General features: G+C 67.0%; 37 protein-coding genes (1 of these 37 running past the window's edge). 21 read left to right on the plus strand and 16 right to left on the minus strand.

Going from position 1 to position 40,696, the window contains the following annotated elements:
- The 5 genes in view from ADBZ6K_RS20240 to ADBZ6K_RS20260 are tightly spaced (at most 31 nt apart) and all read left to right on the plus strand, a layout consistent with a single transcriptional unit that may run on beyond the window.
- Positions 1-18, plus strand: partial view of an NAD(P)/FAD-dependent oxidoreductase gene (locus ADBZ6K_RS20240; RefSeq protein ID WP_526349974.1) — the 3' end only. Its footprint begins 1,671 nt before the window's first position; only the last 18 of its 1,689 coding nucleotides appear in the window; its start codon lies off the left edge, out of view; it ends in the stop codon at positions 16-18.
- Positions 19-29: 11 nt separating this feature from the next.
- A complete protein-coding gene (locus tag ADBZ6K_RS20245) occupies positions 30-1,520 on the plus strand; it encodes an ATP-binding protein (RefSeq protein WP_526349976.1) in 1,491 nt (496 codons plus the stop codon).
- A 20-nt stretch (positions 1,521-1,540) separates the two neighbouring features.
- Positions 1,541-3,061, plus strand: a complete 1,521-nt coding sequence (locus tag ADBZ6K_RS20250; protein ID WP_526349978.1) for an ATP-binding protein — start codon at positions 1,541-1,543, stop codon at positions 3,059-3,061.
- A gap of 29 nt (positions 3,062-3,090) precedes the next feature.
- Entirely contained in the window at positions 3,091-3,975 is an 885-nt protein-coding gene (locus ADBZ6K_RS20255; protein ID WP_526349980.1) for an LLM class F420-dependent oxidoreductase, read from the plus strand.
- 31 nt (positions 3,976-4,006) lie between these two features.
- Complete coding sequence (locus tag ADBZ6K_RS20260; protein ID WP_526349982.1) at positions 4,007-4,861, plus strand: LLM class F420-dependent oxidoreductase; 855 nt, start codon at positions 4,007-4,009, stop codon at positions 4,859-4,861.
- Between the two features lie 97 nt (positions 4,862-4,958).
- On the opposite strand, the gene rfbD is transcribed toward ADBZ6K_RS20260, so the two are convergent.
- Positions 4,959-5,867, minus strand: a complete 909-nt coding sequence (gene rfbD / locus ADBZ6K_RS20265) for a dTDP-4-dehydrorhamnose reductase (RefSeq protein WP_526349984.1) — start codon at positions 5,865-5,867, stop codon at positions 4,959-4,961.
- A gap of 184 nt (positions 5,868-6,051) precedes the next feature.
- Between rfbD and rfbB the strand changes: the two genes are divergently transcribed.
- A complete protein-coding gene (gene rfbB, locus ADBZ6K_RS20270; protein ID WP_526349986.1) occupies positions 6,052-7,041 on the plus strand; it encodes a dTDP-glucose 4,6-dehydratase in 990 nt (329 codons plus the stop codon).
- Positions 7,038-7,643 carry a dTDP-4-dehydrorhamnose 3,5-epimerase gene (gene rfbC / locus ADBZ6K_RS20275; RefSeq protein ID WP_526349988.1) on the plus strand — a complete coding sequence of 202 codons (606 nt, stop codon included), beginning with the start codon at positions 7,038-7,040 and terminating at the stop codon, positions 7,641-7,643. The genes rfbB and rfbC overlap by 4 nt, the downstream gene beginning before the upstream one ends.
- 1 nt (position 7,644) lies before the next feature.
- Here rfbC and ADBZ6K_RS20280 read toward each other — a convergent pair whose 3' ends face one another.
- Complete coding sequence (locus ADBZ6K_RS20280; RefSeq protein WP_526349990.1) at positions 7,645-10,065, minus strand: arylsulfatase; 2,421 nt, start codon at positions 10,063-10,065, stop codon at positions 7,645-7,647.
- Positions 10,066-10,223: 158 nt separating this feature from the next.
- On the opposite strand from ADBZ6K_RS20280, the gene ADBZ6K_RS20285 reads away from it, so the two are divergent.
- Genes ADBZ6K_RS20285 through mmsB form a run of 3 tightly spaced genes read left to right on the plus strand, consistent with a single transcriptional unit; the run spans position 10,224 to position 13,922 of the window.
- Complete coding sequence (locus ADBZ6K_RS20285; RefSeq protein ID WP_526349992.1) at positions 10,224-11,744, plus strand: CoA-acylating methylmalonate-semialdehyde dehydrogenase; 1,521 nt, start codon at positions 10,224-10,226, stop codon at positions 11,742-11,744.
- A gap of 11 nt (positions 11,745-11,755) precedes the next feature.
- Positions 11,756-13,000 carry an acyl-CoA dehydrogenase family protein gene (locus ADBZ6K_RS20290; RefSeq protein WP_526350054.1) on the plus strand — a complete coding sequence of 415 codons (1,245 nt, stop codon included), beginning with the start codon at positions 11,756-11,758 and terminating at the stop codon, positions 12,998-13,000.
- Positions 13,001-13,049: 49 nt separating this feature from the next.
- Positions 13,050-13,922: a 3-hydroxyisobutyrate dehydrogenase gene (gene mmsB, locus ADBZ6K_RS20295; protein WP_526349994.1), complete on the plus strand. Its 873-nt coding sequence runs from the start codon at positions 13,050-13,052 to the stop codon at positions 13,920-13,922.
- Here mmsB and ADBZ6K_RS20300 read toward each other — a convergent pair.
- A complete protein-coding gene (locus tag ADBZ6K_RS20300; protein ID WP_526349996.1) occupies positions 13,911-14,702 on the minus strand; it encodes an HAD hydrolase-like protein in 792 nt (263 codons plus the stop codon). The genes mmsB and ADBZ6K_RS20300 overlap by 12 nt on opposite strands.
- A 151-nt stretch (positions 14,703-14,853) precedes the next feature.
- On the opposite strand from ADBZ6K_RS20300, the gene ADBZ6K_RS20305 reads away from it, so the two are divergent.
- Positions 14,854-15,552 (plus strand): response regulator transcription factor, encoded by a 699-nt coding sequence (locus ADBZ6K_RS20305; protein WP_526349998.1) that lies wholly within the window; start codon positions 14,854-14,856, stop codon positions 15,550-15,552.
- Entirely contained in the window at positions 15,549-16,802 is a 1,254-nt protein-coding gene (locus ADBZ6K_RS20310) for a GAF domain-containing sensor histidine kinase (protein WP_526350000.1), read from the plus strand. Before ADBZ6K_RS20305 ends, ADBZ6K_RS20310 begins: the two co-directional genes overlap by 4 nt.
- Positions 16,803-16,874: 72 nt before the next feature.
- On the opposite strand, the gene ADBZ6K_RS20315 is transcribed toward ADBZ6K_RS20310, so the two are convergent.
- From ADBZ6K_RS20315 to secY, 10 genes are all read right to left on the minus strand, one after another.
- Positions 16,875-17,378, minus strand: a complete 504-nt coding sequence (locus ADBZ6K_RS20315; protein ID WP_526350002.1) for a MarR family winged helix-turn-helix transcriptional regulator — start codon at positions 17,376-17,378, stop codon at positions 16,875-16,877.
- 78 nt (positions 17,379-17,456) lie between these two features.
- Positions 17,457-18,491: a pyridoxal phosphate-dependent aminotransferase gene (locus ADBZ6K_RS20320; RefSeq protein WP_526350004.1), complete on the minus strand. Its 1,035-nt coding sequence runs from the start codon at positions 18,489-18,491 to the stop codon at positions 17,457-17,459.
- A complete protein-coding gene (locus ADBZ6K_RS20325; RefSeq protein ID WP_526350006.1) occupies positions 18,491-19,501 on the minus strand; it encodes a 3-oxoacyl-ACP synthase III family protein in 1,011 nt (336 codons plus the stop codon). The genes ADBZ6K_RS20320 and ADBZ6K_RS20325 overlap by 1 nt, the downstream gene beginning before the upstream one ends.
- Before the next feature lie 8 nt (positions 19,502-19,509).
- Positions 19,510-20,175: a DUF8713 domain-containing protein gene (locus ADBZ6K_RS20330; RefSeq protein ID WP_526350056.1), complete on the minus strand. Its 666-nt coding sequence runs from the start codon at positions 20,173-20,175 to the stop codon at positions 19,510-19,512.
- Positions 20,156-22,030 carry a thiamine pyrophosphate-binding protein gene (locus tag ADBZ6K_RS20335; RefSeq protein WP_526350008.1) on the minus strand — a complete coding sequence of 625 codons (1,875 nt, stop codon included), beginning with the start codon at positions 22,028-22,030 and terminating at the stop codon, positions 20,156-20,158. Before ADBZ6K_RS20335 ends, ADBZ6K_RS20330 begins: the two co-directional genes overlap by 20 nt.
- Positions 22,031-22,133: 103 nt before the next feature.
- On the minus strand, positions 22,134-22,889 hold the full coding sequence (locus ADBZ6K_RS20340; protein ID WP_526350010.1) for an anti-sigma factor family protein: 756 nt from the start codon (positions 22,887-22,889) through the stop codon (positions 22,134-22,136).
- A complete protein-coding gene (locus ADBZ6K_RS20345; protein WP_526350012.1) occupies positions 22,886-23,401 on the minus strand; it encodes an RNA polymerase sigma factor in 516 nt (171 codons plus the stop codon). Before ADBZ6K_RS20345 ends, ADBZ6K_RS20340 begins: the two co-directional genes overlap by 4 nt.
- A 114-nt stretch (positions 23,402-23,515) precedes the next feature.
- On the minus strand, positions 23,516-24,313 hold the full coding sequence (gene map, locus ADBZ6K_RS20350; protein ID WP_526350014.1) for a type I methionyl aminopeptidase: 798 nt from the start codon (positions 24,311-24,313) through the stop codon (positions 23,516-23,518).
- 16 nt (positions 24,314-24,329) lie between these two features.
- Positions 24,330-24,875, minus strand: a complete 546-nt coding sequence (locus tag ADBZ6K_RS20355) for an adenylate kinase (RefSeq protein WP_526350016.1) — start codon at positions 24,873-24,875, stop codon at positions 24,330-24,332.
- Positions 24,872-26,197: a preprotein translocase subunit SecY gene (gene secY, locus ADBZ6K_RS20360; protein WP_526350018.1), complete on the minus strand. Its 1,326-nt coding sequence runs from the start codon at positions 26,195-26,197 to the stop codon at positions 24,872-24,874. Before secY ends, ADBZ6K_RS20355 begins: the two co-directional genes overlap by 4 nt.
- 286 nt (positions 26,198-26,483) lie before the next feature.
- Here secY and ADBZ6K_RS20365 point away from each other — a divergent pair, with 286 nt between their 5' ends.
- The 3 genes from ADBZ6K_RS20365 (at position 26,484) to ADBZ6K_RS20375 (ending at position 29,332) form a co-directional block, all read left to right on the plus strand.
- Entirely contained in the window at positions 26,484-27,404 is a 921-nt protein-coding gene (locus ADBZ6K_RS20365; RefSeq protein ID WP_526350020.1) for a class I SAM-dependent methyltransferase, read from the plus strand.
- A 10-nt stretch (positions 27,405-27,414) separates the two neighbouring features.
- Positions 27,415-28,320, plus strand: coding sequence for a class I SAM-dependent methyltransferase (locus ADBZ6K_RS20370; RefSeq protein ID WP_526350022.1), 906 nt, complete (start codon positions 27,415-27,417; stop codon positions 28,318-28,320).
- A gap of 88 nt (positions 28,321-28,408) precedes the next feature.
- Positions 28,409-29,332 carry a class I SAM-dependent methyltransferase gene (locus ADBZ6K_RS20375; RefSeq protein ID WP_526350024.1) on the plus strand — a complete coding sequence of 308 codons (924 nt, stop codon included), beginning with the start codon at positions 28,409-28,411 and terminating at the stop codon, positions 29,330-29,332.
- A gap of 24 nt (positions 29,333-29,356) precedes the next feature.
- Here ADBZ6K_RS20375 and ADBZ6K_RS20380 read toward each other — a convergent pair whose 3' ends face one another.
- Positions 29,357-30,019, minus strand: a complete 663-nt coding sequence (locus tag ADBZ6K_RS20380; protein WP_526350026.1) for a GntR family transcriptional regulator — start codon at positions 30,017-30,019, stop codon at positions 29,357-29,359.
- A gap of 183 nt (positions 30,020-30,202) precedes the next feature.
- On the opposite strand from ADBZ6K_RS20380, the gene ADBZ6K_RS20385 reads away from it, so the two are divergent.
- On the plus strand, positions 30,203-31,207 hold the full coding sequence (locus tag ADBZ6K_RS20385) for a 1-aminocyclopropane-1-carboxylate deaminase (RefSeq protein WP_526350028.1): 1,005 nt from the start codon (positions 30,203-30,205) through the stop codon (positions 31,205-31,207).
- A 4-nt stretch (positions 31,208-31,211) separates the two neighbouring features.
- Here ADBZ6K_RS20385 and sppA read toward each other — a convergent pair whose 3' ends face one another.
- Positions 31,212-33,008, minus strand: a complete 1,797-nt coding sequence (sppA, locus tag ADBZ6K_RS20390) for a signal peptide peptidase SppA (RefSeq protein WP_526350030.1) — start codon at positions 33,006-33,008, stop codon at positions 31,212-31,214.
- A gap of 54 nt (positions 33,009-33,062) precedes the next feature.
- Between sppA and ADBZ6K_RS20395 the strand changes: the two genes are divergently transcribed.
- Complete coding sequence (locus ADBZ6K_RS20395; protein ID WP_526350032.1) at positions 33,063-33,989, plus strand: LLM class flavin-dependent oxidoreductase; 927 nt, start codon at positions 33,063-33,065, stop codon at positions 33,987-33,989.
- A 117-nt stretch (positions 33,990-34,106) separates the two neighbouring features.
- Here the strand turns inward: ADBZ6K_RS20395 and ADBZ6K_RS20400 are convergent, their stop codons facing one another.
- On the minus strand, positions 34,107-35,291 hold the full coding sequence (locus ADBZ6K_RS20400) for a PucR family transcriptional regulator (protein ID WP_526350034.1): 1,185 nt from the start codon (positions 35,289-35,291) through the stop codon (positions 34,107-34,109).
- Between the two features lie 160 nt (positions 35,292-35,451).
- On the opposite strand from ADBZ6K_RS20400, the gene ADBZ6K_RS20405 reads away from it, so the two are divergent.
- Genes ADBZ6K_RS20405 through ADBZ6K_RS20420 form a run of 4 tightly spaced genes read left to right on the plus strand, consistent with a single transcriptional unit; the run spans position 35,452 to position 40,668 of the window.
- On the plus strand, positions 35,452-36,984 hold the full coding sequence (locus ADBZ6K_RS20405; RefSeq protein WP_526350036.1) for a long-chain-fatty-acid--CoA ligase: 1,533 nt from the start codon (positions 35,452-35,454) through the stop codon (positions 36,982-36,984).
- A gap of 2 nt (positions 36,985-36,986) precedes the next feature.
- A complete protein-coding gene (locus ADBZ6K_RS20410; RefSeq protein ID WP_526350058.1) occupies positions 36,987-38,675 on the plus strand; it encodes a PHA/PHB synthase family protein in 1,689 nt (562 codons plus the stop codon).
- A 5-nt stretch (positions 38,676-38,680) separates the two neighbouring features.
- Entirely contained in the window at positions 38,681-39,481 is an 801-nt protein-coding gene (phaZ, locus tag ADBZ6K_RS20415) for a poly(3-hydroxyalkanoate) depolymerase (protein ID WP_526350038.1), read from the plus strand.
- Positions 39,478-40,668 (plus strand): acyl-CoA dehydrogenase family protein, encoded by a 1,191-nt coding sequence (locus ADBZ6K_RS20420; protein WP_526350040.1) that lies wholly within the window; start codon positions 39,478-39,480, stop codon positions 40,666-40,668. The genes phaZ and ADBZ6K_RS20420 overlap by 4 nt, the downstream gene beginning before the upstream one ends.
- Positions 40,669-40,696 lie beyond the last annotated feature (28 nt).

Raw genomic sequence — 40,696 nt, forward strand, 5'->3', positions numbered from 1 at the left:
TACCTCGCCGAGGCGTAGGAGACCGGCCGATGACGGCGACCGATGATGCTGCGTGCACCCGTGACGAGCTGCGCACGCTGTTTCTGTTCGAGGCGCTGACCGACGCCCAGCTCGACCGCCTGCACTCCGACGGCCACGTCGAGCACCTCGAGCCGGGCCCGTTGTTCACCGAAGGAGCACCCGCCACCTTTCTCTATGTCCTGCTGGACGGCGAGGTCGTCCTGTCCAAGAGATCGGGTGCGGTGGACATCGAGACGGTGCGCACGGCGCAGCGGGGGTCGTACTTCGGGGCGTGGTCGGCGTTCCTCGAGGGTGAGCAGGCCTACGAGACCTCGGCGCGCGTCGTCATACCGTCGCGCGTGTTCGTCCTCGAGGCGAGCACCATGGGCGAGTTCATGCGCTCGGAGTTCCCGATGGCCTGCCATTTCCTGGTCGGGCAGATGTTCGGCCGGTTCCACCAAAGCCGCATCGTGGGACCCCATGACCGCTTGCTCCAGCTCGGGCAGCTGACCGCGGGGTTGACCCATGAGCTGAACAACCCGGCCGCCGCCGCGCTGCGCGCAACATCGGCGTTGCGCACCCGCGTCGCCAGCGTGCGGCACCGGATGGGATCGCTGGCCGGCGGCACCATCAGCCATGCCACCATGCGTGCCCTGGTCGGAATCGCCGACGAGGTCGCCGAGGCGGCGGCCAAGGCCGAGGACCTGGCGCCGCTGGAGAAGAGCGACCGCGAGGAACAGATCGGGGACTGGCTGGAGGAGCACGGCATCGACGGCGCGTGGGAGGTGGCGCCGACCTTCGCCGAGGCGGGGCTGGACACCGACTGGTTGGAACGGATCGCGGCGACGCTGGAGGAAGCCGACGGCACCGCGTCGCTCGATGGGGTCGTGCACTGGCTGAGCTGCACCATCGACACCGAGCTGCTGGTCAACGAGATCACCCACTGCACATCGAGGGTGGCCAACCTGGTGGGTCGGGCCGCGCATTACTCGCATCTGGATCGCGCACCGTTCAATGTCGCCGATGTCGGCGAGCTCATCAGGAACACCCTGATGATGCAGTCCCACACGATCGGCTCGGACATCGTCGTGGTCGAGGAATTCGACGAATCGGTGCCGGCGTTCCAGTGTTATCCCGCCGAGCTGGGGCAAGTGTGGACCAATCTCATCGCCAACGCCGTCGCAGCGATGCGCTCGGTGCGTGCCGTCGGCAACTGCAGCGGCACGCTGACCCTGCGCACCCGCAACATGGGCGACGCGGTCCGCGTCGAGGTATGCGATACCGGGCCGGGGGTACCCGAGGAGTTGCGGGAACGCATCTTCGACCCGTTCTTCACCACCAAGCCCGTCGGCGAGGGCACCGGGCTGGGCTTGGACTTCGCCTCCCGCATCGTGCACAAGCACGGCGGAACCATGTGGGTGGAATCGACTCCCGGGGACACCCGTTTCATCTCCATACTCCCGCTCCGTATCGCCGTCCCCGACGGCGCGGCCGAAGCGACGACCGACCAGACGTTGTGACCCCAGAGGAAGGAACGACCATGGGCGAGAAATGTCTGCCCACCGAACTGCGGACGCTGTTCCTGTTCGAAGCGCTCACCGACGCACAGTTGGCGACCTTGTGCACCAACGGGCACATCGCTTCGTTCGAGCCGGGACCGATCTGCCAGGAAGGCGATCCCGCGACCTGCTTCTACGTCCTGCTCGACGGTGAGCTGGTGATGTCCAAGCGGTCCGGCGGCGTGGACATCGAGACCAACCGGACCTCCCAGCGCGGTGTGTACTGCGGGGCGTGGTCGGCCTACGTGCCCGGTGAGGAGCACGTCTACCAGGCATCCGTGCGAGTGACGAAACCGTCGCGGTTCTTCGTGCTCGATGCAACCGCGTTCGCCAGGTTCATGCAGCAGGAGTTCCCGATGGCGGTCCATCTGCTCGAGGGACACATGGTCGGCGGGCTGCGTCAACGTCAGATACTGGGCCAGCGCGAGAAGCTGCTGGCCCTGGGGACGATCACGGCCGGGCTCACCCATCAGCTGAATAACCCCGCCGCCGCGATCTCCCGCGATGTCTCCGACCTGCGCGACAACGTCGGCAAGATGCGCCTGAAGCTCGCGATGCTCGCCGACGGGAAGTTCACCCCGGAGGCGCTACGGGTACTGGTGAGCATCCAGGACGAGGTCGCCGAGCAGGTCGCCAAGGCCAAGATGCAGGAGCTCTCGGCCTTGGAGGTGTCCGACCGCGAGGATCAGGTCGGCGAATGGCTCGAGGACCACGGCATCGCCTCGGGCTGGGACTACGCACCGACGTTCGTGGAGGCGGGGCTGGACACCGACTGGCTGGAGCGGGTGGAGGCCTCGATCGACGACGTCGACTGTTCGGCCACCCTGCAAGGTGCCATCGGCTGGCTGAAGTACACCATCGACACCGAACTGTCGGTCAACCGAATCGCCGAGGCGAGCAAGCGCATCTCGGCACTGTTGGCCAGCACCAAGCAGTACTCGCAGATGGATCGCGCGCCGTATCAGTCGGCCGATATCCATGAACTCCTGCACAGCACCCTGATGATGTTCGGGGAGAAGATCGGCAAGGACGCCCCGGTGAAACTCGTCAAGGACTACGACAAGTCACTGCCCCAGATCCTCTGCTACCCAGGCGATCTCAATCAGGTCTGGACCAACATCATCGATAACGCGATCCAGTCGATGAACTATAGCGGCACCCTGACGGTGCGCACCATGCGCGACGGCGACGACATGATCCGGGTGGACATCTGCGACGACGGCCCGGGCATCCCCGAGGAGATCGTGGACCGCATATTCACGCCGTTCTTCACCACGAAGCCGTTCGGGGAGGGCACCGGTCTCGGACTGGACCTGGCTTGGCGGATCGTGGCCGAAAAGCATCAGGGCAATCTGCGCGTGGAATCGGTTCCCGGCGACACCCGGTTCAGCATCCTGTTGCCGCTGGAGGCCCCCGCACCGCCGGCTCCGGCGGAAGTCACCACCGCAGGGGCCAATGCAACGGGAGCGCGCGCATCAGCGACTTCGGCCACGCCGGAATAGACGCCGGACATGGCGCGGTTGCACGCGCTATGACGGAATTGCACGGTGAACCCGACCTGGGGCGCTTCGGGGGGCGCTTCGGAGTGTTCGGACGCGGCGTCACCCCCGATCAAGCCAGGCAGATCGAAGCCCTCGGATACGGCGCGGTGTGGGTGGGCGGATCGCCGCCTGCCGAATTGGACTGGGTCGAGCCGATTCTCGGGGCGACGACCACCCTTCAGGTCGCGACCGGGATCGTCAACGTCTGGACGGCGGCGGCTGGGCCCGTCGCCGATTCCTTCCATCGGATCGACACGGCCTACCCAGGACGGTTCCTGCTGGGGATCGGTGTCGGGCATCCGGAAGTGCAGGCGGTGTACCAGAAGCCCTACGACGCGCTGACCGAGTATCTGGACAAGCTCGACGAGTACGGTGTGCCCAAGCAGCGGCGGGTGGTCGCCGCGCTGGGCCCGCGGGTGCTGAAGCTCTCGGCTGAGCGCTCCGCCGGTGCACATCCCTATCTCACCACCCCCGAGCACACAGCCGAGGCCCGCACGCTGATCGGCCCGTCGGCGTTCCTGGCACCGGAGCACAAGGTGGTACTGACCACCGATGAGCGCTTGCGCGAAGAGCATGTCACCGATTCAGAAGTGGCGCGCGCGGTGGGGCGGCGAGCACTCGAGATCTACCTGAATCTGCAGAACTACCTCAACAGCTGGAAGAGGTTGGGCTTCACCGACTCCGACGTCGCCAAGCCCGGAAGCGACCGCCTCGTCGACGCCGTGGTGGCCCATGGCTCCACCGAGGCGATCGCGGCCCGCCTCACCGAACACCTCGACGCAGGTGCCGACCATGTGCCCATCCAGGTGCTCACCTCACCCGACAAGCTGGTGCCGGCGCTTGCAGAGTTGGCCGGCCCCCTCGGGCTGCAGTGATCGACTGCAGCACTCCAAAGAAAGGCACCCGATGACCGATGCAGTGGAGCTGAAGCCAGCCATGGGCCGCTTCGGTGTGTGGACGCTCGGGGCGATCAGCCCAGACGACGCCGAGCAGATCGAGAGACTGGGCTACGGCGCGCTGTGGGTGGGCGGATCACCCGCGGGCGACCTGGCCTTCGTCGAGCCCATCCTCGAGCGGACCGAGAACCTACGGGTGGCCACCGGGATCGTCAACGTCTGGACTGCCGACGCCCATGAGGTCGCCGAGTCATATCACCGCATCGAAAAGCAGTTCCCAGGGCGGTTCCTGCTCGGGATCGGGGTAGGCCACCCCGAACACACCGACGAGTACCGCAAGCCCTACGAGGTGCTCGTCGAGTACCTCGATGTGCTCGACAGCGCCAAGGTACCCACCAGCAGGCGTGTGGTCGCGGCGCTGGGGCCGAAGGTGCTCAAGCTGGCCGCTCTGCGCAGCGCAGGCGCACACCCGTACCTGACCACACCCGAGCACACGGCGCAGGCGCGCGAATTGCTGGGCAATACGGTGTTCTTGGCGCCGGAGCACAAGGTAGTTCTGACAACCGATGAGCGCGATGAGGAGCGCGCCCGCGAGATCGGCCGCAAGACCGTGGGGTTCTACCTCGATCTGAGCAATTACCTCAACAGCTGGAAGCGGCTGGGCTTCACCGACCGCGATATCGCCAAGCCGGGCAGCGACAAGTTGATCGATGCCGTTGTCGCCCACGGCTCAGCCGCGGACATCGCCGCGCGCCTCAACGAGCACATCGAGGCGGGCGCAGATCACGTCACGATCCAGGTGCTCGGCGGGCGGGACGAGCTGCTGCCGACGCTGTCGGAATTGGCTGGACCGCTTGGCCTCTGACGTGGTCGATGCCGCCGCTTGTGACACGGCGCAGCATCCGGTGGCGCTTTGATGGGTGAATCTTGTTGATTCCGTTGGATTTTATGTTCGATGATGCTCAGCGGCCGTCGGTGGCTGCGTTCGGCGTCGAATCAGACGGGCCGCTTGGCTGAAACTGCGCGAGCACAGTCGGCGCTGCGGCACGCAGCGCATCGCGCCAGTCCCGAATCGGAGTGAGGCCTGCCCGCTCAGACGCCGAGTGGCTCAACACGGAGTAGGCCGGTCGCGGCGCCGGCCGGGCGAACGCCGTGCTGTCGGTGGGTCGGACCCGGGCAGGGTCCAGTCCGAGCTCCTCGAACACGGCGCGGGCCAGTCCGAACCAGGTGGTCTGACCTGAGCTGGTGGCGTGGTAGACACCGCCCGGAGCGTCGGAGTCGACCAGCGCGATGAGCATCTCCGCGACGTCGGCGGTCCACGTGGGTTGTCCACGCTGATCGTCGACGACATCGAGGGTGGGGCGTTCTGCCGCAAGCCGGGCGATGGTGGTCACGAAGTTGGGGCCGTGTGCACCGTAGAGCCAGGCGGTGCGGACGACGATTCCAGAGTCGGGCAGCGTCATGCGCACCGCGAGTTCGCCAACCCGCTTACCACGTCCGTACGCGTTGACCGGATCTGTCGGCGCATCCTCGCGGTATGGCTCGTCGGCGGTACCCGGGAACACATAGTCGGTCGACAGCTGGATCATGCGTGAGCCGGCACGGCGACATGCCTGCGCGAGGTAGGCCGGGCCGATGCCATTGACGACGGTCGCCGCGTCTTCCTGCGCTTCGGCGGCATCCACGGCCGTCCACGCTGCGAGGTTGACCACGACGTCATGGCCGCCCACCGTCGAGTCGACCGCGGCGGCATCGGTGATGTCGAGGTCTGCGTGGCCGCACGCGGTAACCGAATGGCCGCGCTGGCGAACTGCGCTGACCAGGTCGACGCCGAGCATGCCGGTCGCACCGGTGACCAGCCAGTGTGCCATTCCGTGGTCCAATCGCCCCTTAGCGGGCGGATATTTGCACCCCCCGCGCATCGCCAACACGATAGATCGTGACGGGCGTCTGCCGCATCCCGACCTGAGCCGCCGACCGACCGGGCCCCGAGCCGGATGCAAGGAACGCATGCACCGCTCGCAGGCTGGGCGCAGCAACGGATAGTGTCTCACCATGCAATTGCTGGTAACCGGTGGCGCCGGTTTCATCGGGGCCAATTTCGTGCACTCAGCCGTCCGCCGCGGCGATCGTGTCACGGTCCTCGATGCGCTGACTTATGCAGGTAGCAGGGAATCCCTGCTGTCAGTTCAGGACGACATCCGGCTGGTCGAGGGCGACGTGACCGACGCCGACCTGGTCACCCGCCTCGTTGCTGAGGCGGACGCAGTCGTCCACTTCGCCGCCGAAACCCACGTCGACAACGCGCTGGCGGATCCGGCCCCGTTCCTGCACAGCAACGTCATCGGCACCTACACGGTGCTCGAGGCGGTGCGCAGGCACGGGGTCCGGTTGCATCACATCTCCACCGACGAGGTGTACGGCGACCTGGAACTCGACGATCCGATGCGCTTCACCGAAGGCACGCCGTACAACCCGTCCAGCCCGTACTCATCGACCAAAGCGGCTGCCGACATGCTGGTGCGCGCCTGGGTCAGGTCATACGGGGTACGCGCCACGCTGTCGAACTGCTCCAACAACTACGGCCCCTTCCAGCACGTAGAGAAGTTCATCCCGCGCCAGATCACCAACATCCTCAGCGGCAGGCGCCCAAAGCTGTATGGCGCTGGCGCCAATGTGCGCGACTGGATCCACGTCGAAGACCACAACAGTGCGGTGTGGCGCATTCTGGTCGACGGTCAGATCGGGCGCACGTATCTGATCGGGGCGGAAGGGGAACGCGACAACCTGTCGGTGATGCGCACATTGCTGCGGATCATGGGCAAGGGGCCCGACGACTTCGACCACGTGACCGACCGGGCCGGCCACGATCTGCGCTACGCCATCGACCCGAAGGTTCTCTACGAAGAACTCGGTTGGCGGCCAGCACATGTCGATTTCGAGGAGGGCCTGCGGGCCACGGTCGAGTGGTATCGCGACAACGAGGGGTGGTGGCGCCCGCTCAAGGACTCGGTGGAAGCCGCCTACGCGGAGCGCGGACAGTGACGGCCCGGGAACTGAGTGTGCAGGGTGCGTGGGAGATCACCCCGCAGCTGCACGGCGACGCGCGCGGGATGTTCTTCGAATGGTTCACCCAGCCGCGCTTCCACGCATTCGCTGGACACGATTTCGACCTGCGCCAGGCGAACTGCTCGACCTCGTCGGCCGGTGTGTTGCGCGGCCTGCACTTCGCGCAGCTCCCGCCCAGCCAGGCGAAGTACGTGACGTGCGTGCGCGGCGCGGTGTTCGACGTCGTCGTCGATATCCGGGTCGGCTCACCCACGTTCGGCCAATGGGATTCGGTGCTGCTCGACGACCGCGACCGTCGGTCCATCTACATCTCCGAGGGACTGGGTCACGCTTTCCTTGCGCTGGAAGATGATTCGACGGTGATGTACCTCTGCTCGGCGGGCTACTCCCCCGAGCGTGAGCACACCGTGCTGGCCACCGATCCCGCCGTGGGTATCGAGTGGCCCACCGTAGACGGTCGCGCGCCGCTGCTGTCGGGCCGCGACGCCGCAGCCCCCACCCTGGAGGAGGCGCGCGCGGCGGGTCTGCTGCCCACGTGGGAGGAGGCCCTCGAGTTCGCCGAGGCGCTGCGGGGCTGACCTACTGTTTGCCCATCGCCATCGTGACGCGATCCTCGGCGGTGATCAGATGGTCGTGGCTGTCCTCACCGATGTCGATGCGCACCCATTCGATTCGCCCGGTGAAGGCGTTCCCGGAGGGTCCGTAGTCCGGCGACGCCGGCGAACCCGTGTCACGTCCGACATCGCAGGCCTCGTCGGCGGAGAAGCCCATCGGGATGGTGCGTTTGGCCCGGCCCTTGCCGACGGCCTCCCCGTCGTAGTAGAGGGTGACGCCGCCGCCCTTGCCCAATCCGCCTCCGTCGTAGGCGAATTCCATGCGCACCTGATGCCGGCCGGTGGGGATCTTCCTGCGGGCCGAGACGATGTAATACTCGATGCCGAAGAAGTTGTAGCAATATCGCAGTCGGCCCTCGTGCGCGTACAGGGTCCAGCCGCCCGCGCTACCGCCCTGAGTGCAGATCACCCCGGATGCGCCACCCTTGGGCACGTCCACGTCGGCGGTGACGGAGTGCGACTTGTTCTTCACGACGATCACGCAGCCTTCGGCAACCCGCATGCCCGGGAACAGCATCTGGCTGTTGCCCTTGATGAGCTGGGGGCGGCCCGCGATGTCGGGGTTGATGCGCTCGAAGCCGCGGTCGTCGAGCGGGACGACGTTGTACTTGACCGCTTCGATCAGCCAAAGCCGTTGCAGCTCAGCGAGTTTCCCGGGCTGATCGGCAGCAAGGTCGTGCGCCTGAGTCCAATCCCCTGGTCCGTAGAGTTCCCAGACGTCGGCATCGAACGGCGGTGGGACGTCGGCCTTCCAGGGGGTACGGTGTTTGGTTACCGCTGTCCAGCCCTTGTGGTAGATGCCGCGGTTGCCGAACATCTCGAAGTACTGCACGTCGTGGGATTCCGGCGCGTTCGCATCGCGCAGGGACGCCATCATGCTGGTGCCCTCCAGCGGCGCCTGGGTAATGCCGTTGACGGAGTACGGCGCGGGAAGATCCGCGGCCTCGAGAATGGTCGGTGCGACGTCGATGACGTGATGGAATTGATTGCGCACCCCGCCGGTATCGGTCAGGCCCTCCGGCCAGGACACGATGGTGCCGTTGCGAGTGCCACCCCAGTGCGAGGCCACCTGCTTGGTCCACTGGTAAGGCGCACACAGCGCGTGCGCCCAGCCCACGGCGTAGTGGTTGTAGGCCTCCGGGGTGCCGAAGTCGTCGATCTTGGAGAGCAGGAACTCGGTGGTCTCGATTCCGGGAAGGCCGTTGAGCGTGGTCATCTCGTTGAAGCAGCCGTTGAGGGTGCCTTCGGCCGAGGCGCCGTTGTCTCCGATGATGTAGTAGATCAGCGTGTTGTCGAGCGCGCCCAGATCCTCGATCGCGTCGACGAGCCGACCGACTTCGTGGTCGGTCTGCTCGAGAAATCCGGCGTAGATTTCCATCTGTCTGGCCAGCACCGGCTTGAGATCGTCGGACATGTCGTCCCACGCGGGAATCTCGTCGTGGCGTGCGGTCAGCTCGGCAGCGCTCGGCACCACGCCGAGCTTCTTCTGCCTGGCCAGGATCTGCTCGCGCAGCACGTCCCAGCCCTCGTCGAACATGCCGCGGTACTTGTCTGACCACTGCTTCGGCACGTGGTGCGGCGCGTGGGTGGCGCCGGGCGCGAAGTATACGAAGAACGGCTTGTCGGGCATCAGGGCTTTCTGCTGGCGAACCCAGGTGATGGCGTGGTCGGCAAGATCCTCGGTGAGGGTGTAGCCCTCCTCCGGCGTCCTGGGCGGTTCGACCGCGGTGGTGCCCTCGAACAGACCCGGGTAGTACTGATTGGCTTCTCCGCCGACGAAGCCGTAGAAGTAGTCGAAACCCGAACCGGTCGGCCACTGGTGAAACGGCCCCACCGGTGAGACCTCCCACACCGGCACCTCGTGGCACTTGCCGAACTGCGCGGTCGAGTATCCGTTGAGTCTCAGCGTCTCGGCGATCGGCGCCTTCTCCTTTGGCCGGATGCTGGAGTAGCCGGGCGCCGAGGTGGCCATCTCGGTGATGGCGCCCATCCCGACCGAGTGATGGTTGCGACCGGTGAGCAGGGCCTGGCGGGTTGGTGAGCACAGCGCCGTGGTGTGGAACCGGTTGAGTTTGACCCCGTTGGCGGCAAGTCGTTCGGCGACGGGAGTATGGCTCGGCCCGCCGAAGGCCGAGGACGCCCCGAATCCGACGTCGTCGATCAGCACGATCAACACGTTCGGCGCACCCTCGGGAGGGCGCAGCGCCGTGATCGGCGGGTAGGTGGTGTCGGGATCCTTGGCGTCATAGGTGGTCAGCCCGACGTGTTTGGGGTCGGGGATCGGCAGATGCCCCCGCGCCACGGGCTGCGCCTTCGGCTCCGGGAGGCGCCCGGCGGGGGCCTTCTTCGGCGTCTTCTTCACAGCCTTCTTCGCAGTTCTGGCCATCGCGTACTCCCCACCTCGTCGGAACCGCTCTGACCGTAGTGGACGCGCAGCCCCGCGGATGGCCGATCACACAGCGCAGTCGTGAAACCTGCGCACCTTGCCACCGACCCCGGTCAAATACTAGGATATGCAAGTAATCATGATCGAAGGGCACTCCCATGACCACGCAGATTCCCCACTTCATCGACGGGCGGCGCAGCACCCTGAGCTCGCAGCGCACCTCCGACGTGTTCAATCCGAGCACCGGTGAGGTGCAGGCCCAGGTGCTGATGGCCTCCACCGCCGACGTTGACACCGCCGTCGCCTCGGCGGTCCGCGCCCAACAGGAATGGGCGGCGTGGAACCCGCAACGGCGGGCCAGGGTGATGATGAAGTTCATCGACCTCGTCAACGCGAACACCGACGAACTGGCCGAACTGCTCTCCATGGAGCACGGCAAGACCGTCGCCGACTCACGCGGGGACATCCAGCGCGGCATCGAGGTCATCGAGTTCGCGGTCGGCATCCCGCACTTGCTCAAAGGTGAGTACACCGAGGGCGCCGGCACCGGCATCGACGTCTATTCCCTGCGTCAGCCGCTGGGCGTCGTCGCGGGGATCACCCCGTTCAACTTCCCGGCGATGATCCCGCTGTGGAAGGCGGGTCCCGCATTGGCATGCGGAAACGCGTTCATTCTCAAGCCTTCTGAACGTGATCCCTCGGTGCCGGTGAGACTGGCCGAACTGTTCGTCGAGGCTGGTTTGCCGCCAGGGGTGTTCCAGGTCGTGCAGGGCGACAAGGAGGCCGTCGACGCGCTGCTGCACCACCCCGACGTCAAGGCGGTGGGTTTCGTCGGCAGCTCCGACATCGCGCAGTACATCTATTCGACAGCGGCGGCCAACGGGATGCGCGCCCAGTGCTTCGGTGGCGCAAAGAATCACATGATCGTGATGCCCGACGCCGACCTCGACCAGGCTGTGGACGCGTTGATCGGTGCCGGTTACGGGAGTGCCGGGGAACGCTGCATGGCGATCAGCGTGGCGGTGCCGGTCGGCAAGGAAACCGCGGACCGCCTGCGTGCACGCCTGGTCGAGCGGATCAACGGCCTGCGTGTGGGCCACAGCCTGGACCCGAAGGCCGACTACGGACCGCTGGTGACCGGCGCCGCGCTCAAACGCGTGCGTGACTACATCGACGCCGGGGTTGCCGCAGGCGCGGAGCTCGTCGTCGACGGTCGCGAAAAGTCCAGCGATGAGCTGACTTTCGCGGACACCAGCCTCGAGGGTGGCTTCTTCATCGGCCCCTCACTGTTCGACCACGTCACCGCGGAGATGTCGATCTACACCGACGAGATCTTCGGGCCGGTGCTGTGTATCGTCCGTGCGCACGACTACGAAGAGGCGCTGCGCCTGCCTACCGAACACGAGTACGGCAACGGGGTCGCGGTCTTCACCCGCGACGGTGACACCGCCCGCGACTTCGTCTCGCGGGTGCAGGTCGGCATGGTGGGGGTCAACGTCCCGATCCCGGTGCCGGTGGCCTACCACACGTTCGGCGGCTGGAAGCGCTCGGGCTTCGGCGATCTCAACCAGCACGGTCCCGCATCGATCCAGTTCTACACGAAGGTCAAGACCGTAACGTCGCGGTGGCCGTCCGGCATCAAGGATGGCGCCGAGTTCGTCATCCCGACCATGAAGTAGGTGCGATGGACCTGTTCCGGCTTGACGACGACGAACGCGTCATCAGCGAGACCGCCGCCGCGTTCGCCGCAAAACGCCTTGCGCCGCATGCCATGGAGTGGGATGCCGCCAAGCACTTCCCCACCGACCGGCTGCGGGAGGCGGCCGATCTCGGGATGGCTGCGATCTACTGCTCCGAAGATGTCGGCGGCAGCGGGCTGCGCCGGCTGGACGCCGTGCGGATCTTCGAGCAGCTGGCCTATGCCGACCCGACGATCGCGGCCTTCGTCTCGATTCACAACATGTGTTCGTGGATGATCGACACCTACGGCACCACGGAACAGCGCAGGGCGTGGGTGCCCCGGCTGGCGTCGATGGAGGCCATCGCCAGCTACTGCCTGACCGAGCCGGGCGCCGGGTCGGACGCGGCGGCGCTGAGCACCAGGGCGGTGCGCCGCGTCGATTCCGCGGGAGATCACTACGTACTCGATGGGGTCAAACAGTTCATCTCCGGCGCGGGCGCCTCCGACGTGTACGTCGTGATGGCCCGCACCGGGGGTGACGGGCCGCGCGGCATCTCCGCCTTCATCGTCGAAAAGGACACGCCGGGGCTGAGTTTCGGTGCCGACGAGGAGAAGATGGGCTGGAACGCCCAGCCCACGGCTCAGGTGATCTTCGAGAACGTGCGGGTGCCAGCCGACGCGATGCTCGGCGGCCCCGCCGGTGAGGGCTCGGGCTTCTCCATCGCGATGACGGGACTCAACGGCGGCCGGATCAACATCGCCGCCTGTTCGCTTGGCGGTGCGCAGGCCGCCTACGACAGGGCCGCGGCGTACGTGCGCGACCGGCAGGCGTTCGGCGGTTCGCTGCTCGACGAACCGACCATCCGGTTCACCCTCGCCGATATGGCCACCGCGCTGGAGACGTCGCGGACGTTGTTGTGGCGGGCGGCCTCCGCACTCGATGGCGACGATCCCGACAAGGTCGAACTGTGCGCGATGGCCAAACGCTACGTCACCGACACGTGTTTCGATGTGGCCGACAAGGCGCTGCAGCTGCATGGCGGTTACGGGTACCTCCGCGAATACGGGCTGGAGAAGATCGTCCGCGACCTGCGGGTACACCGCATCCTGGAGGGGACGAACGAGATCATGCGGGTGGTGATCGGGCGGGCAGCCGCGAGCCGAGCTCGCAATTCAACCGGGGCAGGCCGGGCCCGCGATTCGGCAGGCGCCGGCCGTGCTCGCGGATCGGCGGGCGCGAGGATGTCGGCATGATCGGCGGTCGACCGACCGGTTTCGGGCAAGCCAGGCAACAGGAGATGCGATGAGCACAGTGGCTTTTCTGGGGTTGGGCCATATGGGCGGACCGATGGCGACGAACCTGGTGGCGGCCGGGCACACGGTACGCGGATTCGATCCGGTGCCCGCGGCTCGGACCGCCGCCGCGGATAACGGCGTCGCGGTGCTCGAGCGCGGAACCGACGCGGTCGACGGCGCCGATGTGGTGATCACCATGCTGCCCAACGGCGACCTGGTCAAGGGCTGCTACGCCGAGGTGCTGCCCGCCGCAGGGGATGGCACATTGTTCATCGACAGCTCGACGATCTCCGTCGATGATGCCCGCGAGGTCAACGCGCTTGCGGGCAAGCATGGTTTCGCGCAGCTTGACGCACCGGTGTCAGGTGGGGTGAAGGGTGCCGTCGCGGGCACGCTGGCATTCATGGTCGGCGGCGACGAGGCCGCGGTGGGGCGCGCGCGGCCGGTGCTGGAGCCCATGGCGGGCAAGATCATTCACTGCGGCGCCGCCGGGGCCGGGCAGGCCGCGAAGGTATGCAACAACATGGTGCTCGCGGTCCAGCAGATCGCGATCGGCGAGGCGTTCGTGCTCGCGGAGAAGTTGGGTTTGTCGGCGCAGTCGCTGTTCGACGTGATCACCGGCGCCACCGGCAACTGCTGGGCTGTGCACACCAACTGCCCTGTGCCCGGACCCGTTCCGACATCGCCCGCGAACAACGATTTCAAGCCGGGTTTTGCCACCGCACTGATGAACAAGGACCTCGGCCTGGCGATGGACGCGGTCCGATCGACGGGGTCGACGGCGCCGCTGGGTACCCACGCAGCGGAGATCTACGCGGCGTTCGCCGCCGAACATGCCGACAAGGACTTCAGCGCGGTCATCGAATCGCTACGCGGTTAACCGTCTGCGCACGCCCCACCAACGCGCGTGCAGACGCGCACAGCCTGCGGCCAGCATCGGGTCGGGTCCGTCGTAGCCGGATCGCACCGCCGCGGCTCGCCGGTAGCGCTGCGCACCCTCGGCCACGCCGACCATCACCGTCGGCAGCCCGATAGCGGTGGCGGCGCGCATCCCCGCCGCCGATCCCTCCACACACAGCGCGGCCTCCGGCGCGATTCCCAGCTCCCATAACGCCAGGGCGTGCACGCTGGCGTCGTCGGAATCGAGGTCGTCGCTGGTCACGATCGTCTCGACGAGGCCGTCGCCGATGAGTTGGCGGACCATCGGCTGCACCCAGGCCCGCCTGCCCGGCGTTGCCACCGCGACCCAGACGCCTGCCACGAACAAACTCATCACCAGGTCGACCAGGCCCGGCCGCGGCCCCACGTCGGCGTCTAGGATCCCCTGTTCGAACCGCTCCTGTTTGGTTCGGTGCACCCGGGCGGCCAGTGAGTCGGCCGATGCGCCGCACCCACGGAATCGCAGATCTGCGACCAGGCGGCGTCGTTCGTCGGGGATTCTCAGGAGTCGGCGATAGTGCTCGACGCTCCAGGTGATGTCGAGGTCGTGGGCGGCGAACGCCGCGTTGTAGGCCATCCGGTGGCCGTCGCACTCGATGTCGGCAAGCGCGTCGATACCGAAGACCACCGCGAGCAGCGGACGCACGTCGGTACCCGACGGCCCGGCCTTGTCCCACCAGAACCTGCCGGCCTGCCGCGTCCGCTCACGCGTGAATGGCACGAGGATAAACCCTGGCGGATATCAAAACCCCTGTCTTCCCCCCTAGGGGGGATTGACCGGGCCAAGTTCGCGCATAGGGAAGCCAAGCGAGACGCCGAAGGCGGATCGCGCATCGGACACCATCGTCAGGATCCGGCTCTATCGTGTTGCCATGGCGACCCCGACGGGCGACCGCAGCGGCGAGGCGACGACGCCTGGGTCGCCCGTGCGCATCGTCCTCGTCGACGACCACGAAATGGTCATCGAGGGTCTCAAGGCGATGCTGGCGGCATTCAGCGAGCGGGTGAGCGTGGTCGGCCAGGCCGTCGGAACGGAACGCGCGCTGGACGTCGTCGAACTGCTCGGACCCGACATCGTGCTGTGTGACGTCCGCATGCAGGGTTCCAGCGGCCTCGACCTCTGCCTGGCGCTGCGCGAACGCCGACCTCAGCAGAAGGTCGTGATGTTGTCGGTCTACGACGACGAGCAGTACCTGTTTCAGGCGCTGCGCGTCGGCGCGTCGGGCTATCTGCTGAAAAGTATCAGCAGCAATGAGCTGGTGCGCCAGCTGGAGGTCGTCCACCGGGGGGAGACGGCGATCGATCCCGGCATGGCGGCGAGGGCGGTGGACACCGCCGCACGCCTTCAGCGCGACGAGTTCTGGCCGGGGGCGCGGCAGGGCCTCACACAGCGTGAGAGCGAGATCCTGTCCTATGTGGTCAGCGGACTCTCCAACCACGGAATCGCCAACAAGTTGGTGATCGGCGACGAGACCGTGAAGAGTCATCTTCGGTCGATCTACCGAAAGCTCGGTGTGAGTGACCGCACCGGTGCGGTCGCGACGGCCCTGCGCGAAGGCATCTACCGATGACGTCCCCGCAGCGAGGAGCCGAGGGCGGACCGCGAGGAGCTTCCGACGCCGTTCGGCATCTCGGCGAGTACGCCCTGGCCGCCGACCGGGAGCTGGCACTGCTGCGCGAGCTGATCCAGGCGGCGTCCAGCGGACCGGGTGTGGAGCCGCTCGCGGCCGCCGCGGCCAGGATGATCACCGCGGCCACCGCCACGGACGTGTGCTTCGTGCACGTGCTCGACGACTCCGGCCGGTCACTGACGCTGGCAGGGGCGACGCCTCCGTTCGACAGCGAGGTGGGCAAGATCCGCCTGCCGCTCGGGCAGGGGATATCCGGCTGGGTCGCCAGCCATCGCGAACCCGTGGTGATCGGCGATGACAAGGAGTCAGACCCGCGGTACATGCCGTTTCAGTCGCTGCGCGGCTCGGATTTCACGTCGATGGTGTCGGTGCCGATGGAGACCGACCCCGGCGGATTGGTCGGTGTGCTCAACGTCCACACCGCCGAGCGACGCGAGTTCACCGACAGCGATGTCGAACTGCTGCTGGTGATCGGCCGGCTGATCGCGGGCGCACTGCATCAGGCAAGGCTCCATCGCCAGCTGGTCGCGCGTGAGCGGGCCCACGAGAACTTCGTCGAGCAGGTGATCGAGGCCCAGGAAATCGAGCGCCGCCGATTGGCGGCCGACATCCACGACGGCATATCGCAACGGCTGATCACGCTGTCGTACCGCCTCGACGCGGCGGCCAATGCGATCGACGATCCCGCCGTGGTCTCAGAACAACTCGCCACGGCACGCGAACTGGTGAAGTTGACGCTGCAGGAGGCCAGGGCAGCCATCGGGGGGCTACGGCCGCCGGTGCTCGACGATCTCGGCCTCGCCGGCGGGCTGGCAAGCCTGGCCCGGTCCATACCGCAGATCGAGATCGAGGTCGATCTGGCCGACATCCGGTTACCCGACCACATCGAGCTGGCGCTGTATCGCATCGCCCAGGAGTGCCTGCAGAACGTCGTCAAGCACGCCGGCGCCACCATCGCGCGGCTGACGTTCACGGCGGATACCGAAGTGGCCCGGCTGGAGATCGTCGACGACGGGATCGGGTTCGACACGTTCGAACATCCACTCGGCAGCGATGAGATGAGTGGCTACGGGCTGCTGTCGATGGCCGAGCGCGCCGAGATCGTCGGTGGGCGACTGAACATAAGGTCGCGGCCGGGGTCGGGCACAGCGGTCACGGCCACCATCCCGCTGCCCGGCGTGCCTGCCTAGCTCCGCGAGCAGACGCAAGCTGCCCCTTTCTGAGCGCAAAACGGGGCCATTTGTGTCTCGCCGGGAAAAGGGTCAGAAATCGCCGGCGTGACGGCGCAAGGTCTCGATCGACGCCGCCAGCGCGCGGGACTCGTCGTCGGACATGCCGATGTCGTCGAACACCCGCTCGTTCAGCGTCACCGTCGCGCCTTCCACCGTCGAGCGCCCGAAGTCGGTGATGCGGACCAGCGTGGTCCGGCCGTCGGTCGGATGCGGCACCCGTTCGACCATCCCGCCCGCCTCCAGCCGGCGGATGGCGTGGGTGACGCTCGTGACGTGCACCTGCAGCCGGTTGGACGCCTTGGTGATGGGCAGCGCACCGGTGCGGCTGAACGCGAGCAGGCGCAACAGCTCGAACCGCGAGAAGCTCAGATCGTAGGGCCGCAGCGCCGCCTCGACACGCGCGAGCAGGATCTGATGGGCCCGCATCACCGAGGTCACCGCGACCATGCCGTCAGCGACGTCACCCCACCCGGCTTTCTCCCAGTTGGCCCGGGCCAACGCAATCGGGTCCCGATCGTCCGGTGGCGAACCCACGCCTCTTTCTACCGCATCCGGATGGCCCAGCGGGATGTGCGCGCCGGACGGACCGGCAATTGCGCCCCGGCGTCCCGTTCAGCGTGCCCCTGCGGCCACCGCCGCCAGCACCGCCCTTGTCGACTGCCTGCTGCCGACGGTGATTCGCACGCCGCCGTCTGCGTAGTTGCGCACCTGCAACCCGGTGCCGTGGAACACCTCGCGCCAGGACCGGCCCCACGAGGGCAGGTACACGAAGTTGGCATGCCCGTCGGTGCTATACGCGCCCAGCGAGCGCAACCGCATCGTCAGATGCCTGCGTTCGGCCGAGATCATCCGAATGCGCTGGCGAAGCTGGCTTTCGGCGTCGTACGATGCCGCGACCGCCACCAGACCGGTGGTTCCGACCCCGAACGGCAGCTGCATCTTCCACAGTGTGCGACCCAGGTCCGGAGCGCAGAAGCCGTATCCGATCCGCAATCCCGCGAGCCCGTACGCCTTCGAAAATGTCCGCAGTACAACGACATTGGGGAATCTGCTGACGAGCGCCGCAGCATCGATCCGGTGCTCCGGCGAGAGGAATTCCACGTACGCCTCGTCCAGCACGACTACGGTATCCGAGGGCACCCTGTGCAAGAAGCGCTCGATCTCGTCCGCGGGCTCGATGGTGCCGGTCGGATTGTGCGGCCTGCAGACCACAACGACGCGCGCCCCGCTCGCGGCGTCGGCCATGGCATCGAGGTCGTGATGCCCGTGCGCGTCGAGCGCCACCGTCACCGCCACCAGCCTGGCCATCTGCGCGAAGATCGGGTAGCCGTCGAACGTCGGCGTTGTCACGACGATCGAGTCACCCGGACTGGTCACCGCGTGCAGCACCTGCAGGATCACGCCGGTCGCCCCCGCGCCGATCACCACCTGTTCGGCGCCGACGCCGACACGGCCGGCGATCAGCGCACGCAACCGCTCGGGCAGGAACTCCGGATACCGATTCGCCGCGTCGACGGACGCCATCAGCGCCGACCGCACCATGGGCAGTGGCGGAAAAGGATTCTCGTTGAGCGACAATGCCAACGGATTGACCGCCTCCGGCAGCGCATCGACGACACCGGTGAGCGCTCGGGTCGGGGCGAACATCAGTTCCTGCCTCCCCACCGCACCGCGGCCGCGCCCGCGAAATCGCCCGCGTGCGCGAACGCCGCCATGAGCACGACGTCTCCCGCCCGGACCCGGCCGTCGGAGATCGCGCGATCGAGGTTGACCGGGATGCCCGCCGCGAAGAGGTTCCCGCATTCGTCGAACGTGTCGACATGGCGCTCACGGGGCAGCTCGAGCGCCTCGCGCCAGTTCCGCAGGAACGCCCGGTTGGGCTGGTTGGTGACGAGCAGATCGATGTCCTTGGGCTGCACACCGATCCGGTTGCAGACGGCGTAGGACACCTCTGGCACCTGCCGGTTGCCGCGGGCCAGCACTTTGGTGATCTTGCTCTCGGTGAATCCGATGCATCCCTCCCCCGTCCCGGCCTGCCACCATTTGCGGGGCGGCTCCACGGCGATCGTCATATCGCCTGCGTACTCGCCGTAGGTGCGGCATTCGACATCGAGGATCGGCGACTCGTCGGATAGCGTGACCAGCCCGACCGCCGCACCGTCTCCGGGTATCGCCGCCTGAGCCTTGCGCCGGATGGTCTCCTGGTCGAAGATCTGCCCCGCGGCGTTCTGCGCCACCGCGATCAACGCGGTGCGCCCCTCCCCGGACTCGAGCAGGTTGCGGGCGAGTTTGAGGCCGAGCACGAAGGCCGCGCAGCCGCCATTGTGCAGGTCGATCACCCAGTTCGGCTTCATGCCAAGGCGATGCGCCATTCCCCCACCGCCGCCGTAGAACGGCATGTCCGGCATCTGGGTGTGAGTGATCAGCACGTCCACGTTGGCGATGGTGTCGTGGCCGTGCCGCTCGACCAGACCAGCCGTGGCCCGCTCCACCATGTCGATGGCGGTCTCATCCTCGGCGACGTGGTGGCGGAACCTTGGGGCACGGAACATCAGGTTGTCCCGCAGCTCGTCGGAGTCGGCGAACCGTGCGTAGTAGTCGGCACTGACAGGTTCGCCGGGCAGATAGGTGGAGATATCGGTCAAGCTAACGGTCACAGCACTTCTCATCTCATCCAGTCCGGCTTCACCGGAAGTCCATTGCGGTGCCGGTACTCGGCAATCGCCTTGAGGTTCTTGAGTTCCAGCAGGTGGCCTGCCCCGAACATGTCCCAAAAATCCCCCACCCACACCGGGCGTTTCGCCGGCGCAGTCTCCGGATAGGGGTTCTGGTCATAGAACGGATGGTGGCAGTTCGTCCACAGCACAACCGATCCCGGCTTGTTGAGCACGACCCGGGCGTCGACAACCCGCATCAGATAGATCATCCACAGGTGCTTGCCCTGATCCCATGCGCAGTGGTAGTCGACCGTGCGGGCTTCGGGGTTGGCGACCGTGCGCGTGTAGATCTCGGTCTCCGAACCCAGCTTGTCCCACGCTAGCCAGAGACCGGGCTCCTGGGTCTCCTCGAAGCCACGGAGGCTGTATGTCCACTCCTCCAGACTTCGGGTGTCGGACAGGTATTCGTAGAGTTCGTCGGGCGGGCAGTCAACGTAGTCGTTGACCGTGCAGTACTGGCCGAACACCTCGTCGTGCGGATATACCGACCTCATCATCTCGAGAATGATGGGGGTCGCCTTTTCGCGCGGCGATGTCTCGATCCGGTGCACACCGTCGATGGGAACCGCACTGCCGCTGTGGATCTGGATGTCGTCAAGCGCTGGCAGCGACATTGTCATGGATCTCCTCCTGATGGTTTTCTGCTGCTCCCGCAAGCGGGGTAATGGACGGCTTACCCGGCGATCTGCCGAGAAAGGCTGCAAAGGGCGGTATTTCGTCTGCCGAGCATTCGACACTGATCACCGAGGGGCCGTCGACGTCCAGGGCGGCGGCAACGGCCTCGGGCAGCCGGCCGATATCGTCGACGTCGATCGATGCGAGGCCGGGAAACATCGCGGCAAGGCCTGCACCCAATCGGCTTGGGCCGAATCGGTTGTAGCTGTACTGATCGTCGTAGAACAGCTGCTCCCGGGTGACGCACATGCCGTGGGCATGGTTGTCGAACAACAGGAACGTCACGGGCAGCCGGTACTGCACCGCGGTGTGGATCTCCATGCCGTGCATGAAGAATGACCCGTCACCCGCGATTACCACGGTCCGCGGGCTGCGTCCCGTCCCCGGTGCGCTGCCGTTGCGCCGCGCGTGTCCGTTGCGGGGCGGCGCGCTGATGTGGGCGCGCCCGAACGCAACGCCGAGGCCAGCACCGAAGCTGTATCCCATCCCGCCCATGCCCAGGGCGACGATGAATCGGCCGCCCCGCCGGACCGGTAGGTGGTGAATCGCCGACGCCCCGATGTTTCCGGCGTCGACGACGATGTCGACGCGCTCGGGCAGAGCCGAATCGAGCACCGCCATCGCGTCTCGGTAGCGCACCCCCGGCCCGCTGCAGGACGGCGGCCGCAACTCGGTCCGCACGATCTCGTCGGGCACCCGCACCCGGGTCGGACGTCCCCGGCCCGACAGAGCGTCGGTCAGCATCGACAGGGTCTCCGCCAGATCGTCGCTGTGGATATGCCGGGCAGGCACGTAAGGCGGTGCCCAGCCGACGGATAACGTCGGCACCGACCCCAGCGCATCGTCCAGCCCCGCCCGCGCGGTTACGCTCAGACGCGTCCCGACCAACAGGCACAACCCGCTCCCGGCGATCGCGCCCGCCACCCCGGGATGGCCCATCACGCCGGTCACACCCAAAGCGGATGACGATCCCAAACCTTTCACTCCCGCAACGTCTTTGGCATCGGGGACGGTGGCGATGCGGGCACGAAGCACGGATCGCAGCAATTCGAGCTCGGCACGGGCATGGTCGCGGGCGACCTGCTCACCGGCGATGATCGTGATCGGTCCGGCGACCGCCCGCAACGTCCGCGCGATGTCCTCCACGTCTTCCACGTCTTCCACGTATTCCAGGTCCTGCAGGTCCTTTCGGCCGTTGCGCGCCCCGTCTGCAGGCACAGCGTCGATCAGGCCGATCCCGCCCCACCCGTGCGGCGGGTCGGTTTCCACGAGTGCCTGTTGGATATCCTTGGGCAGCAACAGAACTGCTGGCCCTCCGGTGCGGGCGGCGGCAAGTGCCTCCGGCAGCGCGGCGAAGATATCCTGCGCGTTCAGCAGTCGCCGACAGTACACCGAGACCGCGCGGAACAGCGCCTCGCCGTCGAGGGCCCCGTTGAGGCCGCTGGTGTCCTGGAATGCGCCGCGGCCATCGAGAGTGGTGGGCGGCTGCCCTATCAGGGCCAGCACAGGCACCCGGCTGGCCAGCGCCTCGCCGAGTCCGGGAACGGTGTTCAGGCACCCGCCCCCGGACGTCGCGGCGACCACACCGATGCCAGCGCCGCTGCGGCTGTAACCGTCGGCCATCGCGGTGGCCGAGAACTCGTGCTTGGCCAGCACCGCAGTGATGTCATCTCGGAAAAACGCTGCGTCGTAGAGGTCTTCGATATTCGCACCGTCGACACCAAAGATGTACGGGATTCCGCTCGCCGCGAGATGCCCCACAATGTGGTCGACAACCCTGTGCCTGCTGGCCATGCATCACCTGCCGAATGCTCTTGGCGCGAGCCCTCATTCGCTCGTTCACGCCTCTGCCATTGACACGACTCACGGTGGAGTTCGGTTCACAGAGTGGCGTGAATCACAGGTTCTTTTCCAGCAATACCTTTCCGTTGTCCGGCCCCTCGTCGAGGGAAACCAGTTGCACGGAGGCGATTTGATCCTTCGTCATCGGCGTGTTGCCGCTGGGCAGCGCGGTCGCCCCGGGCAGCCCCAGCCACGTCGCGATCTCCGAGCGGCTGCCGTCGTGACCCACCACGACCATGCCGAGTTGACTGGGCGGCGTGCCGGCGGATCCACCCGACCACTGGCCGTACGTACATGCCATGTCGACGCGCGTGCCCCACGCGAAGTCGGTGAGGCTGATCGTCGCGTTGAGCGGGGTATCGGCGACCTTGACCATCTCGAGCTGCTGCGCCGTCGTCTGCGTGGTGCTGGTCTGCAGTCCCAGAATGTCGGGACGAATGGCCACCACCAGCCCCACCGCCAGCAGCGCGGCCGCCAGGCCGACTGCCGCGGACGTGAGCCAGCGGGACCTGCGCCTGCGCCACCTGACCTTGTCGAGGACCGAGTCCAGCACCTGCGGACGCAAAGGCGGTGGTTCAGGTTGCTCCTCGTCGAGGGCGGCCACCTCCTCCGGTGTCAGCATGGCCAGCAGGGCGGGGATGCCGCTCAGTTCGGCTACCGCCGCACGGCAATTCGCGCAGCCCTGCATGTGCGCCTCGTATTCGCGGCGCTCGGCACTCGACAGCGAGCCGAGGATGTAAGCGGCGTCCCATGTCGCATAGCGATCGCCGTCCACCACATCACCACCTTGGGGTACTCCGAATTGTGTCATCGCGTCACCCCCATTTCTTGCAGATTGAGCCGTAGTGCGCGCACCGCGTAATGCAGTCGCGACTTCACCGTTCCCTCGGGGATCCCCAGGTCGGCCGCAATCTGGCTTGTGGTCCATCCCTGGTAGTACGCCCGCTTGATCACCGCGCGGTGTTCATCGGAGAGCTGACCGAGAGCCGTGCCGATCAGGAGCCGATCCAATGCGGAGTCCACATCGTCGGGTCCGGGACGATCGGCAACCTGCTCCATTTCACCGGTCACCGATTCGCTGCGAAACCGTGCGCTCCGACGCTCATCGATAATGAGATTCCGTGCCACGGTGAACAGCCATGCCCGTGCCGATCTCTCGGCATCGGACGTCACATCCGGATGACGCCACGCCCGCAGCAACGTCTCCTGCACCACGTCTTCCGCGCGCGCAGGATCGCCGGTCAACCGCAAGGCGTAACGCCACAGAGCGGCGGCGTGCTCGTCGTAAAGCACCCGCATCATGGCGGCCTCCGGATCATCCATTACCAACCTCCGCCAGTGATACGACGGAGGGGGCGATCCGGTTCATTACTACCGGTCGGAACGTCCCAGCGCGTTGCCCCGGCCGGGATTTGCCACGACGATCATCGGGCCAGGTCAGAGCGTGAGAATGCGAGGTCCCTCGTCGGTCACGGCGACGGTGTGCTCCCAGTGCGCGGCGCGCGATCCATCCGCGGTGACGACCGTCCATTCGTCCTCCAACACAACGGTCTTCGTCGTGCCCAGAGTCAGCATCGGTTCGATGGCGAGCACCGAGCCCGCCGCGAGGTAGGGCCCGCGACCCGGCGAGCCCTCGTTGGGCAGGAACGGGTCCATGTGCATCTGCCTGCCGATCCCGTGACCCCCGTAGCCGGCCACGATGCCGAATGCGCGGTCGTAGCGCCGCTCGGCGGCGCGCGTCTCGGCTTCGATCGCGTGCGACACATCGGTGAGGCGGTTGCCTGGCAACATCGCGGCGATACCCGCCTGCATGGCCTGCTTGGTCGCGGCCGACAGCGCTTCGTCGACGGGAATGAGGGCGCCGATCCCGAAGGTGACGGCCGAGTCGCCGTGCCAACCGTCGAGGATGGCGCCGCAGTCGATGGACACCAGATCACCCGGTGCGAGCACGTCGCTCGCCGACGGTATGCCGTGGACCACCCGGTCATTGATCGACGAACAGATACTTGCCGGGAATCCGTGATAGCCCAGAAACGATGGCGTCCCTCCGCCGTCACGGATGACCGACTCGGCGATTTCATCCAGCGCGAGGGTGGACATGCCAGGGGCTGCGGCTTGACGCACCGCCAGCAGCGCAGCCGCGACCAGCGATCCCGCTGCGGCCATCGCGTCGAGTTCATCTGCGCTGCGCTGTGCGACGACTCTGCGGCCGCGCAGCCCCGGCAACGTGATCATCGGGTTTTCGGGCTGCCTAGCGGCCGAGGGACTGCACTGCGCGCTCGAACACCTCGTCGAGCCCGCCGACGGCGTCGACCGTCTTCAGGGACTCGCTGTAGTACTCAAGCAGCGGGGCAGTCTCATCGCGGTACACCTTCATCCGGTTGCGGATGACGTCCTCGGTGTCGTCGGCGCGGCCACGCCCCAGCAGGCGGGTCACCAGCTCGTCCTCGGGCACCCGGAACTCGACGACCGCGTCGAGGGTCAGGCCCCGCTTCTTGAGCATCTCGTCGAGCGCCTCGGCCTGCTCCACCGAGCGGGGGAACCCGTCGAGGATGAAGCCCGCGGCGGCATCGTCGTCGTCGAGCCGGTCGTCGACCAGCGCATTGGTCAGCGTCGCGGGTACCAGGTCGCCGGCGTCGAGGTACTTCTTGGCCTCGATCCCGAGTTCGGTGCCGGTGCTGATGTTGTGCCGGAAGAGGTCGCCGGTGGAGATCTGCGGGATCCCCAGCTTTTCAGCCAGCTTTATCGCTTGCGTGCCTTTGCCAGCGCCGGGCGGTCCGAGCAGAACAATTCTCACTTGAGGAACCCTTCGTAGTTGCGTTGCATCAGCTGGCTCTCGATCTGTTTCACGGTGTCAAGAGCGACGCCAATCATGATGAGAACCGCTGTACCGCCAAACGGCAAGTTTTGCACCGCCCCCGTGCTGCCCAGTTCGAGGAAGAGGTTCGGCAGCACGGCGATGACACCCAGATAGATCGAGCCGGCCAGAAGAATGCGGCTCAGGACGTATTGCAGATAATCGGCGGTGGGTTTCCCGGGCCGGATGCCGGGGATGAAGCCGCCGAACTTCTTCATGTCATCGGCACGTTCCTGCGGATTGAACGTGATCGACGCATAAAAGTAGGTGAAGAAGATGATCAGGCCGAAATAGATCGCGATGTGAATCGGATCCGCGGCGTTGGACAGGTGGTTGGCGACGAAGCTCGACCACCACCCGGTGCCCGGATTGCTGCTGCCGCTCTGGATCACCTGAGTGATCATCTGGGGCACGTAGATCAGCGAGGACGCGAAGATCACCGGGATGACGCCGGCCTGGTTCACCTTCAACGGCAGATACGTGGAACTGCCGCCGTACATGCGCCGCCCGACCATCCGCTTGGCGTACTGCACCGGGATCCGGCGCTGGCCCTGTTCGACGAACACCACGCCGACGATGATGATGAGCGCCGCGAAGCACACCGCGGCGAACACCAGGCCGCCGCGGGAATCGAGGATGGTCTTGCCCTCGGTGGGGATCCGCGAGGCGATGCTGGCGAAGATCAGCAGCGACATGCCGTTGCCGATGCCGCGCTCGGTGACGAGCTCGCCCATCCACATCACCAGCGCCGCACCCGCCGTCATGACGAGCACCATGATCACCAGCGTGGAGATCGACTGGTCGTAGATGATGTCGAGGGTGCAGCCCTGCAGCAGGCCGCCGTTGGCGGCCAGCGCCACGAAGCTGGTGGCCTGCAGGACCGACAGGGCCACCGCCAGGTAGCGGGTGTACTGCGTGAGCTTGGCCTGCCCGGCCTGACCTTCCTTGCGCAGCTGTTCGAAGCGCGGGATTACCACGCCGAGCAGCTGCACGATGATGCTCGCGGTGATGTAGGGCATCACGCCAAGGGCGAACACCGACAGGTGCAGCAGCGCGCCGCCGGAGAACAGATTGATCAGCGCGTACAGCTGCGCGGAGTCACCACCGGTGACCTGCGCTATGCACTGCTGCACGTTCGGGTAGTTGACCCCGGGCGACGGAATGGACGCACCGGCCCGGTAGAGGATGACCAGTCCGAGGGTGAACAGGATCTTGCGTCTGAGGTCGGCTGTCCGCAACGACGAGATGAAAGCCGAAAGCACTCTTCCTCCTGCGCAGCCGACCTCTCAGCGCGGCGTGCCAAATGGGGCTGGTGAGCCCAGCGGTTTGGTCAAGTCGATGCGCGCCGCCCTGCGCAGACACAGCCTGCTCAGGTCACGCGTCAAACAGTCTACGAGAGTAACAGTTGCGCGATCGTTGCCCCCTATCCGGAACCTTCGCCGCGGACTCACAGACTTCTCCCAGACTATGCGGCGTACCCTCGCCACTGGCTCGTTAAATGTACTAATTATCGCGGTGCTGGCCACCCGCTGAAAGGGAGAGTCAGCCATGGCACGTACCGACAACGACACCTGGGATCTGGCTTCCAGCGTGGGCGCGACGGCCACGATGGTCGCCGCCGCACGGGCTGTGGCGAGCAACAGACCCAACGCCGTCATCGACGACCCGTTCGCCGAGCCGTTGGTTCGTGCCGTTGGAGTCGACTTCTTCACCCGCTTCGCCAGCGGTGAGATCGACCCAGCCGAGCTGGACCCGGACGCGTCGGCACCCGGCTTTCGGCGGTTCGCCGATGGCATGGCGGCGCGCACCAGGTTCTTCGACGACTTCCTCATCACCGCGGCGGAGGCGGGCATCCGTCAGGCGGTGATCCTGGCGTCTGGGTTGGATGCCCGCGCCTACCGGTTGGCGTGGCCGGCGGGCACCGTCGTCTTCGAGATCGATCAGCCACAGGTGATCGAGTTCAAGACCCGGGTTCTCACGGAGATGGGCGCCGAGCCGACCGCCGACCGCCGCGCCGTGGCCGTCGACCTGCGCAACGACTGGCCGGCCGCCCTGGCCGATGCCGGGTTCGACCCCGCCAAGCCGACGGCGTGGATCGCCGAGGGGTTGTTCGGATACCTGCCACCCGAGGCGCAGGACCGGCTACTCGATCAGATCACCGCGTTGAGCGCCCCAGGCAGCCGCGTGGCGGCCGAGGGGGTCCCGCAGCTGTCCGACCTCGACGAGGACGCGGTCGGTGCCCGAATGCGGCAAACCACCGAGCGGTGGCGGCAGCACGGCTTCGACCTGGATTTTCGGGAACTGGTCTTCCTCGGCGACCGCGCCGAGGTCGGGTCCTATCTGGAAGGGCACGGCTGGGCAACCACCACAAGCAGCACGAATGAGCTACTGGCGGGGGCCGGGCTGGCGCCCTTGGACGAAACCCAGGACGGGTTCGCCAAGATCGTCTACGTCAGCGCGGCGAGATAGGCACCCGGCGATGGCACGCACGGACGACGACTCATGGGACCTGGCGTCGAGCGTGGGGGCGACCGCGACGGCGGTGGCGGCCTCCCGCGCGCTGGCGTCGAAGGGACCCGACGCACTGCTCGACGACCCGCTCGCCGATCCGCTGGTGCGCGCGGTCGGCCTTGACCCCTTCATTCGCTTCCTGGACGGCGGGCTCACCGTCGACGGTCATCCATTCCTTGACCCCCGGATCATGAGCGAGCAGATGACGGTGCGCACCCGGTTTTTCGACGATTTCTTCCTCGGCGCCGCGGCGGCCGGCATCCGCCAGGCGGTCATCCTCGCCGCGGGCCTGGACACCAGGGCCTACCGCCTGCGGTGGCCGGCGGGCACCGTCGTCTACGAGATCGACCAGCCCGGGGTGATCGAGTTCAAGACCCGCACCATCGCCGGACTCGGCGCGCATCCCGCCGCGGAGTACCGGGCCATTGGCAAAGACCTGCGCGAGGACTGGCCCACTGCGTTGCGGCTGGCCGGGTTCGACGAGGACCGGCCGACCGCTTGGATCGCCGAAGGGCTGCTCGTCTATCTGCCGCCGGACGCGCAGGACCGGTTGTTCGACAGCATCACCGCGCTGTCGGCATCCGGCAGCCGAGTCGCCACCGAGCAACTGCCGAACATCGACGTGTTCTCCGACGAACGGGCGCAGGAGTTCACCGAGCGAATGAACGCGACCGGGCTGGACATGGACCTATCGGAGCTGATCTTTAAGGGCGACCGCAGTGACGTGGTTGCGTACCTGGATGCGAACGGCTGGGAGTCCACCGCACGCAGCGCTCGCGAGCTCTACCGCGTGCACGGCTTCGCATTCCCCGACGATGAGATAATGACGAGGCTGTTCGGCGAACTGAACTATGTCTCGGCGACACTGAAGTAATTGAATTAGTTCAGCAGTAATTGAAGTAATTCAGCAGTAATTGAAGTAATCCAGCAGTAATTGAAGTAATCCAGCGGAGGGCACGCGGATGGCGGGGAGCGGCTCACGATCCGACGGGGATTCCTGGGACCTCGCCTCCAGCGTGGGAGCCACTGCGACGTTGGTCGCGGCGGGGCGGGCCATCGCGACCGCTGACCCGCGTGGGCTGATCCACGATCCGTTCGCCGCGCCCCTGGTACGCGCCGTCGGCATCGACTTCTTCACCAGAATGCTGGACGGCGAGATCGACACCTCGGCGTTCGGTGACGTGTCGCCGGAACGCGTGCAGTCGATGATCGCCGGAATGGCGTTGCGCACCCGGTTCTTCGACGACTACTTCCTGGCCGCAGCCGACACCGGCGTGCGCCAGGCGGTGATCCTGGCATCGGGCCTCGATTCGCGCGCCTACCGGCTGGACTGGCCTGCGCGCACCGTCGTGTACGAACTCGATCAGCCGCGGGTCGTCGAGTTCAAGACGACGACACTGGCAGGGCTCGGCGCTGAACCCACCGCGGACCTGCGCACCGTCGGCGTCGACCTGCGCGACGAATGGCCGGCCGCGCTGACCGCAGCGGGCTTCGACCCGGACCTGCCGACGGCGTGGTGCGCGGAGGGTCTGTTGATCTATCTGCCGGGCGAAGCGCAGGACCGGCTGTTCGACCTCATCACCGGGCTCAGCGCCCCGGGAAGCCGGGTGGCGACCGAGTATGTGCCCGGCATCATGGATTTCGACGCAGAACGGGCCAGGACGACGACGTCGCAGTTGCGGGATCGGGGCCTGGAGCTGGACATGGCGTCGTTGGTGTACTCCGGCGAGCGTAGCCATGTGATGGAGTACCTGACGGGTAGGGGCTGGCATGTCAGCGGTGTTCCAGACCGAGAGCTGTTCACCCGCAACGGCCTCGAACCACCGGAACCCGACGATCATGACCCGCTCGGCGAGATTGTCTATGTCAGTGCGACTTTGAGATAGCAGCCATCCAGGATGGGCCGCAGGCTATCCGTCCTGCCGGTCCATGACTAGCGACAGGGTTTCCCAATTTCGTTGCGTCGCTTCGGCAGCCGCGTCGGCGTCGCCGCGGCGGCACAGGTCGATGATGCGCCTGTGCTGTGCGATCGAATCCCGGCCGGGCAGCGACGAGAACCGCAGGTATTCGAGGCGCCTCAGGACCGGGGTGACCTGTTCGAGCACCGCCGCGATGGTCACATTCTGACTGGCCGCCACGGCGACATTGTGGAATTCGTCGTCGCTGCGGACAGCCAGCCCGGCGTCTCCCGCCGAGACGGCGGCTGCAAATCGCTTGTTGGCCTGGGTCATCGCATCGATCTCCGCCGTACCCATCAGCGGCACCGCGGTCCGCATCGCGAGCGCGTGCATCACGGCGGCGACGCTCTGTGCGTTGAGTACCGCCTTGCGTTCGATGGTGGAGACGATCGTGGAATGCCCCGGCGTGGTGTGTACGAGTCCGGCCGCCTCAAGACGGCCGATGGCCTCGCGTATCGGGGTGCGGCTGACGCCGAGCCACTTCTCGAGTTCGGGATCCCGCAGCTTCTCACCGGGGGCCAGCGTCCCGTTGACGATGGCATCACGCAGGGAAACATAGGCCTGCTCCCGCAGCAGCGACCTTGCGTGCTTCCCGCTCTCCGCTGGCACCGGCATGCAAAATATCGTATCCGCCGGACCGAACGGCTGGCGCACGCACACAACCTCCGTTGACAATCGTCGAACCAACATGCAATATATTGCATGTTGCACTGCCAAGGGCTCCTTATTACCCGAGCCCGGCCCCGCCCATGCGCCGGTGAACGCAACGCGCCGGCCGGTGATCTAGCAGGAGAAGCGATGGCGATCGACGACTTCAAGCGTTATCCGCTCACCTTCGGCCCCAGTCCGATCCATCCGCTGGAGCGGCTCACCAAACACCTCGGCGGCGCGCAGATCTGGGCGAAACGTGAAGACGTCAACTCCGGCTTGGCCTACGGAGGCAACAAGACCCGAAAGCTGGAGTACATCGTTCCCGATGCGCTCGAACAGGGCGCCGACACGCTGGTCTCGATAGGCGGGGTGCAGTCCAACCACACTCGCCAGGTTGCCGCCGTCGCGGCCAAACTCGGCCTCAAAGCCGTTCTGGTTCAGGAGAAGTGGGTCGACTGGCCGGACGCGGTGAACGACAAGGTCGGCAACATCCTGCTCTCGCGCGTCATGGGGGCCGAGGTCAGGCTCGACCCGTCCGGCTTCGGCATCGAGTTCAAGGACAGCTGGCAGAACGCGATCGAAGACGTCCGGCGCGCCGGGGGCAACCCGTACGCCATCCCGGCAGGCGCATCCGACCACAAGCTCGGGGGGCTCGGATTCGCGAACTGGGCCTACGAAGTCCAGCAGCAGGAGGAACAGCTCGGCGTCTTCTTCGACACCATCGTCGTCTGCAGCGTAACCGGCTCGACGCATGCGGGCATGATCGCCGGGTTCGCCGGGCAGCACCGGCCAAGGCGAGTCATCGGCATCGACGCCTCCGCCAAGATCGAGCAGACCCGAGAGCAGGTCGAACGGATCGCGCGCAACACCGCCGACCTCATCGGACTGGGCCGCCAGCTCCGCGCTGACGAGATCACCGTCCTCGACGGCTGGGCCGGCGACTTGTACGGCATCCCGGTGCAGTCCACGGTGGATGCCATCACGCTTACCGGCCGTCTGGAGGGTGTCATCCTCGATCCCGTGTACGAGGGCAAGTCGATGGCCGGCCTGATCGACCTGGTCTCCTCGGGGGACATCGCACCGACGTCGAAGGTGCTCTACGCACACCTCGGCGGTCAGCCCGCCCTCAATGCCTACAGCGGGATCTTCTGACCGGTCAGAATCGGTACTCCCCCAGCCACAGCGCATGGGTGCCGGACGACGATCGCTCGGCCTGACTGAGCATCCCCGCGACCGAGCGGCCGAGGAGCGAGCCGATGGCCTCCGGTAGTGACGCCGCCACCGGCTGGGAAGACGGCTTGGGTCGCAGCACGTCCAGGAACGACGAACCCGGGTAGCTCACGATCTTCACCTCGGCGTCGGGGTCCAGCCCCGCAAGAACTTTGGCGCGCCGAACGGCCGTGCGCAGGCCGCCGAGCTCGTCGACGAGGCCGTGCTCCTTGGCATCCGCACCGGTCCACACCCTGCCGCGGGCGACCGCGTCGACCTGCTCCACCGTCAGGGCGCGGCCCCGGGCGACCCGCTCGATGAAATCGGTGTAGAACAGGTCGGCCTCGGCCTCCACATGGGCGTGCTGTTCGTCGGTGAACGGTGCGTTGATCGACCACGCGTCGGCGTTCGGGTTGGTGCGCACCGAGTCCGAGCCGACGCCCATGCGGTCCTTGAGTTCTCGAGCGACCAGCTTGCCCGTGACCACGCCGATCGAGCCGGTGATGGTGCCGGGGTTGGCGACGATCGCATCGGCCGACATCGACACGTAGTAGCCGCCGGAAGCGGCGACCGCACCCATCGAGGCAACGACCGGCTTCCCAGCGTTCTTCACCCGATTCACTTCGCGCCAAATGGTTTCCGATCCGGTGACCGATCCCCCCGGGCTGTCCACCCGCAGCACGATCGCCGACACCGCGTCGTCGGCAGCGGCTTCACGCAGCGCCGCCGCGATGGTGTCGCCGCCCGCACTTGAGGTCCCGAACGGCAGTGGCTGCGGACCACCGCGACCGCTGACGATCGCCCCATGAAGGGTGACGATCGCGATCGTCGGTTTGGCCGCCCGGCCCGGTAGGGGCGGTATCGACGGTTTGACGGGCCCCGTCTTCGCATAGCGCGCCAGGTAGAGCCGCGACGGTGCACCGTCAGCGTCGGCGTCCACACCACCGGTCTCTGGTGAAATATCTTCAGCGCCAACGAGTTCAGCGATCCGCCCGTACGCCTCGTCACGGAACCCGATCCTGTCGATCAGGCCACCGGTCACCGCGTCCTCGCGCAGCAGGGGTGCCCTGTCGGCCAGCGCGTCGACCGCATCGGGGGTGATCCGCCGCGATTCGGCGATCGCCTGCCACGCCTGCGAGTGCAGGCTCTCGATGAGCCTGGTGTCAGCCTCGCGGTGGGCGTCGGTGTAGCGGTCCTGGGTGAACAGGTTCGCCGCCGATTTGTATTCGCCGCGGGCGACGAACTGCGCCTCGATACCCGCCTTATCCAGCGCGTCACGCAGGAACATGGCGTTGGTGGCGAAGCCGACGAGCCCGACCGTGCCCGACGGCTGCATCCACACTTCGCCGAATGCCGACGCCAGGTAATAGGACAGCGTTCCCGGATACGTCTCGGCCCACGCCAGCGACGGCTTGCGTTCGGTGAACGCAGTGATCGCCGCGCGCAGCTCCTGGATCGGGCCTGCCGCCGCGGCCGGGATCTGCACCCGCGCGATCAGGCCGGCCACCCGATCGTCGTCGGCGGCGCGGTGGATCGCCTGCACAACCTGTCGCAGCGTCATCGGCCGCCCGCCCGCGCTGATGATCGCGAACGGATCGAACGCCGTCGTCTCCGGCGGGACCGTCATGAGATCCAGTTCGAGTACGCAACCGTCGGGGATTCCGTGATGACGGGCGGTGTCCAGCTTGCGCACCGCCGCCCGCACATCGTCGAGACCGGGTATACCTGGCAGGAAGGCGAACATGCCTATGAGGCTACCCACAGGTCAGCGACAGGGCTGGTGGCTATGGTGTGTGCGGTGAGGTACTCCATATCGATTCCCCAGCTCGATGTGGGCCGATTCGACGGCGTGGACCTGAAGGCCTACCTCGCCCGCGCGGAAGAACTCGGCTTCGAGGGCGGCTGGACGCTGGAACAGACCATCGGCCCCGGCCCGTTGATCGCGCCGATGGAGCTGCTGGCTTACGCCGCCGCCTGTACGCAGCGACTGCGCCTCGGCGTCGCCGTACTGATCACGTCGCTGCACGATCCGCTGCAGCTGGCATCCATCGCCACCGCCGTCGACCGGCTCAGCCACGGCCGACTGGACCTCGGCATCGCGCCCGGGGGCGGGTTCCGCAAGTTCGCGGCGTTCGGCGTGGACGGTTCGACGTTCGTCCGGTATTTCACCGAGGGGCTGGACCTGATGAAGGCGGCATGGTCCGATGAGCCGGGCGTGACCTTCCACGGCCGCTTCCGCGACGTCGAGGCGGCGACAATCGCCCCCAAACCCGTTCAGCGCCCGCACCCGCCGCTGTGGTTCGGCGGCCACGCCCCTGCGGCGCTGGCCCGTGCGGTGCGCCTCGGTGACGCGTTCATCGGCGCCGGGTCGTCGACAATCGCCGACTTCACCGAGGTGGCTGCCGGGGTGCGGCGCGAACTCGACCGGCAGACAAAGGATCCCGCGCACTACACGATCGCCAAGCGCATGTACCTGATGATCGACGACGACGCGGCCCGCGCCCGCAAGCGGGTCCTGGCCGGATTGAACCTGATCTACGGGCCGCGTCCGTCCAATGAGGACATCGCGATCTGGGGTACGCCGCAACAGGTGGCCGACGCCGTCCGGAAAGTGATCGCGGCGGGTGCACAGCTCGTCGTGTTCAATCCGCTGGGCAGTACCGTCAGCGAGGACAGGGAACAGATGGAACGGCTTGCCGCAGAGGTGATTCCGAACATCTCGTGACGGCAAGGCCGTCGAACCCGATCAGCATCTCCGCCGGCCGCCCGATCCCCCCATCGGCCCGCGCGGCTGCGTCGTCGGCGTGGGCTGCGGCGGTTGTCGCCCCGAACCGACGAAGGGTCAGCAGAGCCTGCGGTCGACCTCGAACGCCAAGCACAGCTCGGCCACGTCGCGGGGACGTGATAGTGACCGTCCGGTGCGTTCCTCGATGCGGTGCAGGCGGTGGCGGACGGTGTTGGGGTGAACATAGATGGCAGCGGCGGTTTGGCTCGCGGAACCGCCCGCATCGAGCCACGCCTCGAAGGTCTGGACCAGGATCTCGCGCTCTTCGGCGGGCAGGTCGTCGAGTTGGGCGAGCACACCGCGGCCGACACGCTGCATGACCTCGGGAGCGGCGACCGCCGCCACCACCAGTGGTGAGTCGTCGAAAACCTGCACCAGCCGCTCGTCGGAGGGCCGGCCGGTGAGCGCCATTCGCGCGTAGCGGAGCGCCAAACCGGTACCGGTGAGTTCGGGGAAGGCCGGACTCACCCCGACCCGCGACGACGCGGCCGCACGCAGCACCGCGATCAGTTCGTCCTGGGCCGTCTCCCGCCGCAGATGCACGATCCCGACCTGAAGGTCCGGCAGCAGCCGCCAGGCGGATTTGATGTCTCGGCTGTCCAGTTTGCTCCCGATCTCGGGCAGTCCGGCTCGTCCGATTTCCGGGACTTCGGCTGCCACAACGACATACGGCCCCGAGGTGGGTAGCCGCAGGACGTCGGCGGCGTCCCACAGGTTCTGGGTCTCGGTGATCCTTCCGAACAGGATCGCCTCCACGAGCGCAGAGCGTTCCTCCTCGCGATTGAGGACCTGTTGCGTCAGCCTGTCCCGATATGCCCCGGCCATCGCCTGGGTGAACGTGTCCTGAGAGATCACGATTTGCGATGTGGCGTCGAGTACGACGTCCGTAGGAATGGCGAGCTGCCTCGCCTGCGCGACGGCCGACTCCCACATGAATCGGAAGCCCACCCGATACGCCGCCATGACGGCGGCCAGCGGCACGCCCGAGACTGCTCTCCGCCGGCCTGTCTCGACGGCGGCCGACACGTCGGCGTCCGCGCCACCCGTCAGCCCGTGAAAGACGTAGGTCATGTTCGCCACACAACTGCGCCGCAGTTCGTCATCGGCGATCACGCCCGGGGTAGCGGCGTAGAAGCCCACGTCACGGCGGATCAGATCCGCCATCGTCACCGCCAGTTCCTCGACACGGGACAGCAGCGTCTTGCTGAGTGTGACGATGCTCGGATCAGGCGCCGCACCCATACGCACACGATATGCCGGGGAGGCCAGGGTGTGGGCGGGCACACCGTGGTGGCATCCACGTTGTTCCCGCCACCATCGGATTCCGCCACGCCAGGCCGCACCCTGATTACAGCGGATCCATCGCCAGAACCACGGAGGAACCCAGAACCAGGGAGGAACAATGTCCAGCCTGAGCCTCAACCTCGTCGCCACGGCCCGAAGCCACCCCGATCGCAACGCCCTGCGCGGCGACGGCGTCGCACTCACGTACGCCGAGTTCGACAGCGCCGCCGCCCGGATTGCGACCTTCCTGGAGCGCGCCGGCGTCCAACCCGGCGACCGCGTCGGCGTCATGCTGCCGAACAGCCCCGCGTTCGCGGTGGTGTTCTACGGCATCATGCATCGGGGCGCGATCGCCGTCCCGATGAACCCGCTGCTCAAGCAGCGCGAGGTGGAGTACTACCTGTCCAACACCGGCGCCACGGCGCTGTTCGGCACGCCGGCGTTTGCCGAGGCGGCGATCGAGGGGGCCGCCGCGGCCGGATCGCAGACCTGGTTGGTCGACGACGCGTCGCTGGCCGATCTGATCGCCGGCCTGCCCGAACAGGCCGCCCCAGTACCGCGGGCCGACGACGACACGGCCGTCGTGCTGCACACATCGGGCACCACCGGCAAACCCAAGGGCGCCGAGCTGACCCACGGCGGACTGCGACGCAATGCCGAGCTGACCGTTCGCACCCTGGTGACGATCGGGCCTGACGACGTCGTGATGGGCTGCCTGCCGCTCTACCACGTCTTCGGGCTGACCTGCGGGCTCAACGCCGCGGTCTCGGTGGGTGCCTCGCTGAGCCTCGTCGCGCGATTCGACCCGAACGCGGTGATGCGAGTGATCGAGCGGGACGGCGTCACCGTCTTCGAAGGGGTGCCGACGATGTACTCCGCCCTGCTGGCCACGGCGCACGAGGCGAGGGGCGACGCGTCCGCCCCGCTACCGACGCAGCTGCCGACCCTGCGCATCTGCGCCTCCGGCGGTGCCGCGCTGCCGGTGCAGGTGCTCACCGATTTCGAGAAGACCTTCGGCGCCACGATCCTCGAGGGATACGGCCTGTCGGAGACCTCGCCGGTGGCCTGCTTCAACCACCCGGGACACGAGCGCAAGCCCGGTTCGATCGGGATCCCCGTCGAGGGCGTCGAGATGCGTGTGGTGGATACCGGCGGCAACGAGCTGCCGCCGGGCGAACGGGGCGAGGTCCAGGTGCGCGGGCACAACGTGATGAAGGGGTACTGGAACCTGCCCGACGCGACAGCGACGGCGATCTCGCCCGACGGCTGGTTCTCCACCGGAGACATCGGCAAGGTCGACGACGACGGCTACTTCTACATCGTCGACCGGATGAAGCAGATGATCATTCGCGGCGGGCTCAACGTCTACCCCCGCGAGATCGAGGAAGTGCTCTACGAGCATCCCGCCGTCGCCGAGGCGGCGGTCGTAGGGATTCCGCACGACACACTCGGCGAGGAGGTCGGCGCGGCGGTCGCCCTCAAGAGCGGCAGGCATGTGGACGCCGACGAACTTCGCGAGTTCGTCAGGCAGCGCGTCGCCGCCTACAAATACCCGCGCCGGGTCTGGTTCGTCGACGCCCTGCCCAAGGGCCCGACCGGCAAGATCCTGCACCGCGAAATCACCATCCCCACCGAGGAGCACGTGCGATGACCATGGCCGACACCACCAGTCTCGGCGAGATCGCCGCGCCACTGGACCTGCTGCTGGTCAACTCCACCCGGGGCTTCGCCCGCCGGATGACGCCGAACCGGGCGTGGGCCCGACTCGGCGGCAGCCTGGCCAGGCAGCCGCGCACCGTCGCCACCCGCACCGGCGCGCTGGGCCGTGAGCTCGTGTCGATCGCCGCGGGCACCTCGCAGCGTGCTCCCGTGCGAGCCGACAAGCGCTTCACCGACCCCGCGTGGCAGGGCAATCCGTTGATGCGCCGCGCCATGCAGGCCTACCTCGCCTCGGCCGACACCGCCGAGCAGCTGTTCGCCACCGCCGACCTCGACTGGCGCGACCGGGAGAAGATGCGCTTCGTTCTGGACAACGTCATCGAGGGCCTGTCCCCTTCCAACAGCCCACTGATCAGCCCGCTCGGCTGGAAGGCGCTCATCGACACCGGCGGCATGTCGGCGGTCCGCGGGGTCAGGGCGTTCGCCCGCGACATCACCACGCCGCCAAGGGTTCCCGCGATGGTCGAGCCCGACGCATTCGCACTGGGTGAGACGGTCGCGCTGAGCAAAGGCGCCGTCGTCCTGCAGACGCCGATGTTCGAGCTGATCCACTACGCGCCGACCACACCGACGGTGCGGCAGATCCCGCTGCTGATGATCCCGCCGGTGATCAACAAGTACTACATCATGGACATCACGCCGGGCCGCAGCATGATCGAGTACTTCGTCGCGCAGGGCCAGCAGGTCTTCGTGGTCTCGTGGCGCAATCCCACCGCAGCGCAGCGGGATTGGGGATTCGACGCCTACGGTGGCGCCATCGTGGAGGCACTCGACACGGTCCGCACCATCTGCGGAACCGACGCCGCGCACCTGCTCGCGACATGTTCCGGGGGGATTCTCGCCGCGATGGTGGCCGCCCACCTCGCCGACATCGGCGAGGGCGACAAGATCGCCGGGCTGACGCTGGCGGTCACGGTGCTCGACCAGTTCCACGCGGGATTCGCCGCGGCGGCCATGGATGAACGCACCGCCCATGCCGCCATCCGCACGTCGGCCAGGAAGGGCTACCTCGACGGCCGCTCGATGGCCGAGATGTTCGCATGGCTGCGCCCGACCGACCTGGTCTGGCGGTACTGGGTGAACAACTACGTCCAGGGCCGGGAGCCCGCCCCGTTCGACGTGCTCTTCTGGAACGCCGACACCACCCGGATGGCCGCCGCCCTGCACCGCGACATGGTGTTGATGGGCCTGCACAACTCGCTGACCACACCGGGTGCGGTCAGCATGCTGGGCACGCCCGTGGACCTGAGCAAGATCACCGCGGACGCCTACGTGGTCGGCGGCGTCGCCGACCACATCTGCCCGTGGCAGGCGACCTACCGCAGCGCCCAGTTGCTCGGAAGCGGGAACAGCACCTATGTGCTGTCCTCCAACGGACACATCGCCGCGCTGGTCAATCCGCCCGGCAACCCGAAGGCCAGTTACCGCGTCGCGCCGGTCACCGACGCCACCGCCGACGACTGGGCCGCGGCGACCCCCCTTACCGACGACTCCTGGTGGCCGCACTACTTGGGCTGGCTCGCCGAACGCAGCGGCCCGGAGGTGGCTGGACCGGACAAGCTCGGCTGCAACGAATTTCCGCCGCTTGCACCTGCGCCCGGCAGCTACGTGCGCGAAAAGTGAACACCGTGACCCAGACGTATGTCGCAGCCGGCGGGCAGCGCATCCGGGTCGAAGTCCGCGACGGCACCGGCGTGCCGCTGGTGCTGTGCAACGGCATCGGCGCCGGCCTGGAAGTGCTCGACCCGTTTGTGGCGCGGCTGGATCCGGACGCCACGGTGATCCGGTTCGACGTGCCGGGCACCGGTGGCTCGCCCGTTTCGGCATTGCCGTACGGATTCCCGTATCTGGCATGGGTTCTCGGGCGCGTACTCACCCGGCTCGGGTACGGGGCCGTCGATGTCCTCGGCATCTCCTGGGGTGGCGCGCTGGCCCAGCAGTTCGCGTTCCAAAATCCGAGGCGATGCAGGCGGCTGGTGCTGGTGGCCACCGGAACGGGTGTGCTGATGGTGCCCGGGCACCCCCGCGTCCTGACCAAGATGCTCACACCGCGCCGGCTGCGCGACCCCCGCTACGCCGCGTCCGTCGCGGGCGAGTTGTACGGAGGCACGGCCCGCACGAACGGCGACGATGTGGCCGGTGTCCTCGGCAGCCAGGCCGGTTCGAAGATCGGCTATGTGCATCAACTGCTCGCGGGCTCGGTGTGGACCAGCCTGTTCGCGCTTCCGCTGATCCGCCAGCCCACCCTGGTGGTCGCCGGCACCGACGATCCGATCGTCCCGATCGTCAACGCCCACATCCTTGCCCGCCTGATCCCGCACGCGGATCTGCACCGCCATCCCGGCGGGCATGTCGACCTGGTCACCAACGCGGCCGTGCTGGCACCGGTGATCACCCAATTCCTACACACCCCAGGAGGACAGCCATGACGACCATGAACCCCGCCGGCATCGACACCGCGGACTTCTACGATTACGAACGACTGTTGACCGACACCGAGCGCGAGCTTCTGCACCGAGTCCGCGACTTCATGACCACCGAGGTCCAGCCGATCGTGCTGGAACACTGGTCCAAGAGCACGTTCCCCTTCGAAATCGTGCCCGGGTTCGCCGCCCTCGGCGTCGGCGGACTGCCTTATCGGGGCTACGGCTGCGGCGGCCACAGCTTCCTGCTGGACGGCATGGTGGCGATGGAACTCGCCCGCACCGACTGCTCGATCGCGACGTTCAACGGCGTGCACAGCGGCCTGGCGATGGGCTCGATCTACCTGTGCGGCTCCGACGAGCAGCGGGAGCGGTACCTGCCCGCGATGGCCCGCTTCGAGAAGATCGGGTCGTTCGGCCTCACCGAGCCCGACGTCGGCTCCGGCGCATCACGCGGGCTGAAGACCACCGCCGAACGGGTCGGCGACGATTGGATACTCAACGGCCAGAAGAAATGGATCGGCAACGCGACCTTCGGTGACCTGACGGTGATCTGGGCGCGCGACGTCGCAGACGGCGAGGTGAAGGGGTTCGTCGTCGAGAACTCCACCCCGGGGTTCACCGTGGAGAAGCAACAGCACAAGTTCGCGCTGCGGATCGTGCAGAACGGGCTCATCACGCTGGACAACGTGCGGGTCCCCGAAGCCGACCGGCTGCAGCGTGCCGAGACGTTCGCGGCCACGGCGGACGTGCTGCGGATGACCCGCGCGGGTGTGGCGTGGATGGCCGTTGGCTGCGCGCGCGGCGCCTACGAGAACGCGCTGGCCTACGCGTGCAGCCGTGAACAATTCGGCCGGCCGATCGGCGGATTCCAGCTGGTCCAGGACCTGCTGGTGCGCATGCTCGGCAACGTCACGTCGTCGTGGGGTATGTGCGCCAGGCTGTCGCAGTTGCAGGACCAGGGCCGAGCGGAGGATCGACACTCCTCGCTGGCAAAGGCCTTCAGCACCACCCGGATGCGGGAGACCGTGGGCTGGGCACGCGAACTCATGGGCGGCAACGGAATCCTGCTGGAGCACAACGTCGGACGGTTCGTGGCCGACGCGGAGGCGATCTACTCCTATGAGGGCACGCGCGAGATGAACACACTCATCGTCGGTCGCGCGCTCACCGGGCTGAGCGCATTTGTCTGACCCCTGGACACCAACACGAGCAGACGCT

The sequence above is a fragment of the Mycobacterium sp. genome (assembly GCF_044223235.1).
Lineage (GTDB): Bacteria > Actinomycetota > Actinomycetes > Mycobacteriales > Mycobacteriaceae > Mycobacterium.

Bases quoted from the DNA above. Each gene is read 5' to 3' on its own strand.
- ADBZ6K_RS20420 (WP_526350040.1), top strand. From the start codon at position 39,478: ATGACGACCATGAACCCCGCCGGCATCGACACCGCGGACTTCTACGAT.
- ADBZ6K_RS20285 (WP_526349992.1), top strand. From the start codon at position 10,224: ATGACCACGCAGATTCCCCACTTCATCGACGGGCGGCGCAGCACCCTG.
- map (WP_526350014.1), bottom strand. From the start codon at position 24,313: ATGATCACGTTGCCGGGGCTGCGCGGCCGCAGAGTCGTCGCACAGCGC.
- ADBZ6K_RS20245 (WP_526349976.1), top strand. From the start codon at position 30: ATGACGGCGACCGATGATGCTGCGTGCACCCGTGACGAGCTGCGCACG.
- rfbD (WP_526349984.1), bottom strand. From the start codon at position 5,867: ATGGCACACTGGCTGGTCACCGGTGCGACCGGCATGCTCGGCGTCGAC.
- ADBZ6K_RS20320 (WP_526350004.1), bottom strand. From the start codon at position 18,491: ATGTTCGCCCCGACCCGAGCGCTCACCGGTGTCGTCGATGCGCTGCCG.
- mmsB (WP_526349994.1), top strand. From the start codon at position 13,050: ATGAGCACAGTGGCTTTTCTGGGGTTGGGCCATATGGGCGGACCGATG.
- ADBZ6K_RS20305 (WP_526349998.1), top strand. From the start codon at position 14,854: ATGGCGACCCCGACGGGCGACCGCAGCGGCGAGGCGACGACGCCTGGG.
- ADBZ6K_RS20250 (WP_526349978.1), top strand. From the start codon at position 1,541: ATGGGCGAGAAATGTCTGCCCACCGAACTGCGGACGCTGTTCCTGTTC.
- ADBZ6K_RS20345 (WP_526350012.1), bottom strand. From the start codon at position 23,401: ATGGATGATCCGGAGGCCGCCATGATGCGGGTGCTTTACGACGAGCAC.
- ADBZ6K_RS20330 (WP_526350056.1), bottom strand. From the start codon at position 20,175: ATGTCGCTGCCAGCGCTTGACGACATCCAGATCCACAGCGGCAGTGCG.
- ADBZ6K_RS20365 (WP_526350020.1), top strand. From the start codon at position 26,484: ATGGCACGTACCGACAACGACACCTGGGATCTGGCTTCCAGCGTGGGC.
- ADBZ6K_RS20375 (WP_526350024.1), top strand. From the start codon at position 28,409: ATGGCGGGGAGCGGCTCACGATCCGACGGGGATTCCTGGGACCTCGCC.
- ADBZ6K_RS20385 (WP_526350028.1), top strand. From the start codon at position 30,203: ATGGCGATCGACGACTTCAAGCGTTATCCGCTCACCTTCGGCCCCAGT.
- ADBZ6K_RS20410 (WP_526350058.1), top strand. From the start codon at position 36,987: ATGGCCGACACCACCAGTCTCGGCGAGATCGCCGCGCCACTGGACCTG.
- ADBZ6K_RS20335 (WP_526350008.1), bottom strand. From the start codon at position 22,030: ATGGCCAGCAGGCACAGGGTTGTCGACCACATTGTGGGGCATCTCGCG.
- ADBZ6K_RS20260 (WP_526349982.1), top strand. From the start codon at position 4,007: ATGACCGATGCAGTGGAGCTGAAGCCAGCCATGGGCCGCTTCGGTGTG.
- ADBZ6K_RS20280 (WP_526349990.1), bottom strand. From the start codon at position 10,065: ATGGCCAGAACTGCGAAGAAGGCTGTGAAGAAGACGCCGAAGAAGGCC.
- ADBZ6K_RS20370 (WP_526350022.1), top strand. From the start codon at position 27,415: ATGGCACGCACGGACGACGACTCATGGGACCTGGCGTCGAGCGTGGGG.
- ADBZ6K_RS20405 (WP_526350036.1), top strand. From the start codon at position 35,452: ATGTCCAGCCTGAGCCTCAACCTCGTCGCCACGGCCCGAAGCCACCCC.
- sppA (WP_526350030.1), bottom strand. From the start codon at position 33,008: ATGTTCGCCTTCCTGCCAGGTATACCCGGTCTCGACGATGTGCGGGCG.
- ADBZ6K_RS20340 (WP_526350010.1), bottom strand. From the start codon at position 22,889: ATGACACAATTCGGAGTACCCCAAGGTGGTGATGTGGTGGACGGCGAT.
- ADBZ6K_RS20400 (WP_526350034.1), bottom strand. From the start codon at position 35,291: ATGGGTGCGGCGCCTGATCCGAGCATCGTCACACTCAGCAAGACGCTG.
- rfbB (WP_526349986.1), top strand. From the start codon at position 6,052: ATGCAATTGCTGGTAACCGGTGGCGCCGGTTTCATCGGGGCCAATTTC.
- ADBZ6K_RS20380 (WP_526350026.1), bottom strand. From the start codon at position 30,019: ATGCCGGTGCCAGCGGAGAGCGGGAAGCACGCAAGGTCGCTGCTGCGG.
- ADBZ6K_RS20255 (WP_526349980.1), top strand. From the start codon at position 3,091: ATGACGGAATTGCACGGTGAACCCGACCTGGGGCGCTTCGGGGGGCGC.
- ADBZ6K_RS20310 (WP_526350000.1), top strand. From the start codon at position 15,549: ATGACGTCCCCGCAGCGAGGAGCCGAGGGCGGACCGCGAGGAGCTTCC.